Origin of the sequence: Mesorhizobium ciceri biovar biserrulae WSM1271, from assembly GCF_000185905.1 — a bacterium.
GTDB lineage: Bacteria > Pseudomonadota > Alphaproteobacteria > Rhizobiales > Rhizobiaceae > Mesorhizobium > Mesorhizobium ciceri.
In genome coordinates this window covers 2,211,291-2,267,189 of sequence record NC_014923.1, presented here as the reverse complement: position 1 = coordinate 2,267,189, position 55,899 = coordinate 2,211,291, and the positions used below count along the sequence as shown (strand labels likewise).

The 55,899-nt window shown below is 63.3% G+C and carries 57 protein-coding genes (1 of these 57 cut by a window edge); 32 read left to right on the top strand and 25 right to left on the bottom strand.

Going from position 1 to position 55,899, the window contains the following annotated elements; all coding sequences use genetic code 11:
* The 7 genes from MESCI_RS10840 to MESCI_RS10810 form a co-directional block, all read left to right on the top strand.
* Window positions 1-904, top strand: the 3' portion of a protein-coding gene (locus tag MESCI_RS10840; protein WP_013529996.1) for a methyltransferase. 131 nt of this gene lie to the left of the window's left edge; the window shows 904 of its 1,035 coding nt (coding positions 132-1,035); its start codon lies beyond the left edge, outside the window; its stop codon occupies window positions 902-904.
* Between the two features lie 249 nt (window positions 905-1,153).
* Window positions 1,154-1,795 (top strand): 50S ribosomal protein L25/general stress protein Ctc, encoded by a 642-nt coding sequence (locus MESCI_RS10835; protein ID WP_013529995.1) that lies wholly within the window; start codon window positions 1,154-1,156, stop codon window positions 1,793-1,795.
* Window positions 1,796-1,818: 23 nt separating this feature from the next.
* Window positions 1,819-2,544 (top strand): aminoacyl-tRNA hydrolase, encoded by a 726-nt coding sequence (gene pth, locus MESCI_RS10830; RefSeq protein ID WP_013529994.1) that lies wholly within the window; start codon window positions 1,819-1,821, stop codon window positions 2,542-2,544.
* Window positions 2,545-2,633: 89 nt separating this feature from the next.
* Window positions 2,634-3,737, top strand: a complete 1,104-nt coding sequence (gene ychF, locus MESCI_RS10825; RefSeq protein ID WP_013529993.1) for a redox-regulated ATPase YchF — start codon at window positions 2,634-2,636, stop codon at window positions 3,735-3,737.
* A 241-nt stretch (window positions 3,738-3,978) separates the two neighbouring features.
* Window positions 3,979-4,953 (top strand): magnesium/cobalt transporter CorA, encoded by a 975-nt coding sequence (gene corA / locus MESCI_RS10820; RefSeq protein ID WP_013529992.1) that lies wholly within the window; start codon window positions 3,979-3,981, stop codon window positions 4,951-4,953.
* Window positions 4,954-5,076: 123 nt separating this feature from the next.
* Window positions 5,077-5,553: a MaoC family dehydratase gene (locus tag MESCI_RS10815; protein ID WP_013529991.1), complete on the top strand. Its 477-nt coding sequence runs from the start codon at window positions 5,077-5,079 to the stop codon at window positions 5,551-5,553.
* Window positions 5,550-6,020, top strand: a complete 471-nt coding sequence (locus tag MESCI_RS10810; RefSeq protein WP_013529990.1) for a MaoC family dehydratase — start codon at window positions 5,550-5,552, stop codon at window positions 6,018-6,020. The genes MESCI_RS10815 and MESCI_RS10810 overlap by 4 nt, the downstream gene beginning before the upstream one ends.
* Before the next feature lie 45 nt (window positions 6,021-6,065).
* On the opposite strand, the gene MESCI_RS10805 is transcribed toward MESCI_RS10810, so the two are convergent.
* The 6 genes from MESCI_RS10805 to petA form a co-directional block, all read right to left on the bottom strand.
* On the bottom strand, window positions 6,066-6,611 hold the full coding sequence (locus MESCI_RS10805; protein ID WP_013529989.1) for an adenine phosphoribosyltransferase: 546 nt from the start codon (window positions 6,609-6,611) through the stop codon (window positions 6,066-6,068).
* A 9-nt stretch (window positions 6,612-6,620) separates the two neighbouring features.
* On the bottom strand, window positions 6,621-7,766 hold the full coding sequence (locus MESCI_RS10800) for an alpha-hydroxy acid oxidase (RefSeq protein WP_024504555.1): 1,146 nt from the start codon (window positions 7,764-7,766) through the stop codon (window positions 6,621-6,623).
* Window positions 7,767-7,941: 175 nt separating this feature from the next.
* On the bottom strand, window positions 7,942-8,637 hold the full coding sequence (locus MESCI_RS10795; RefSeq protein ID WP_013529987.1) for an acid phosphatase: 696 nt from the start codon (window positions 8,635-8,637) through the stop codon (window positions 7,942-7,944).
* A 127-nt stretch (window positions 8,638-8,764) separates the two neighbouring features.
* Complete coding sequence (locus MESCI_RS10790; protein ID WP_013529986.1) at window positions 8,765-9,637, bottom strand: cytochrome c1; 873 nt, start codon at window positions 9,635-9,637, stop codon at window positions 8,765-8,767.
* Between the two features lie 28 nt (window positions 9,638-9,665).
* Entirely contained in the window at window positions 9,666-10,967 is a 1,302-nt protein-coding gene (locus MESCI_RS10785) for a cytochrome b (RefSeq protein ID WP_013529985.1), read from the bottom strand.
* 17 nt (window positions 10,968-10,984) lie between these two features.
* Complete coding sequence (gene petA / locus MESCI_RS10780) at window positions 10,985-11,545, bottom strand: ubiquinol-cytochrome c reductase iron-sulfur subunit (protein WP_013529984.1); 561 nt, start codon at window positions 11,543-11,545, stop codon at window positions 10,985-10,987.
* A gap of 314 nt (window positions 11,546-11,859) precedes the next feature.
* Between petA and MESCI_RS10775 the strand changes: the two genes are divergently transcribed.
* Window positions 11,860-12,204, top strand: coding sequence for a cupin domain-containing protein (locus MESCI_RS10775; RefSeq protein ID WP_013529983.1), 345 nt, complete (start codon window positions 11,860-11,862; stop codon window positions 12,202-12,204).
* A 3-nt stretch (window positions 12,205-12,207) separates the two neighbouring features.
* Here the strand turns inward: MESCI_RS10775 and MESCI_RS10770 are convergent, their stop codons facing one another.
* Genes MESCI_RS10770 through MESCI_RS10750 form a run of 5 tightly spaced genes read right to left on the bottom strand, consistent with a single transcriptional unit; the run spans window position 12,208 to window position 17,210 of the window.
* Window positions 12,208-12,519 carry a DUF6665 family protein gene (locus MESCI_RS10770; protein ID WP_013529982.1) on the bottom strand — a complete coding sequence of 104 codons (312 nt, stop codon included), beginning with the start codon at window positions 12,517-12,519 and terminating at the stop codon, window positions 12,208-12,210.
* A 1-nt stretch (window position 12,520) separates the two neighbouring features.
* Window positions 12,521-13,000, bottom strand: coding sequence for a GNAT family N-acetyltransferase (locus MESCI_RS10765; RefSeq protein ID WP_013529981.1), 480 nt, complete (start codon window positions 12,998-13,000; stop codon window positions 12,521-12,523).
* A 4-nt stretch (window positions 13,001-13,004) separates the two neighbouring features.
* A complete protein-coding gene (locus MESCI_RS10760; protein WP_013529980.1) occupies window positions 13,005-14,888 on the bottom strand; it encodes an ABC transporter ATP-binding protein in 1,884 nt (627 codons plus the stop codon).
* 10 nt (window positions 14,889-14,898) lie between these two features.
* The gene (locus tag MESCI_RS10755; RefSeq protein ID WP_013529979.1) at window positions 14,899-16,785 is read right to left on the bottom strand and encodes an ABC transporter ATP-binding protein; all 1,887 of its coding nucleotides are present in this window, start codon (window positions 16,783-16,785) and stop codon (window positions 14,899-14,901) included.
* A 29-nt stretch (window positions 16,786-16,814) separates the two neighbouring features.
* Window positions 16,815-17,210, bottom strand: coding sequence for a hypothetical protein (locus MESCI_RS10750; protein ID WP_013529978.1), 396 nt, complete (start codon window positions 17,208-17,210; stop codon window positions 16,815-16,817).
* A gap of 443 nt (window positions 17,211-17,653) precedes the next feature.
* Here MESCI_RS10750 and MESCI_RS10745 point away from each other — a divergent pair, with 443 nt between their 5' ends.
* A complete protein-coding gene (locus MESCI_RS10745) occupies window positions 17,654-18,112 on the top strand; it encodes a tRNA (cytidine(34)-2'-O)-methyltransferase (protein ID WP_013529977.1) in 459 nt (152 codons plus the stop codon).
* 132 nt (window positions 18,113-18,244) lie between these two features.
* Window positions 18,245-18,718, top strand: coding sequence for a redox-sensitive transcriptional activator SoxR (gene soxR, locus MESCI_RS10740; protein WP_013529976.1), 474 nt, complete (start codon window positions 18,245-18,247; stop codon window positions 18,716-18,718).
* An 81-nt stretch (window positions 18,719-18,799) separates the two neighbouring features.
* Here soxR and MESCI_RS10735 read toward each other — a convergent pair whose 3' ends face one another.
* Entirely contained in the window at window positions 18,800-19,057 is a 258-nt protein-coding gene (locus MESCI_RS10735; RefSeq protein ID WP_013529975.1) for a hypothetical protein, read from the bottom strand.
* Between the two features lie 114 nt (window positions 19,058-19,171).
* Here MESCI_RS10735 and hemF point away from each other — a divergent pair, with 114 nt between their 5' ends.
* From hemF to MESCI_RS10720, 3 genes are all read left to right on the top strand, one after another.
* Window positions 19,172-20,086 carry an oxygen-dependent coproporphyrinogen oxidase gene (hemF, locus tag MESCI_RS10730; protein ID WP_013529974.1) on the top strand — a complete coding sequence of 305 codons (915 nt, stop codon included), beginning with the start codon at window positions 19,172-19,174 and terminating at the stop codon, window positions 20,084-20,086.
* A 311-nt stretch (window positions 20,087-20,397) separates the two neighbouring features.
* Window positions 20,398-20,658, top strand: a complete 261-nt coding sequence (locus MESCI_RS10725) for a DUF1344 domain-containing protein (RefSeq protein ID WP_013529973.1) — start codon at window positions 20,398-20,400, stop codon at window positions 20,656-20,658.
* Window positions 20,659-20,891: 233 nt separating this feature from the next.
* A complete protein-coding gene (locus MESCI_RS10720) occupies window positions 20,892-21,077 on the top strand; it encodes a DUF1059 domain-containing protein (protein ID WP_013529972.1) in 186 nt (61 codons plus the stop codon).
* Between the two features lies 1 nt (window position 21,078).
* Here the strand turns inward: MESCI_RS10720 and MESCI_RS10715 are convergent, their stop codons facing one another.
* Genes MESCI_RS10715 through MESCI_RS10705 form a run of 3 tightly spaced genes read right to left on the bottom strand, consistent with a single transcriptional unit; the run spans window position 21,079 to window position 23,605 of the window.
* Entirely contained in the window at window positions 21,079-22,344 is a 1,266-nt protein-coding gene (locus MESCI_RS10715; protein ID WP_013529971.1) for a CCA tRNA nucleotidyltransferase, read from the bottom strand.
* On the bottom strand, window positions 22,341-22,976 hold the full coding sequence (locus tag MESCI_RS10710; protein WP_013529970.1) for a CoA pyrophosphatase: 636 nt from the start codon (window positions 22,974-22,976) through the stop codon (window positions 22,341-22,343). The genes MESCI_RS10715 and MESCI_RS10710 overlap by 4 nt, the downstream gene beginning before the upstream one ends.
* Window positions 22,976-23,605 (bottom strand): DUF1285 domain-containing protein, encoded by a 630-nt coding sequence (locus tag MESCI_RS10705; protein ID WP_013529969.1) that lies wholly within the window; start codon window positions 23,603-23,605, stop codon window positions 22,976-22,978. The genes MESCI_RS10710 and MESCI_RS10705 overlap by 1 nt, the downstream gene beginning before the upstream one ends.
* A gap of 154 nt (window positions 23,606-23,759) precedes the next feature.
* Between MESCI_RS10705 and MESCI_RS10700 the strand changes: the two genes are divergently transcribed.
* From MESCI_RS10700 to MESCI_RS10685, 4 genes are all read left to right on the top strand, one after another.
* Window positions 23,760-24,764: an AAA family ATPase gene (locus MESCI_RS10700; RefSeq protein WP_013529968.1), complete on the top strand. Its 1,005-nt coding sequence runs from the start codon at window positions 23,760-23,762 to the stop codon at window positions 24,762-24,764.
* On the top strand, window positions 24,764-25,726 hold the full coding sequence (locus MESCI_RS10695) for a DUF58 domain-containing protein (RefSeq protein WP_013529967.1): 963 nt from the start codon (window positions 24,764-24,766) through the stop codon (window positions 25,724-25,726). The genes MESCI_RS10700 and MESCI_RS10695 overlap by 1 nt, the downstream gene beginning before the upstream one ends.
* Window positions 25,723-28,545, top strand: a complete 2,823-nt coding sequence (locus MESCI_RS10690; RefSeq protein ID WP_013529966.1) for a DUF4159 domain-containing protein — start codon at window positions 25,723-25,725, stop codon at window positions 28,543-28,545. The genes MESCI_RS10695 and MESCI_RS10690 overlap by 4 nt, the downstream gene beginning before the upstream one ends.
* Window positions 28,546-28,608: 63 nt before the next feature.
* Window positions 28,609-30,687, top strand: a complete 2,079-nt coding sequence (locus tag MESCI_RS10685; protein WP_013529965.1) for a membrane protein — start codon at window positions 28,609-28,611, stop codon at window positions 30,685-30,687.
* Window positions 30,688-30,741: 54 nt separating this feature from the next.
* Here MESCI_RS10685 and clpS read toward each other — a convergent pair whose 3' ends face one another.
* The 4 genes from clpS to MESCI_RS10665 all read right to left on the bottom strand — a co-directional run bounded on the left by clpS (window position 30,742) and on the right by MESCI_RS10665 (window position 32,343).
* A complete protein-coding gene (clpS, locus tag MESCI_RS10680) occupies window positions 30,742-31,047 on the bottom strand; it encodes an ATP-dependent Clp protease adapter ClpS (RefSeq protein WP_013529964.1) in 306 nt (101 codons plus the stop codon).
* Window positions 31,048-31,186: 139 nt separating this feature from the next.
* Window positions 31,187-31,552 (bottom strand): hypothetical protein, encoded by a 366-nt coding sequence (locus MESCI_RS10675; protein ID WP_013529963.1) that lies wholly within the window; start codon window positions 31,550-31,552, stop codon window positions 31,187-31,189.
* A gap of 215 nt (window positions 31,553-31,767) precedes the next feature.
* A complete protein-coding gene (locus tag MESCI_RS10670) occupies window positions 31,768-32,001 on the bottom strand; it encodes a hypothetical protein (protein ID WP_013529962.1) in 234 nt (77 codons plus the stop codon).
* A gap of 39 nt (window positions 32,002-32,040) precedes the next feature.
* Entirely contained in the window at window positions 32,041-32,343 is a 303-nt protein-coding gene (locus tag MESCI_RS10665; RefSeq protein ID WP_024504541.1) for a hypothetical protein, read from the bottom strand.
* Window positions 32,344-32,596: 253 nt separating this feature from the next.
* On the opposite strand from MESCI_RS10665, the gene MESCI_RS10660 reads away from it, so the two are divergent.
* Window positions 32,597-33,313 carry a response regulator gene (locus MESCI_RS10660; protein WP_013529960.1) on the top strand — a complete coding sequence of 239 codons (717 nt, stop codon included), beginning with the start codon at window positions 32,597-32,599 and terminating at the stop codon, window positions 33,311-33,313.
* Window positions 33,310-34,716: an ATP-binding protein gene (locus tag MESCI_RS10655; RefSeq protein ID WP_013529959.1), complete on the top strand. Its 1,407-nt coding sequence runs from the start codon at window positions 33,310-33,312 to the stop codon at window positions 34,714-34,716. Before MESCI_RS10660 ends, MESCI_RS10655 begins: the two co-directional genes overlap by 4 nt.
* A gap of 52 nt (window positions 34,717-34,768) precedes the next feature.
* Here MESCI_RS10655 and choV read toward each other — a convergent pair whose 3' ends face one another.
* The 3 genes from choV to MESCI_RS10640 all read right to left on the bottom strand — a co-directional run bounded on the left by choV (window position 34,769) and on the right by MESCI_RS10640 (window position 37,871).
* Window positions 34,769-35,950, bottom strand: a complete 1,182-nt coding sequence (choV, locus tag MESCI_RS10650; RefSeq protein ID WP_013529958.1) for a choline ABC transporter ATP-binding protein — start codon at window positions 35,948-35,950, stop codon at window positions 34,769-34,771.
* The gene (gene choW, locus MESCI_RS10645) at window positions 35,947-36,801 is read right to left on the bottom strand and encodes a choline ABC transporter permease subunit (protein ID WP_013529957.1); all 855 of its coding nucleotides are present in this window, start codon (window positions 36,799-36,801) and stop codon (window positions 35,947-35,949) included. Before choW ends, choV begins: the two co-directional genes overlap by 4 nt.
* 134 nt (window positions 36,802-36,935) lie before the next feature.
* Window positions 36,936-37,871, bottom strand: coding sequence for a choline ABC transporter substrate-binding protein (locus MESCI_RS10640; RefSeq protein ID WP_013529956.1), 936 nt, complete (start codon window positions 37,869-37,871; stop codon window positions 36,936-36,938).
* A 237-nt stretch (window positions 37,872-38,108) separates the two neighbouring features.
* Between MESCI_RS10640 and MESCI_RS10635 the strand changes: the two genes are divergently transcribed.
* The 8 genes from MESCI_RS10635 (at window position 38,109) to MESCI_RS10600 (ending at window position 48,281) form a co-directional block, all read left to right on the top strand.
* The gene (locus tag MESCI_RS10635) at window positions 38,109-38,720 is read left to right on the top strand and encodes a thymidine kinase (RefSeq protein WP_013529955.1); all 612 of its coding nucleotides are present in this window, start codon (window positions 38,109-38,111) and stop codon (window positions 38,718-38,720) included.
* An 89-nt stretch (window positions 38,721-38,809) separates the two neighbouring features.
* Window positions 38,810-39,199: a c-type cytochrome gene (locus tag MESCI_RS10630; RefSeq protein ID WP_013529954.1), complete on the top strand. Its 390-nt coding sequence runs from the start codon at window positions 38,810-38,812 to the stop codon at window positions 39,197-39,199.
* A gap of 311 nt (window positions 39,200-39,510) precedes the next feature.
* Complete coding sequence (locus MESCI_RS10625; protein ID WP_013529953.1) at window positions 39,511-40,599, top strand: hypothetical protein; 1,089 nt, start codon at window positions 39,511-39,513, stop codon at window positions 40,597-40,599.
* 30 nt (window positions 40,600-40,629) lie between these two features.
* Window positions 40,630-41,775: a hypothetical protein gene (locus tag MESCI_RS10620; RefSeq protein ID WP_013529952.1), complete on the top strand. Its 1,146-nt coding sequence runs from the start codon at window positions 40,630-40,632 to the stop codon at window positions 41,773-41,775.
* A gap of 24 nt (window positions 41,776-41,799) precedes the next feature.
* Window positions 41,800-43,710: an AAA family ATPase gene (locus tag MESCI_RS10615; RefSeq protein ID WP_013529951.1), complete on the top strand. Its 1,911-nt coding sequence runs from the start codon at window positions 41,800-41,802 to the stop codon at window positions 43,708-43,710.
* A gap of 42 nt (window positions 43,711-43,752) precedes the next feature.
* Window positions 43,753-45,057 (top strand): DUF6638 family protein, encoded by a 1,305-nt coding sequence (locus MESCI_RS10610; RefSeq protein ID WP_013529950.1) that lies wholly within the window; start codon window positions 43,753-43,755, stop codon window positions 45,055-45,057.
* Window positions 45,058-45,163: 106 nt separating this feature from the next.
* On the top strand, window positions 45,164-46,288 hold the full coding sequence (locus MESCI_RS10605) for a DUF2333 family protein (RefSeq protein ID WP_013529949.1): 1,125 nt from the start codon (window positions 45,164-45,166) through the stop codon (window positions 46,286-46,288).
* Window positions 46,289-46,601: 313 nt separating this feature from the next.
* Window positions 46,602-48,281 carry a formate--tetrahydrofolate ligase gene (locus MESCI_RS10600; protein WP_013529948.1) on the top strand — a complete coding sequence of 560 codons (1,680 nt, stop codon included), beginning with the start codon at window positions 46,602-46,604 and terminating at the stop codon, window positions 48,279-48,281.
* Between the two features lie 67 nt (window positions 48,282-48,348).
* On the opposite strand, the gene MESCI_RS10595 is transcribed toward MESCI_RS10600, so the two are convergent.
* Complete coding sequence (locus tag MESCI_RS10595) at window positions 48,349-48,993, bottom strand: cysteine hydrolase family protein (protein ID WP_013529947.1); 645 nt, start codon at window positions 48,991-48,993, stop codon at window positions 48,349-48,351.
* A 126-nt stretch (window positions 48,994-49,119) separates the two neighbouring features.
* Here MESCI_RS10595 and MESCI_RS10590 point away from each other — a divergent pair, with 126 nt between their 5' ends.
* Window positions 49,120-50,115, top strand: a complete 996-nt coding sequence (locus MESCI_RS10590) for a GlxA family transcriptional regulator (RefSeq protein ID WP_013529946.1) — start codon at window positions 49,120-49,122, stop codon at window positions 50,113-50,115.
* A gap of 5 nt (window positions 50,116-50,120) precedes the next feature.
* Here the strand turns inward: MESCI_RS10590 and MESCI_RS10585 are convergent, their stop codons facing one another.
* On the bottom strand, window positions 50,121-50,678 hold the full coding sequence (locus MESCI_RS10585) for a sugar O-acetyltransferase (protein ID WP_013529945.1): 558 nt from the start codon (window positions 50,676-50,678) through the stop codon (window positions 50,121-50,123).
* A 134-nt stretch (window positions 50,679-50,812) separates the two neighbouring features.
* Here MESCI_RS10585 and MESCI_RS10580 point away from each other — a divergent pair, with 134 nt between their 5' ends.
* From MESCI_RS10580 to MESCI_RS10565, 4 genes are all read left to right on the top strand, one after another.
* Window positions 50,813-51,274: a membrane protein gene (locus MESCI_RS10580; RefSeq protein ID WP_013529944.1), complete on the top strand. Its 462-nt coding sequence runs from the start codon at window positions 50,813-50,815 to the stop codon at window positions 51,272-51,274.
* Window positions 51,271-52,647 (top strand): FAD-containing oxidoreductase, encoded by a 1,377-nt coding sequence (locus MESCI_RS10575; RefSeq protein WP_013529943.1) that lies wholly within the window; start codon window positions 51,271-51,273, stop codon window positions 52,645-52,647. Before MESCI_RS10580 ends, MESCI_RS10575 begins: the two co-directional genes overlap by 4 nt.
* A 125-nt stretch (window positions 52,648-52,772) precedes the next feature.
* Window positions 52,773-53,945, top strand: a complete 1,173-nt coding sequence (locus MESCI_RS10570; protein ID WP_013529942.1) for an MFS transporter — start codon at window positions 52,773-52,775, stop codon at window positions 53,943-53,945.
* Between the two features lie 86 nt (window positions 53,946-54,031).
* Entirely contained in the window at window positions 54,032-55,087 is a 1,056-nt protein-coding gene (locus MESCI_RS10565) for a M14 family metallopeptidase (protein ID WP_013529941.1), read from the top strand.
* A gap of 1 nt (window position 55,088) precedes the next feature.
* On the opposite strand, the gene MESCI_RS10560 is transcribed toward MESCI_RS10565, so the two are convergent.
* Window positions 55,089-55,859, bottom strand: a complete 771-nt coding sequence (locus tag MESCI_RS10560; RefSeq protein WP_013529940.1) for an isocitrate lyase/PEP mutase family protein — start codon at window positions 55,857-55,859, stop codon at window positions 55,089-55,091.
* Window positions 55,860-55,899: the final 40 nt, after the last annotated feature.

Below are 55,899 nucleotides of genomic sequence, written 5' to 3'. Positions count from 1 at the left end.
CGCGACACAGCAGCAGGTCGAACAGGACAAGAACCCGGCCGAGATCGTCGGCCGCTTGCTGTCCTTCCTCAATGGCCTGCATTCCAAGGTTCATCCCGACGTCTGGCATGCGTTGATACCGGTCGCGCAGAACCATCCGATCCTGAAGTATTTTCTCGAGGATCCACTGACGCACTGGTCCTTCACCAAACCCAGGGGCTATTCCGGCGACGCGCAGTTGCTCGACTACATCTATTGTGATCCGCACGTGGCAGAGAGCGTGGCGAACGCCTCGGAGGTCGGCAAAGCACTCTACAGCCATACCCAGAACGTACCGTCATGCGTCGCGGCCCGGGAACGACGCGACCTCCTGACCCGATATGTCGACGAGATCGCGGCCAAGAACGGACCGGAAACCGAGGTTCTGGCGATCGCGGCCGGCCATTTGCGGGAAGCCAATCGTTCGGTCGCCCTGACGGAGGGCCGTCTCAAGCGCTGGGTTGCGCTCGACCAGGATCCCCAGAGCGTTGGGCTGATCTCGCGCGACTTCCAGGGCACCGCCGTCGAAGCCATCGACGGCTCGGTGCGAACCGTGCTCACGCGGGGCCACAAGCTCGGCAAATTCGACTTCATCTACGCCTCCGGCCTTTACGACTACCTCGCCCACAACGTCGCGGTGAAACTCACGAAGACCTGCCTGCAGATGTTGAAGCCGAACGGAACATTCCTGTTCGCCAACTACGCCGAGGGCACCCCCGACGCGGGGTATCGGGAGACGTTCATGGACTGGGTGTTGCTGCTGCGATCGGAGGTCGATATGTGGAACATCGTCAATGCCAGCGTCGACCGCAACACCGTCGAGGCGCAGGTATTCTTCGGCGAGAACCGCAACGTGCTCTATGCCGTCATCGAAAAGCGCGGATAGCGGCCGTCTGGGCTGCACCAGGCCGGTCGTGCCTTTGGCTTGCACCTCCGGCCGCCTTCCGCTATAGAGCCGCCACCCGCGTAGACACCCTTGGAGGCAACGCGGCGGAAGGCCGCCTTCCCGCATGATCCCGAAAAGTGGATTCCGGTTTTCGGACCAGATCATGCATGGGTATGTCGGCTTTCGACGTTTACGGTCCAGGCACTCTGCCCACCGTGAGCGCTCCAGAACAAACCGAAAGGAAATGCCATGAGCCACGACACTTACGAGCTCAAGGCCGAAGCACGCGAACAGGTCGGTAAGGGGTCCGCCCGTGCAGTTCGCCGCAACGGTAAAGTGCCTGCAGTAATTTATGGTGACAAGCAGCCTCCCCTGGCTATCGCGCTCACCTACAAGGACATCTACTACAAGATCCATGGCGGCGGGTTCCTGACCACGATCGCCACGATCGATGTCGACGGCAAGAAGATCCAGGTCCTGCCGAAGGACTTCCAGCTCGACCCGGTCAAGGATTTCCCTGTCCATGTCGACTTCCTGCGCATCGGCAAGGACACCGAAGTCAATGTCGACGTGCCTGTCCACTTCATCAACGAGGACAAGTCGCCCGGCATCAAGCGCGGCGGCGTGCTCAACATCGTGCGTCACGAAGTCGAGTTCCACTGCCCGGCCAATGCGATCCCGGAATTCATCACCGTCGATCTCACCGGCGCCAACATTGGCGATTCGATCCACATCTCGGCGGTCAAGCTGCCCGCTGGGGTCAAGCCTGTGATCTCCGACCGCGACTTCACCATCGCGACCATTGCCGGTTCGTCGGCGATGAAGCCGGAGACGGAAGAGACGGCTGAAGCGGCTGCACCTGAAGCGGCTCCTGCCGCCGAAGAGAAGTAACTCTTTCACGCCCGGAGCAGGCGATGCTGCTGTTTGCAGGTCTCGGCAATCCGGGCGCGAAATACGCCGGCAATCGGCACAATGTCGGTTTCATGGCGGCGGACGCAATCGCCCGCCGCCATTCCTTTTCGCCCTGGTCGAAGAAATTTCAGGGCCTGATCGCCGAGGGCTCGCTCGGCGGCGAAAAAGTCGTCCTGATCAAGCCGCAGACCTTCATGAACCTGTCCGGCCAGACGGTCGGCGAAGCGCTGCGCTTCTACAAGCTCGAGCTTTCCGCGCTCACCGTCTTCTATGACGAGATCGATCTTGCCGAAGGCAAGCTGCGCATAAAGACCGGCGGCGGCGCCGGCGGCCATAACGGCATCCGTTCGATCGATGGCCATGTCGGCAACGCCTATCGCCGCGTACGCATCGGCGTCGGCCATCCAGGCGTCAAGGAAATGGTCCAGCACCATGTGCTCGGCGATTTCGACAAGGCGGACCGCGAATGGCTTGACCCGCTGCTCGACGCGATCGCCGACAACGCCGCCATGATCGCCAAAGGCGACGAATCCGGCTTCATGAACAAAGCCAGTCTCGCCGTCCAGGGCAAGGCCGGGCCGGAGCCCGAAAAATCGGCACCTAAGCAGCCGGCGCAGAAGCAGCAAAGTCACGTCCGCCAGGCACGGCCCCAACAGCCCCTGGCCAAGCTGCCGGAAAGCGGTCCAATGGCCGCCATGCTGAAGAAGCTGTTCGGCGGCAAGGACTGAGCATCAAGGGGACCGAAGGGCTTGACGTTGATCACCCCTATCGCCCATAGCCCTGATCAAATTTCTATTTCCCGATAGGACCGGACAAAATGGGTTTCAAATGCGGCATCGTTGGCTTGCCCAACGTCGGCAAGTCGACGCTTTTCAACGCGTTGACCAGAACAGCTGCGGCGCAGGCCGCCAACTATCCGTTCTGCACCATCGAACCGAATACCGGCGAGGTCGCGGTGCCCGATCCGCGCCTGCAGAAGATCGCGGCGATTGGCAAGTCAAAGGAGATCATCCCGACCCGCATCTCCTTCGTCGACATTGCCGGTCTGGTGCGCGGCGCCTCGAAGGGCGAAGGGCTGGGCAACCAGTTCCTCGCCAACATCCGCGAGGTCGACGCCATCGTGCATGTGCTGCGCTGCTTCGAGGATGACGACATTACCCATGTCGAGGGCCGCATCGACCCGGTGGCCGATGCCGAGACGGTCGAAACCGAGCTGATGCTCGCCGACCTCGACAGCCTCGAGCGCCGCATCGTGCAATTCCGCAAGCGCGCCGGCAGCAAGGACAAGGAAGCGACGTCAGTGCTGCCGATGATGGAGGCAGCGCTCGAACTGCTGCAGGCCGGCAAGCCGACCCGCATCCTGCTCAAGGATATTTCGGCCGAAGATTTGCGCATCCTGCAGGGCCTGAACCTTCTGACCTCGCATCCCGTGCTCTATGTCTGCAACGTCGCCGAGGCCGACGCAGCCACCGGCAACGAGCACACCAGGGCCGTGGAAAAGATGGCGACCGCCCAGGGCGCCGGCACCGTGGTGATCTCGGCCGCCATCGAAGCCGAGGTCGCACAGCTCTCCGATGAGGAAGAGATGGAATTCCTGTCCTCGCTCGGCCTCGACGAGCCCGGCCTCAACAAGATCATCCGCGCCGGCTACGATCTGTTGCATCTCATCACCTACTTCACCGTCGGGCCGAAGGAGACGCGCGCCTGGACCATCCATAAGGGCGACAAGGCCCCCCAGGCCGCCGGCGTCATCCACACCGATTTCGAGCGCGGCTTCATCCGCGCCCAGACCATCGCCTACAATGACTTCGTCACACTGGGCGGCGAAGTGGCGGCCAAGGAAGCCGGCAAGGCCCGCGACGAAGGCAAGGAATATGTCGTCCAGGACGGCGACATCCTGCTGTTCAAGTTCAACACCTGAGGCTGGTCTATCGAGCATCCAGACATCCGACGGGGTAACCGACGAAACTTTTCAGGCGTGATTTTCCGACTCGGCCGGCGGCCATCCGCCGGGCCGCCCGGGACAGCCACTTGTCTTGATTTTGTCACGTCACAGGTCTAAGCGGCAGACGCACGGTCGGCGCTGGCGCCGGGAACCGTGCAATCCAACACGACGCGTCAATCCGAACACACCCTTTGGCCCCAGCAAGGGATATCAGGCGATGATCAAGGCCTTCGTCGTGGACAATGATCGCCTGCGCCTCGTCGACGATCTCCTGGCAAACAGCGAGACCATCGTCTGGGCGGACCTGTTCAACCCGACAAAGGAAGAGGAAGCGACGATCGAGAGCTGGCTCGGCGTGGCCATTCCGACGCGCGAGGAGATGGAGGAGATCGAGATTTCGAGCCGCCTCTATGTCGAGGACGGCGCCTACTTCATGACCGCAACCCTGCCCGCCCAGACCGAGGTCGACGATCCCTTGATGTCGCCGGTCACCTTCGTGCTCGCCGGCACAAGGTTGATCACTGTGCGCTACCACGAGCCGAAGGCCTTCAAGACCTTTCCGCAGCGCGCCGAGAAGGTGGCGACCGGCTGCACCAGCGGCGACACCATCCTGATCGGCTTGCTGGAGGCGATCGTCGACCGTCTCGCCGACATTCTGGAGCGTGCCGGCCGTGACATCGAGGCGATCTCGCGCGATATCTTCGAGGCGCGATCGACCAAGGTTTCCAAGCGCAATCGCGACTTCCAGGAATTGTTGAAAGCCATCGGCCGCAAGGAGGACATCGCGTCTTCGATCCGCGACAGCCTGATCTCGCTGCAGCGCCTGGCGGGCTTTTTCGCCCATGCCTCGACCCGCACCAAGATGAGCAAGGACACCAAGGCGCGCATCAAGACGCTGTCCCGCGACGTGCTGTCACTCGCCGACCACGCCACCTTCCTATCGCAGAAGATCTCTTTCCTGCTCGACGCGACGCTCGGCATGATCTCGATCGAGCAGAACGCCATCATCAAGATATTTTCGGTCGCCGCCGTCATCTTCCTGCCGCCGACTTTGGTCGCCTCGATCTACGGCATGAATTTCGACGTCATCCCCGAGTTGAAATGGGAACTTGGCTATCCCTTCGCCATCGCCATGATGGTGCTGTCGGCGATCCTGCCCTTCTGGTATTTCCGCCGCCGCGGCTGGCTCTGAGTGGGCCTGTCGATCGGCTGCCACAGGCTGGCGCAGTAGAAATCGCTTGACCAAATGAACGCCGGCCTGCATCCGGAAACCCCGATCCTGGGGATCGTGGGTCGACAAGCCGGATTCCAGACCATGACCGCAGAGATAAAAACATGGGCCTATGAGGACTTCATCGAGGGTGCATCGATCGACCTCGGCTCGAAGCTCGTGAGTGCCGCCGAGATCGTCGAATTCGCCGGAGAATTCGACCCGCAGCCGATGCATCTCGACGAGGAAGCCGGCAAGGCCAGCATCCTCGGTGGGCTGGCGGCGTCGGGCTGGCACACCTGCGCCATGTTCATGCGCATGCTGTGCGATGCCTTCCTGTTGGACTCGACCTGCCAGGGCGCGCCCGGCGTCGATCAGGTCAAATGGAAGAAGCCGGTCCTGGCCGGCGATCAACTGACCGGCACCCTGGTGGTCGTTGCCAAGCGCCTGTCCAAATCGAAGCCACAACTCGGCTTCGTTACAATGCGCAGCGAACTGTTCAACCAGCGCGGCGAAAGCGTCTTCGAGCTCGAGAACTCCGCCATGTTCCTCACGCGCGATGCCGCGGGGAGCCAAGCATGACACTGGACGAGTTCTTTCGTATCGGCACCACGGTGACGCTCGGCTCGCACACATTCGAGCCCGAGGCGATCAAGGCCTTCGCCCGCAAATACGACCCGCAGATCTTCCATACCGACGAGGAGGCCGCGAAGAAAAGCGTGCTCGGCGGGCTCTGCGCATCCGGCTGGCACACCGCCGCCACCTGGATGAAACTCAATCTCGAAAACCGCATGGACGCCGAGATCGCTGCGTGGAGCGGCCCCGGTCCGGTGCCGGAATTCGGCCCCTCGCCTGGCTTCAAGAACCTGAAATGGCTGAAGCCGGTCTATGCCGGGCAAACCATCACCTTTACGCGCACCGCGCTGTCGCACCGCCCGATTGCCTCACGCCCCGGCTGGCGGCTGCTGGCGCTGCGTTCGGAAGCTTTCGATTCGACCGGCGCCAAGGTGCTCGAGTTCGAAAGCGCCGTGCTGGTGAAGGCCGAGTAGAGGCGGCGCTTCTTCCTTCTCCCATGTGGGAGAAGGGAAGAACACTCAATGCCCCTCGAACCCGATCAGCGTCCGCACCGGCACGCCAAGCGCCTCCAGCTTGGCACGGCCGCCGAGGTCCGGCAGGTCGATGACGAAACAGGCGGCGAGGATGTCGGCACCTATCTGGCGCAGCAGCTTGACCGCCGCTTCAGCCGTGCCGCCGGTGGCGATCAGATCGTCGACCAGGATCACTTTCTCGCCCGGAGCAACACCGTCCTTGTGCATCTCCATTTCGTCCAGCCCGTATTCCAGGCTGTAGGCGACGCGCACCGTCTCGTAGGGCAGCTTGCCCTTCTTGCGGATCGGCACGAAACCGGCCGAGAGCTGATGGGCGACGGCGCCGCCAAGGATAAAGCCGCGCGCCTCAATGCCGGCGATCTTGTCGATCTTCTGGCCGGCATAAGGATGCACCAGTTCGTCGATGGCGCGGCGGAAGGCGCGCGCATTGCCGAGCAGCGTGGTGATGTCGCGAAACAGGATGCCGGGCTTGGGATAGTCCGGAATGGTGCGGATCGCGGCAAGCAGCGTGTCTTCGAGCGAGGATTTCATGGGTCGAGATTACCTGAAACGGAGATTGTTGCGCGACAATTGTTCGATCGAGCTGCAGCCCATCAGCTTCATGCCGCGTTCGATCTCGACCCGCATCTGTTCGAGCGCCCGTTCCACGCCGGGCTGGCCGGCCGCCGCGAGCGGAAACAGATAGTAGCGTCCGACGCCGACGGCCTTGGCGCCGAGCGACAGCGCTTTCAGCACGTGTGTGCCGCGCTGCACGCCGCCATCCATGATGACGTCGATCCTGTCGCCAACGGCATCGACGATCTCGGCAAGCTGGTCGAACGCCGCCCGTGAGCCATCCAACTGCCGCCCGCCATGGTTCGACAGCACGATGCCGCTGCAGCCGATGTCGACAGCGCGTTTGGCATCCTCCACCGACATGACGCCCTTGAGGCAGAACGGACCCGACCAGAGCTTGACCATCTCGGCGACGTCGTCCCATGTCATCGACGGATCGAGCATCTCGGTGAAGTAACGGCTGATCGACATCGTGCCGCCGCCCATGTCGACATGCTCGTCGAGCTGCGGCAGCTTGAAGCCCTCATGGGTGAAATAGTTGATCGCCCAGGCCGGCTTGAGCGCGAACTGCGCCATTCCGGTAAGGTTGAGCTTGAAGGGAATGGCAAAGCCGGTTCGTTTGTCGCGCTCGCGGTTTCCCCCGGTGATGCTGTCGACGGTCAGCATCATCACCTCGACCCCGACCGCCTTTGCCCGCTGCATCATCGCCCGGTTAAGACCGCGATCCCGGTGGAAATAGAACTGGTAGACTTGCGGGCCGCTGCTGATGCTGCGCGCCTCCTCGAGGCTGACAGTGCCCAGCGACGACACGCCGAACATCGTGCCGTATTTGGCGGCGGCCTTGGCGACCGCGCGCTCGCCCTGGTGATGGAACAGGCGCTGCAAGGCGGTCGGCGAGCAATAGAACGGCATCGCCAGCTTCTGGCCCATGACCGTCACCGACATGTCGACCTCGCTCACCCCGCGCAGCACGTTGGGAACGAGGTCGCAGGTCTCGAAGCTTTCGGTGTTGCGGCGATAGGTGACCTCGTCGTCCGCCGCGCCGTCGATGTAGTTGAAGATCGGTCCCGGCAGCCGCTGCTGCGCCATGCGGCGGAAATCGGAAAAGTTGTGACAGTCGCTGAGCCGCATCATCGAATTCCAAAGGCCATGGCGGGACAAGTTTCTCGCCACCGTTCGATGCATCGAATATCAACCTGTTGTCGGCGTGCCAACGGACTATTTTTCGAACCGCCCTTCGGACATGGCCATGAGCAAAAAAGGGACGCCGAAGCGCCCCTTTCTGGTCTGATCCGATTGACGAAGATTACATGCCGAGATCCGAACGAAGCTCGGCCCTGGCCACTTCATATTCGGCCTTAAAGTCGTCCCGGTTGAGCAGGACCGCGGCGATGACGCTGCCGGAAATCCTGCCCATCTCGACGTCGGACGCATAGTGGATGCCGCCGACCTCGCGGTTGTGGGCGTATTCGGCCGCACGCGCCATGATCTCGGCGCGCTTTTCCGGAACCATATCGGACAGGATGATGCCCATCATGGTGCCGACGGTGGCGTGGCCGGACGGCCAGGAACCCGAACTCGACAGCTTGACCGCCGGCTTGACGAGGTCGCTGAGCTGGTGCGGACGCGGGCGCTTCCAGATATCCTTGGCCGGATCGACGACGGCGCCTTCGGTGGCCACGACGCGGTCGAAGAAGGCGCTGAATTTGGGCAGCGTTTCCTTGTTGAATTTCGGCCCCATGACGTTGGCGAAGCGCCAGACATTCTCGTCGGCATCGGCGACGGCGCTGGCTACCATCTCGGGCGTGCGTGTCACCTGCAGCATCAGCACCTCGCCGAGTTCGGCCTTGGTCTGCGCCGAATCGTTTGCCGGCGGCGGCGGCAGGATCATCGTCAGGTCGACATCCTTGTTGGTGACGAAAGGCTGGGCGTCTTCCGCTTGCGCGGCCGAGCCGACGATGAGCAGCAACAGGCCTGCCGCGAGCGATGCGTATCTTTTCATGGGTGCGATCCTTTGATGAGAGCAGCACAGGATCGCCGGATGCGGTGACGGCCATGTGACATGGCCGGCTTCTGGAAATGCAAAAGGGCGCCTCTCGGCGCCCTTCGTGATCACTTGATCGTGTGGCTTAATGCGCCACGCCTTCCCACACCTTGCGCTTGGTGAGATAGACCAGCGCGCCGAACAAAAGCAGGAACACCAGAACGCGAAAACCGGTCTTCTTGCGGTCTTCCATATGCGGCTCGGCCGCCCAGGCCAGAAAGGCGGAGACGTCGCGGGAATACTGGTCGATGGTCTGCGGCGCACCGTCATCATAGGTCACCTGGCCGTCGGAGAGCGGCTTGGGCATCTTCAGCGACACGCCGGACATGAAGTACGGATTGTAGTGGGTGCCTTCCGGGATCACCATGCCGGCAGGCGGCGTCTGGTCGTAGCCGGTCAGCAGCGAGTGGATATAGTCGGGGCCGCCCGCGTCGTACTGGGTGAAGATATCGAAGACGAACTGCGGAAAACCGCGTTCGACACCGCGAGCCTTGGCCAGCAGGGACATGTCTGGCGGAGCAGCACCGCCATTGGAGGCAGCGGCGGCTTCCTCATTGGCGAAGGGCGGCGGGAAGTGGTCGGACGGCTTGCCGGGACGGTCGAACATGTCGCCGGCATCGTTGGGACCGTCGTGGATGGTGTACTCGGCCGACAGCGTCTTGATCTGCGCATCGGAATAGCCGAGGTCCGACAGCGTGCGGAACGCCACCAGGTTCATCGAATGGCAGGCCGAGCAGACTTCCTTGTAGACCTTGAGGCCGCGCTGCAGCTGCGCCTTGTCATAGGTGCCGAATGGGCCGGTGAAACTCCAGTCCATTTCCTTCGGCTCGTCGATCGGGAAATGCGTCGGATTGGCCACATTGTGTGCCTCTTCGGCGGCGATCGCCCGAGTGCCCGCGGCCCCAGCGGCGACGGCCACAAGGCCGATCAGCGCCAGCGAGGTGAGAATCTTTTTCATGCCAAATCCCCTTAGATTCTCTACCCGCTCAGCCTTTGGTTTCCGGAGCCGCCGTAGCGCCCGCCGGATGTCCGCTGCCGCCCTTGTTCTTCTCGAGCACCGCCTCGGTGATCGAGTTCGGCAACCGTCGCGGCGTCTCAATCAGGCCGAGCACCGGCAGCGCGATCAGGAAGAAGGCGAAGTAGAACAATGTCGCCATCTGCGCCATGAACACATAGCTGCCTTCCGCCGGCTGCGAGCCCAGCCAGCCAAGCAGGATGGCATCGGCCACGAACAGCCAGAAGAACAGCTTGTACCAGGGCCGGTAAACAGCCGAGCGCACCTTCGAAGTGTCGAGCCACGGCACCAGGAACAACATGACGATGGCGCCGAACATGCATAGCACGCCGCCGAGCTTGGAGTTGATCGGCCCGACATTGAAGGTGATGGCGCGCAGGATCGCGTAGAACGGCAGGAAGTACCATTCGGGCACGATGTGGGCCGGCGTCTTCAGCGGGTTGGCGACGATGTAGTTGTCGGGATGACCGAGATAGTTCGGCAGGTAGAAGACGAAATAGGCGAAGAAGAACAGGAACACAATCATGCCGAACGCGTCCTTGATGGTCGCGTAGGGGGTGAAGGCCACGGTGTCGGTCTTCGACTTGACCTCGATGCCCGTCGGGTTCGACTGGCCGACGACATGCAGCGCCCAGATGTGCAGCACGACAACGCCGGCGATCATGAACGGCAACAGATAGTGCAGCGCAAAGAAACGGTTCAGCGTCGGGTTGTCGACGGCAAAGCCGCCGAGCAGCAGCTGCTGGATCCAGTCGCCGACCAGCGGAATGGCGCTGAAGAAGCCGGTGATGACGGTGGCGCCCCAGAAGCTCATCTGGCCCCATGGCAGCACGTAGCCCATGAAGCCGGTCGCCATCATCAGGAGATAGATGATGCAGCCGAGGATCCACAGCAGTTCGCGCGGCGCCTTGTAGGAGCCGTAATAGAGGCCACGGAAGATGTGGATGTAGACGGCGACGAAGAAGAACGAGGCGCCGTTCGAATGCATGTAGCGCAGCAGCCAGCCCGAATTCACGTCGCGCATGATCTTCTCGACCGAGCCGAAGGCCAGATTGGTGTCGGCCGTGTAATGCATGGCCAGCACGATGCCGGTCAGGATCTGCGCCACCAGCATGATCGACAGGATGCCGCCAAAGGTCCATGCATAGTTGAGGTTGCGCGGCACCGGATAGGCAACGAAGCTGTCATAGACCAGCCGCGGCAGCGGCATGCGGGCGTCGAACCAGCGTCCGAGACCGGTTTTGGGCGTATAGGTCGAGTGTCCCTCGCTCATCGAAATATCCCCCTGCCTCAACCGATAAGGATCTTGGTATCGGAAATGAACTTGAATACCGGAACCGCCATGTTCTCCGGCGCCGGGCCTTTGCGGATGCGGCCGGCGGTGTCGTATTGCGAACCGTGGCACGGGCAGAACCAGCCGCCGAAATCGCCTTCCTGGCCAAGCGGAATGCAGCCGAGATGCGTGCAGACCTGAACCATCACCATCCAGGCTTCCTTGCCGGGCGTGGTGCGATTGGCGTCGGTCGCCGGTGCGTCGGCCGGGAGATTGGCGTTGCGGGCGATCGGATCCTTGAGATCGGCCAGCTTGACCGCCTCGCCGTCCTTCATTTCCTGTTCGGTGCGGTTGCGGACCACGACCGGCTTGCCGCGCCATTTGACGATCAGCGACATGCCCGGCGTCAGCGAGGCGACGTCGACTTCGACCGAGGCGAGCGCCAGCGTCGAGGCGTCAGGGCGCATCTGGTCGATGAACGGCCACGCGAAAGCACCCGCGCCGACCACTGCGGCCATGCCGGTGGCGACGTAGAGAAAATCACGACGGTTGGGATCCTGGGTGTCGGTTGCGCTCACGGGTGCCTGATCCTTTCGCCTCTTCCGTGCCGGTGGTTGAGCCTTGTTCCCCGCTCAATTACGCCAACCCGACAGCGCATGGCGAACAGGCTTGCGAATTCCTCCGGCATTTGGACTTCGGTTTATGCGTGAAGCCCGTTTTTGTCCAGACGGGTGAAGGCACAAGGGCAGATTGTCGCGGGGACAAAATCCGCCGCCGGTCAACACGACGCCGGATAGCCGCCAACCATCACTAAACAACCGGGAAACAACCGCAAATCCGACGCCCTTGTTCGGCTCGACACAAGGCCCCAGCCGGGTCTATCCTTGTCATCATGGCACACGTCATAGACCGCGACACCTGGGCCGTTCGCTCGGACCATTGGAAGGGCGAGTTGCAATGTGGCGCCTACGGCTCCAACTCCTGCCTGATCTTCAACTATCTGCCTGATGTCGGCGGCGGCCCGCGCCTGCACACACATCCCTACGCGGAGATCTTCATCATCCGCCAGGGCACCGGCCTGTTCACTGTCGGCGACCAGGAAATCGAGGCATCCGCCGGCCAGATCCTGATCGTGCCACCCAATACGCCGCACAAATTCACCAATCTCGGCCCAGGCCCACTGGAAACGACCGACATCCACGAGAACGGCAGCTTCATCACCGAATGGCTGGAGTGATCCCTATTTCGCGCCGAGCCTGGCCAGCACCGCTTTCGGGATGTTGTATTCACGAATGACGGCATCGTGCTTGCGCAAGCCGCACAGCTCGCGCTGGATGAAATAGCCATGCACCGCCTCGGCGGCATCCTTGAGCAGAAGGGGGCGCAGTTGCTCGTCGGCATTGTCGCGCAGCCTGGCCAGCGTTTCCTCTACCCGCTGGCCGGCGCGGCCGAGTGCTGCCGCCTTTTCCGCCAATATTTCATGGCCGAGCGCGTCGAAGGCGGCTTCGGCGGCCGAGGCGCCGGCAAGATGAGATGGCGGACGCAAGGACATTTCAGCCTCCTTTCCCGAAAACCATGCGGTGTGTGACGAACTCTTCGCCTGCTACGCGCTGAAAGCCAAGCCGTTCATAGAAACCGAAGGCTTCTTGCGGCGCGCGGGTGTTCAGCATGGCGAAATGGTGACGTGCCCTGTCGACAACGGTTTCGACCAGCATCCGGCCAAGGCCGGCGCGACGGTGGCGCGCGCTCACAAACAGGTGCCGGACCCGGCCGTGGCCCCTGCCCTCGAAATAGGGATCGATGTTCAACCCGCACACGCCGGCGAGTTCCCTTCCATACCATGCTCCGTACAGCGCCTCCCCCCGTTTCAGGAACTTGTTGCGGCCACTTGCCCAGCCATCCGCAAGGCGTACCAGCATCCAGTAGCCTTCCAGCCGGCTCTCTTCCTTCAGCGTGTCGAAGGCCGGCATGGTCGGCCGGAGCCGCTTGAGCACGTAGCCGACCTCTGGGATGGCGCCTGTCGATCCACCCATGGAGCTACTCCGCCGGGCGCGTCTCTTCGAGCACGCTGTCCTCGTGATAGAGAAAACCGCCGGACTGCCGCTTCCACAGCCGCGCATAGAGCCCGTCGAGCGCCACCAATTGGTCATGCGTGCCTTGCTCGACAATGCGGCCGCCGTCGAGCACCACCAGACGATCGAGTGCTGCGATCGTCGACAGCCGGTGGGCGATGGCGATGACCGTCTTGTTTTCCATCAGCCGCGTCAGATTCTCCTGGATCGCCGCCTCGATGTCGGAATCGAGTGCCGAGGTCGCCTCATCGAGAATCAGGATCGGCGCATCCTTGAGGAAGACGCGGGCGATCGCCACGCGCTGGCGCTGGCCTCCCGACAGCTTGACGCCGCGCTCGCCGACAAACGCCTCGTAGCCGGCGCGGTCCCTGTTGTCGCGCAAGGTCAGGATGAACTCGTGCGCCTCGGCCTTTTTCGCCGCCGCGATCACCTCCGCATCGGTCGCGTCAGGCATGCCGAGCTTGATGTTGTCGCGCAGCGAACGGTGGAACAGCGCCGTGTCCTGGCTGACGACGCCGATATTGGCGCGCAGCGAATTCTGCGTAACTTTGGCGACATCCTGGCCATCGATGGTGATCGACCCGCTCTCGAGATCGTAGAGGCGCAGGATCAGATTGGCGAGGGTCGTCTTGCCGGCGCCGGACGGTCCGACCAGCCCGACCTTCTCGCCTGGCCTGACGACAAGGTCGATGCCGTTCAGCACGCCGAAACCTTTGCCGTAGTGGAACTCGACGTTCTTCACCGCGATACGGCCGCCTGCCACGACGAGTTCCTTGGCGCCGGGCGCATCGGTGAGGCCGAGCGGCTGCGAAATCAGCGCCTTGGAGTTCTCCAGCACGCCGAGGTTTCGCAAGATGCTGTTGAGCTGCATCATCAGCCGGCCGAGCAGCATGTTGAGCCGCAGCACCAGCGACAGGGTGAAGGCGACCGCGCCGACGGTGATCGAGCCCTCGACCCAGAGATAGACGGCAAAGCAGCCGATCGCCGTGATCATGATGCCCGACAGCGTCGTCAGCGCCATGCGCACGCCGGTCAGCCGGCGGGTGAACGGGCGCAATGCGTCGAGATAGATGTCGAAACCGTTCCTGATGTAGCGGTCGTCGCCATCGGCCGAGAACAGTTTCAGCGTCTGCACGTTGGAATAGGAATCGACGATGCGGCCGGTGATCATCGAGCCGGCCTCGGCTGTTTCCTCGGCATGCTTGCGGATTGCCGGCAAATAGAGCTTGGCCAGCCAGCCGAAGGCGGAAATCCAGATCACCACCAGAACCGCCAGCCTGAGATCGAGGCCTGCGACCAGCGCCAGCGTCGTCACCGTGTAGACGATCATAAACCAGACGACCTCGATGAAGCTTTCCATCAAGTCGCCGGTCGCCTGGCCCGCCTGCCAGACCTTTGTCGCGATGCGGCCGGCGAAATCGTTCTGGAAAAAGGCGTAGGACTGGCGCGAGACATGCCGGTGCGCCTGCCAGCGCACCAGATTGTAGAAGCCCGGCGTGATCGTCTGTTCGTCGACCAGCGCCGACAGGCCGACGACGACGGTGCGGATGACCAGCACCACCACGGCCATGAAAACCAGTTCAGGGCCGGCGGCGGCCCACAGTGCGTGCCAGCTGCGCTCGGCGGGAAGCTGGTCGAGAATATCGACCAGCCGCCCGACGAAGTAGAACAGGCCGGCCTCGACCAGCGGCGCGATGCCGCCGATGACCAGCATGGCGAAGAAGGCGAACTTCGCCTGGCCGACATAGTGCCAGAGAAAGCCGCCGACACTGATCGGTGGCCGAAGATTCGCCGGCTCCCTGAACGGATAGACCCAGTTCTCGAACCAGCGATAGACGGCTGTCATCATGCGGCGGCCATCATTCTGCGGCTTGCCTCTTTGCAAGTGCGTCGTTGGCGGCGTCGGCGGGACCGTCCTCAAGCAGGAACCCGCCCGACTGGCGCTGCCAGAGCTGCGCGTAGAGCCCGCCCTTGGCGACGAGTTCTTCGTGCGAACCTTCCTCGATGACACGGCCCTTGTCCATCACCACCAGCCTGTCCATCGCCGCGATGGTCGACAGCCGGTGCGCGATGGCGATGACGGTCTTGCCTTGCATGAGCTTGTAGAGATTCTCCTGGATCGCCGCCTCGGCTTCGGAATCAAGCGCCGAGGTCGCTTCGTCAAGGATAAGTATAGGTGCGTCCTTCAACATAACGCGAGCAATGGCGACGCGTTGCCGCTGGCCACCGGACAATTTGACGCCGCGGTCACCGACATGGGCGTCGAAGCCCTTGCGGCCGCTGGCATCCGAAAGCCCCGATATGAAGTCCAGCGCCTCGGCGCGCCGCGCCGCCTCGACAAGCATCTCGTCGGTTGCATCGGGCCGGCCATAAAGGATGTTCTCGCGCACCGAACGATGCAGCAGCGAGGTGTCCTGCGTGACCATGCCGATCTGCGCACGAAGCGAATCCTGCTTCACAGCGGCGATTTCCTGGCCATCGACCAATATCTGCCCGGCTTCGAGGTCGTAGAAGCGCAGCAACAGGTTGACCAGCGTGGACTTGCCGGCGCCGGAACGGCCGACGATGCCGACCTTCTCGCCCGGCTTCACCGCCAGCGACAGGCCCTCGATCACACCCTTCTGCTTGCCGTAGTGGAAGCGAATGTCCTCGAAGCGGATCTCACCCCTGGAGACGCTGATCTCCTTCGCGTCCGGCCGGTCCTCGACAAGGCGCGGCAGCGAGATCGAGGCGATACCGTCCTGCACCGTGCCGATGTTCTCGAACAGGCCCGACATTTCCCACATGATCCATTGCGACATGCCCCACAACCTGAGCACAAGGCCGATGACCACGGCGACCGCGCCGATCGTCACTGCTTGCCCCAGCCACAGCCACAGCGCCATCGCGGTCACCGAGAACAAGAGCAGCGCGTTCAGTATGTAGAGCGAGCCGAAAAGCACTGTCACCAGGCGCATCGACCGGTAGACCGTTTCGAGAAAGCCGGACATACCGTCTTTGGCGAATGACGCTTCGCGGCGTGCATGGCTGAACAGCTTGACCGTCTGGATGTTGGAGTAGCTGTCGACGACCCGGCCCGTCATGATCGAGCGCGCATTGGCCTGTTCCTCGCCGACCTTGCCCAGCCGGGGAATGAAAAACCGCAGCAAAAGGATATAGCCGACCAGCCAGACGCCGAGCGGCGCGGCCAGCCGCCAGTCGGCCGAGCCGACGATGAGCAGCATGCCGAGGAAGTAGACGATAACGTAATTCAGGACGTCGATCACCTTGATGACGCATTCGCGCACGGCGAGAGCCGTCTGCATCAGCTTGGTCGCGATGCGGCCGGCGAACTCGTCCTGGTAGAAACTCATCGACTGCTTGAGCAGATAGCGGTGCACCTGCCAGCGGATGCGCATGGGATAGTTGCCCATCAGCGTTTGCTGGTTGAGGAGCGAATGCAGCCATACCGTGCCCGGCAGTGCGAACAGCACGATGAAGGCCATGCCGGCAAGCTTCCAGGCTTCCGTCTGCAGGAAGGTTTCGCGATTCTGCCCCGACAGCCAGTCGACGATGCGGCCGAGGAAGCCGAACATCCACACTTCCGCGATCGCGATGGCCGTCACCAGCACTGCGTCGAAAAGGATATAGGGCCAGGCGCCGCGCGTATAATGCACGCAGAAGGCAACCAGCGTCTTGGGCGGCTCGACCGGTTCCGCCGCGGGGAACGGATCGAGCCTTTTTTCAAACCAGCTAAACAACAACATAGGTCATGCCTGTGAAATGTGTTTGCCGCTTACGCGGCACGTGAGCGTACGAAGTCCCCGGAACCCATGGCGTCGAGTGCCGACGGTCCGGAATCACCCGGACCGTCGGCAATGCTTCGCGCAATATAGGGGCTCGCGGGCTTTTCGCCGACAGCTGCGCCAGACGATCCTGACGACACGGTGCCGCCAGCCCGGTTTTTCGCGCCAGGCCGGATCAGCCGGATGATCCGGCGCACCAGCGACGGCCGCCCGGGATCGGGAACCGCGCGCGAAAAATCGACATCCGGCAGCATGCCGCGATGCGGCCGGCGGCGAACCTCGGCGTGAACCGCCGACGAATAGGTGTCGCCGATCAGCAGCGCCCAGGTCGGCAGTCGGTGGATATGCAGGCTCCTCGAGCCCGGTATTCTGTAGGGATCGAACATCGGTCCGTCCTCCGTGTGAAAATCGAGATAAAAAGGCGAAGCAATATCGTCCGCCGGCATTCGCCAGGAGGCACGCATTGCATCGGTCCGGACATGACGAGTGTCGGTCCGGACAGCTTCAGTTGGGGCGTTCAGCCCTTTTGACTTTTTGAAAAACATCGCAGGATTCCTTCGAGTGCCGAAAAATCGTTTCGGCGGGAATCGGTGCGATCAAGTCTTAGAGAGTCAGGAGAATCGTCGTACCGAAACCGCCGGCAGGCAGGTAAGCCCACGAGAGGGGCGCTGGATGTGCATGGTCATCATGAATTACCCCTCCATCAGTTCGGGTTGACAATGCTGGTTGTATACCCGACTTCGCAGAAAATGGCCACCCGCAGGTCCAGCAATTTCCAAAACCGCCAAGCCGCTGTGGCCGATCCGCCACTTATTAGAAGGACGCGGAAATGAACCGTCGTCTCCGCATCGCGCTCTACCAGCCTGACATTGCCGGCAACACCGGAACAATCCTGCGCTTCGCCGCGTGCCTCGGACTTGGCGTCGACATCATCGAACCGGCCGGATTTCCGCTCTCCGACAAGGCGCTCAAGCGAGCCGGCATGGACTACCTCGAAATGGCTGCCCTGACCCGGCACGTCGACTGGCACGCCTTCGAGGAATGGCGCAAGGCTGATTCGCACCGGCTGGTGCTGCTGTCGACCAAAGCCACGACGGCCTACACCAGCTTCAGCTTCGCGGACGGTGACGTCCTCCTGTTCGGCCGCGAATCCGCAGGCGTGCCGGATCCTGTCCATCAGGCGGCGGATGCGCGCCTGACCATCCCCATGCAGGGTACGGCGCGCAGCATCAACGTGGCGCTCTCCGTCGCCATGGTGGTGGGCGAAGCCATCCGGCAACTCGGATAACGGCACTCCGTCTCCCGACATCTTGACCCAGGCGCACATCGCCTTCTCCTTCGTTTGCACATCCAGGGTTTCTTCGCTACAAGCTCAACTTAACTTGAGGTCAAGCAGAAAAATCGGGACGGAAAATCAGACATGGCGCCTGTAACGGAATTAACGGTTGGCCAGGTGGCCATGCGCAGCGGGGTGGCGGTGTCGGCGCTGCATTTCTACGAGGCCCGCGGCTTGATCCGCAGCCACCGCACGTCGGGCAACCAGCGCCGCTACGGCCGCGACGTGCTGCGGCGCGTGGCGATCATCAAGGTTGCACAGGAGGTCGGCATCTCGCTGGCCGAAATCGGTGCCGCACTTGAATCACTGCCCGAAAGCCGCACGCCGACGCGCGACGACTGGAACCTTTTGTCGACCGCCTGGCGCGACGGGCTCGATCACAAGATCGCCCAGTTGAAGAAACTGCGCGACGGGCTGACCGACTGCATCGGCTGCGGCTGCATGTCGATCGACAAATGCCCGCTGCGCAACAAGGGTGACCGGCTGGCACGCGAGGGAACGGGGGCAAGGAGGCTGGTCGCTCTTCCTTCTCCCCGTTCACGGGGAGAAGGTGCCTGAACGCAGTGAAGGCGGATGAGGGGCGGCGCCAGCATCACCTGCCTACCGGCACCCTCTCCCCGTAAACGGGGCGACGAAATCCTAGTCGGCCGCAGGCAACCGCCTGATGGTGAACTCGATCAGGTCGCCCGGCCGCTCGAACCAGCTTTCGATCTCGGTCCAGTAGGCCTGCTTGGGAAAGCGCTCGAACCATTCCTTGGCCTTGAGCCGGGCATCGGAGCGTGGCAGCACGAAGGTCTCGCGCAGGAAACCGTCGCGCGGCATACGCACGCGCTCGGCACGGCTTTGGTCGAGCCTTTTCTTTAGGCCATCCAGCGGCGGTCTTGCCGGGGTGCGCACGAAACAACTCCTTGCACCGTAATGACACTTGACCCTGTCACCTAAGAGATTAGGGATCGCGCCGGCAAAAGACGAGTCATTTGTGGGACTCGCCGCCCCAACCGGAGACGGCATTTGGAACGACCAGAAATACCGGCGGGCCTGCCCGCCGACATCGAACAGAAGAAGATGAAGGCGCGCCTCTGGTTCGAGGCGCTGCGCGAACGCATCTGCGCCACCTTCGAGCAGATCGAGCAGGATCTTGGCGGGCCGCTGGCCTCGTGGTCGCCCGGCCGCTTCGAAAAGACGCCATGGGAACGTGACGAGGGGCGCGGCGGCGGCGGCACCATGTCGATGATGCACGGTCGCGTCTTCGAAAAGGTCGGCGTCCACACATCGACCGTCCATGGCGAGTTCTCACCCGAATTCAGGAAGCAGATGCCCGGTGCCGAGGAAGACCCGCGCTTCTGGGCATCCGGCATTTCGCTGATCGCGCACCCATGGAATCCCAACGTTCCGGCCGTGCACATGAACACGCGCATGGTGGTCACATCCAGCCAATGGTTCGGCGGCGGTGCCGATCTGACACCGGTGCTCGATCGCCGCCGCACCCAGGACGACCCCGACACGGTCGCCTTCCACCGCGCCATGCAATTCGCTTGCGAGAAGAATGTCGCGGTGGCCGATTACCCAAAATTCAAGGCCTGGTGCGACGAGTACTTCTATCTGTCGCACCGCAACGAGCTGCGCGGCACCGGTGGCATCTTCTTCGACTGGCTGCATTCGGGTGAGGACAAGGGCGGCTGGAATGCCGATTTCAACTTCGTCCAGGATGTCGGCCGCGCTTTTCTCGTCGTCTACGGCCACCTTGTGCGCGCCAACTTCAACGAGAACTGGACCGATGGCGACCGTGACGAACAGCTCATCCGCCGCGGCCGCTACGTCGAATTCAATCTGCTTCACGATCGCGGCACCATATTCGGACTGAAGACCGGCGGCAATGTCGCCGCCATCCTCTCCAGCCTGCCGCCCGAGGTCCGCTGGCCGTAACAAAATGGTGAGCCCGGCGTGAGCCGCATTGATGTCCCATTCGCTCGAAATGGGCATGGAATGTGGCACACGGTGCGGCGAAAAATTTCTTTTTCGTCTAATAGGCTCTTGAAAAGACTGGTCTATTTGTGGCGCGGGGTCGGGAAGCGCCGGCGGTTCGCCTGCGCGCAATTTCAGGAAAGTGCGAAACGGCTTTCCGACCGGAATTGCGTCAAGACAAAGCGAGCCGCGACCCGACGCGACCGGACGGCCCAAGACGACGCGGGACATCTTCGTCAAAAAGATACCCGCCTTTCCAGGAGTACTTCGCAATGCGCAAGATCATTGTTTCGGCGGCCGCCGCTGCCCTTCTCGCTTCCGGTTCGGTGGCGTTCGCCGCCGTCAAGCACACCACCGGGACGATCAAGACCTTTGACACGACGGCCATGAGCCTGGTCCTCGACGATGGATCGTCTTTTACGCTTCCCAAGACCTTCAAGGATCCTGGCCTGCAGGTCGGTGAAAAGGTCCGTGTCTCATGGGACATGAGCGGCAAGAAAAAGATTGCCGAGGCTGTCAAGATCGCCAAGTGAAGGCCTGCCCGCCAAAACGGGACGAGACGATGTCTGGCCCTGTTTCGGGGTAGTGTTTAGAGGGCGGAGCGATGCTGCTCCGCCCTTTTGCCGTTGACGGCAACCAATACCACCCCATCTGTGTTATGCTTCTCACCCGTTCGCGGTCCGCGGTTTCAACCCTGGAACCGGACATGAGCCAAAAAAAGTGCCGGAGCCTCGACCAGGCTCCACGGAGGAAAAGGAGAAATCTCATGAAGGAATTTCACTGCGGGTCGCTCGTGCCCGGCTGTGACTGGCACACACGTGCCGACGAGGAAGCCGAGGTCATGCGCCGTGCCGTCGAGCACATGCGCGAGACACATGGCGAGACGGTCATCCGCGAGACGATGATCGAGGCGATCCGTTCGCGCATCGAAAAGACCCGCGACGCGGCCTGATCTACCCGGCCTGCAAGGCTTCGGCGGCGCGCTTGAGGAGCGCGTCGCGATCAGGGGCAAACCCGGCTTCGACCCATTCCGCTTCGAGATTCCTCAGGATTTCGCCGAGTTTCGGGCCTGGAGTTGCGCCGAGCACCGTCAGATCGGCACCTTTCAGCGGAAACAACGGCTTTTCCCATTTGGTGGCGAAGCCAAGCAGGCGCGAAAAGCCACCGGCTTCGAGCAGCGCCTCATTGTCCTCGACGGCGCGCATCCTGGCTGCCGCAAGCGACAGCCGCAGACGGTCGACAAACCCCTGCCGGTCGCCGCGATAGAGCCTTTTTGCCAGTTCGCCCTCGGTCGTCTTCGGCTCGACGGCGGTGGCGAGCGCCCAGTGGCGCAGGCGATCCGCTTCGGCGGTCGAGAGTTTGAGCCGCTCGGCGAGCGACTTCATGCGAGCGGCATCGGGCGGCACGATCGCTTCCAGTCTGAGCAGCGGGTCGGGTGCCCAGCCCAGATCCTTGCCGGCCTTGGCCAACCCATGGATGGCATCGATACCCCATTTCTCGCTTTCCGGCAGCGCCGCGGTCAAGACACCTGCCTGCCGCATCCAAAGCAGCGCCCGTGACGGATCGGGCGCCGACAAAAGTTTCTTCAGTTCCGACCAGATGCGCTCGGACGAAAGCTGGGCCAGCCCTTCCTTCAGACGGGCGCAGGCTTTCAGCCCCTCGGCGTCCGGCCGTCCGTCGCCGTACCAGGCGAAGAAGCGGAAGAAGCGCAGGATGCGCAGGTAGTCTTCGCGAATGCGCGCTTCCGGGTCGCCGATGAATCGCAGCCGGCGCGCCTCGATGTCGGCAATGCCGCCGACCAGGTCGACCACCTTGCCATCGGCCTCGGCATAGAGCGCGTTGATGGTGAAGTCGCGCCGCTCGGCATCGAGCTTCCAGTCGCGCCCGAACGACACTTTCGCGCGCCGCCCGTCGGTTTCGATATCGGCGCGCAAGGTGGTGATTTCATAGGGCTTTCCGCCGGCAACCACGGTGATTGTCCCATGCTCGATGCCGGTTGGCACCGCCTTGAACCTTTCCGCTTCGGCGCGGCGGAGAGTTTCCTCCGGCAAGCAGGTGGTGGCGATGTCGATGTCGGCGACCGGCTGGTCCATCAGCGTGTTGCGCACCGCGCCGCCGGCGACTCGCGCCTCTTCACCGCCTTCGGCCAGTGCGAACAACAGGCGCTGCAGATGCTTGTCGGTGAGCCAATCGGCCCTGCCCGCGATCGAGACACTCACGCATAGAGCCTTTCATAGAGAGTACGAAGGATGCCGGCGGTGACGCCCCAGATGCGCCGGTCGCCGTAAGGCATGTCGTAGAAGAACCATTCGAGATCGTTCCACATACGGCTGTCGCGCTTGTGGTTGGCCGGGTCCATCAGGAAGCGCAGCGGCACTTCGAAAGCGGCATCGACCTCGTCTGCGTTGAGCGTCAGTTGGAAACCGGGCCGCACGATGCCAAGCACCGGGGCGATGCGGTAGCCGCTGCCGGCGACATAGTCGGGCATGCGGCCGATGATCTCGATGCGATCTCGGCCAAGCCCGATCTCCTCGAAGGTCTCGCGCAGCGCCGCCGCCTCAGGGCTCGGATCGGTCGGATCGATAGTGCCGCCGGGAAAGGCCACCTGCCCCGAATGGCTGCGCAGCTTTTCGGCCCGTTTGGTCAGAAGAACCGTCGCATCGCCCTCATGATCGACCACCGGGATCAGCACCGCGGCATTGCGCAGCGCCTTGCCCTGGTTGAGGCGCGGATGGCCGGGGTTGAAGCGATGGTCGCCATAGTCGTCGTCGCCTGCATGCGCATCGGGCTGCACGGCAAAGCGCGCGCGAAAATCCGCGGATGAAAACGGCGCCGGCGTCACCTGGTCCATCACGCGCTCAGCCGCTTCAACTGGTCCGCCGGCATGATCGGGAACACGGCGCCCTTGGAGCGCACCGCGAACATCGTCTCGCCGCCGATTTCGATCTCCTCGCCATGCCCGACCAGTTCATACATCACCGGCCGCGCCACCAGCGCCTCCAGACGGCCACGCACCAGCACATAGGGCTTCAACCCGCCGGTCTCGTTCTCATCGACAAACCGCAGCGGCCGTTCCGGCCCGGCTTCGACCACGTCGCCGACATTGGTGCGGAAGGTGATTGTCTGCGCCTCGCCGCTGCCCGAAACGTCCATTTCGACGGCGATGAACGGCGCATCGGCGACGCGGATGCCGACCTTTTCTACCGGTGTCACCAGATAGGTCCTGCCATCGGCGTCCTTGCGCAGCACCGAGGAGAAAAGCTGCACCAGCGGCATGCGCCCGATCGGCGTGCCCAGATAGAACCAGGTGCCGTCGGCCTTGATCTCCATGTCCAGATCGCCGCAGAAGTCGGGATTCCAGCGTTCGACAGGTGCCGCGCCCTTGCCGGCACGGGCGGCGCGCGAGATCAGCGCCTCGAGACCACGCGCCTCGGTGGCATCAGTCAGGCTTTCTTCACGATGTCCCAAGGGTCCCGTCATGGTCACGAAATAGTCACTGTTGTTCCGCTTGTCAGCCTAAGTCTGTGATTTAAGTTTCGATGTAGGCGCCACGCGAGGCCGAATCGCGGCAACTTATGGTATGGTGCAGCCGTTGTTCCAGCCATGGTATTCCAACCACAAGGATCGATGCGGCATGAGCGTGATGGTCAAGGAAAGCCCGATCAGCGAAAAGGACATGATCGCCGAGGCCGAGAAGGCGCTTGCCGACATCTCCCGGATCCGCGACGGGGTCGGCCGGGTCATCTTCGGACAGGAAAGCGTCGTCGAGCGCACGCTGGTGGCGCTGCTGGCCGGTGGCCATGCGCTTTTGGTCGGCGTGCCGGGTCTCGCCAAAACCAAGCTGGTCGAAACACTTGGCATCGTGCTCGGCCTCGATTCGCGTCGCATCCAGTTCACGCCGGATCTGATGCCGTCCGATATCCTCGGCTCCGAAGTGATGGAGCAGGACGAGACCGGAAAACGCTCCTTCCGCTTCATCTCCGGGCCGATCTTCGCCCAGCTGCTGATGGCCGACGAGATCAACCGCGCGTCGCCGCGCACTCAGTCGGCGCTGCTGCAGGCCATGCAGGAATACCACGTCACCATTGCCGGCGCCCGCCATGACCTGCCGGCGCCCTTCCACGTGCTGGCAACCCAGAACCCGCTGGAGCAGGAGGGCACCTATCCGCTGCCCGAGGCACAGCTTGACCGCTTCCTGATGCAGGTGGACATCCTCTATCCCGAAATCGAGGCGGAGCGCCGCATCCTTCTGGAAACCACCGGCATCGAGGACGCGAAAGCGCAAAACGTGCTGCAGCCGGTGCGGCTGAAGGAGATCCAGACGCTGATCCGCCGCATGCCGGTGCCTGAAAGCGTCGTCGAGGCGATCCTGACGCTGGTGCGCTCGGCGCGTCCCGGCCAAGGCAATGCCGAGACCGATAAGAACGTCGCCTGGGGTCCCGGCCCGCGCGCCAGCCAGGCGCTGATGCTGTGCACAAGGGCGCGCGCGCTTTACGACGGACGGCTGGCGCCCTCGGTCGACGACGTCCGTGCGCTGGCCGAGCCGGTGCTGCAGCATCGCATGGCGCTGACCTTCGCCGCCCGCGCCGAAGGCACCAGCGTGCGTGACGTGGTGGCGAAACTCGTGAAAGGGATTTGATGCCGCGCATCGGCGAGGTCCAGGCTCCGGCAGCGACGCGCGACGCGCTCGCCCGTGGCCGGTTGCGGGCCTCGCTTGTGCCAGACCTGCTGGTCGAGGCGCGCCGTATCGTCAACACCGTGATCGCCGGCTGGCACGGCCGCCGCAAGCGCGGCATCGGCGAGAATTTCTGGCAGTTCCGGCCCTATGTCGAGGGCGATTCCTCGCGCATCGACTGGCGCCGCTCGGCCCGCGACGACCACACCTATGTGCGCGACCGCGAATGGGAAGCCGCCCATACCGTCTGGCTGTGGGCCGACCCCTCGCCGTCGATGCTCTACAAATCGACAGGCGCCAGCGTTTCCAAGCAATCGCGCGCGCTGGTGCTGGCGCTGGCCATGGCCGAGCTGTTGTCGCGCAGCGGCGAACGCATCGCCTGGCCGGGCCTCACCGACCCGTTCACCGCCCGCAACGGCGCCGAACGAATTGCCGCCCAGTTGATGCATGCCGGCGAGCTGCCGGCAAAACCCGACCTGTCCGACATCAGGCGCTTCTGCGACATCGTCATCGTCAGCGACTTCCTCGATCCCGTCGAGGAGACGATGGCCTGGCTCGACGTGCTGGCCCGCCACGGCGTGCGCGCCCACCTGATCGAGGTCGCCGACCCGGCCGAGGAGACCTTCCCCTATGCCGGCCGCACCGAATTCACCGATCCCGAGACCGGCGACAAGCTGACCGCCGGCCGCGCCGAAATGCTGGGTGATGAGTATCGCCTGCTCTACACCGCCCGCCGCCACGAACTGGCCGCCTGGTGCAAGCGGCTTGGCTGGAGCTTTACCGTCAACCACACCGATCGGCTCGCCTCCGACGCGCTGGTGCGACTGCACATGGCGATGACCACTGATGGCCCCTCGGTCAGGCCGACCGCTGGCGGTCGTGCAGGCATCGCTGGTGGCGATCGGCCAGGAAAGGCTGTCGCATGAGTTGGCTGCCGCTCTCCTTTGGCGCCCCCATGGTGCTGTGGGGCCTGCTGGCACTGCCGGTGATCTGGTGGCTGCTCAGGCTGACGCCGCCCAAGCCGCAGACCGAGATCTTCCCGCCGCTGAAGATCCTGGCGCGCGTACTGAAGCGCGAGGAGACGCCGCAGCAGAGTCCGTGGTGGCTGACGCTGCTCAGGCTCTTGATGGCGGCCCTCATCGTCGCGGCATTGGCCGACCCGGTCTTCAATCCGCGTGAAAAGCTGCCGGCCGAAGGAGCCGCCCTTGCCCTGCTCATCGACAATGACTGGGCAAGTGCCGCCGACTGGGGCAAACGCGTCGCCACCGCCGAGCGGCTGATCAACGACGCCGGCTCCAACGGCGTGCCGGTCGTCATCGCCTTCACCGCCGAAAAAGCCAATGCCGAGATCGGCCCGTTCGATGCCGCCACCGCCCTTGACCGGCTGCGCGCCGCCAAGCCGCGGCCGATCCCGACCGACCGGCCCGCCGTCTATGCCCGCATCGCCGGCGTGCTGGAGACCTTGCCCGGGGCCAGTGTCGCCGTGCTTGCCGACGGCCTGGCGGCAAAAGGCGATGAAGCCGCCTTCAACACGCTTTTGTCGAAAAATGCCGCCCGTGTCGTCTGGGCAACCGCCGACAGGCTGTCGCTGACGGGCCTGACCGCCGCCGACAACCAGGTCGACGGCTTTGCGCTGACCGCCATCCGCGCGCCGGGCGACCCTGCCCCGGCGCAGGTCACCGCCGGCGCCTTCGACGACAAGGGCCGCCGCATCGCCGATGCGACGCTGACCTTTTCGCCTGGCGAAACCACCGCCACCGGCACCATGGCGGTGCCGTTCGAATTGCGCAACGACTTCGCTTCGATCGCGCTCGACGGCGAGCGGCAGGCCGGTGCGGTGCGCGTCCTCGACGAAAGCTCCAAGCGCCGCCGCGTCGGGCTGCTGTCGCAGGCCGAGGCCGACCAGGCGCAGCCGCTTTTGTCGCCACTCTACTACATCAGGCGGGCGCTGCAGCCCTTCGCCGATCTGGTCGAACCCTCCAGCGCCGACCTCGCCGACGCCATCCCGCAGATCCTCGACCAGAAGCCCGCGATGATTGTCATGGCCGATATCGGCACCATTCCCGGACAGGTCCGGCAGAGACTTGTCGATTGGGTCGACAATGGCGGCACGCTGGTGCGTTTCGCCGGTTCGCGGCTGGCCACGGCGGGCGATGACGACGATTTGCTGCCGGTCCGCCTGCGCACCGGCGAGCGTTCGCTCGGCGGCGCGCTGTCATGGACGTCGCCGCAGCCTGTCACCGAATTCCCCAAGGCCGGCCCGTTCGCCGATCTGGCGCCGCCGACCGAGGTCACTGTCAGCAGACAGGTGCTGGCCGAGCCGACACCCGATATCGTCGAGCGCACCTGGGCGGCCCTTGCCGACGGCACGCCGCTGGTCACCGGACTGAAGAAAGGCAAGGGCACGCTGGTGCTGTTCCACGTCACCCCTGAGGCAACCTGGTCGAACCTGCCGATCTCCGGCAGCTTCGTCGAGATGCTGCGCCGCATCGTGCAGCTGTCGCGCAACCAGGGCGCGGCCATCGCCAATGCCGAAGCCGCCGCGGCGTCGCTGGCGCCCTATCGCATGATTGCAGCCGACGGCTCGCTGGTGCCGCCGACGCCGGATGCACGGCCGCTTGTACCGGGCGCCGGCGCGCTGCCGGTGACTTTTGAAAACCCGCCCGGCCTTTATGGTTCCGAGACGGGTGTGTTTGCCCATAATCTGCTTGAAGCCGACAGCACGCTGGCCCCGCTGGTGCGCCCGCAAATCACTGTTCCCGTCACCTCGATCCAGTATGCCTTTGACGAATCGCGCAATTTGAAGGGCGCGCTGGTCGCAGCCGCCCTGGTGCTGATGCTGCTCGATACGCTGGCAGTGTTCTGGATGGGCGGCCTGTTCTCACGCCGACCGCGCCGCGCCGGTGCCATGGCAACCACCGCCGCGGTCCTGATTGCGCTGGGTAGCTTGTTCGGTCATGCCGACCTTGCCCGCGCAGACGACGCCAAGCCGGGTGACGAAATTGCCATCGAGGCGATTTCGAAGACCCGCATCGCCTATGTGCTGACTGGCGTGCCGGGCGACGATTCGATCAGCCGTGCCGGGCTCGAGGGCCTGACCCGCTTCCTGGTCGAAAAGACGGCCCTTGAACCGGGCGCGCCAGCCGGCGTCGACATCTCGAAGGACGAGCTGTCGTTCTATCCCTTGATCTACTGGCCGATCGATCCGGCGGCCCCGATGCCGAGCCAGGCCGCCATCGCCCGCATAGACGCCTATATGCAGCAGGGCGGCACGGTGCTGTTCGACACCCGCGACCAGTTCGCCAACGGCATCGGCGCCGATTCGACCAGCCCGGCGACGGAGCGGCTGCGCGACATCCTCGGCAACCTCAACGTGCCGCCGCTGGAGCCGGTGCCGTCCGACCACGTGCTGACCAAATCCTTCTTCATCCTGCCCGAATTCCCCGGCCGCTTCGCCGGCAGCCCACTTTGGGTCGAGGCGTCGCTCGACGCCAGCAATGCCGAGAACCGGCCGGTGCGCACCGGCGACGGCGTCTCGCCTATCATGATCACCGCCAATGATTTTGCCGGCGCCTGGGCAGTCGACGAGAATGGCGATCCGCTGCTGCCGACCGTACCGGCGGACCCGATGCAGCGCGTCTACGCGCTGCGCGCCGGCGTCAACATCATGATGTACATGCTGACCGGCAACTACAAATCCGACCAGGTGCACGTGCCCATACTGCTCGAACGGCTGGGGCAGTAAGATGAGTTTGTTTGGTGCCCTCCGGTCGCGGATAAACCCTCCCCAAAAAGAGGAGGGTAAGGAATGAACTGGTCGATTTCCTTCGAACCGCTGATCTCCTGGCCCCTGTTGGCCTTGGCGCTGGTGCCGCTGGCGCTGCTGGCGCTTGTCGGCCTGTGGTTTCGCCAGCGCGGCTCGGTCTTCCGCTTCATCGCCCTTTTGGCGCTCGCCGCCGCTTTGTTCAACCCGGTGTTCCTCAACGAGGAGCGCGAGCCGCTGAAAAGCGTTGTCGCCCTCGTCGTCGACCGCAGCCAGAGCCAGGATATCGGCGATCGCACCAAGCAGACCGACGAGGCGCTGGCCGGGCTGCAGCAGCGGCTTGGCCGCTTCAAGCAGTTCGACGTGCGGGTCGTCGAGGCCGGCAAATCCGAGGCCGCCGAAGAGCGCACCGAGACACGGCTGTTCGGCGCGCTTGAAGGCGCCTTCCGCGACGTGCCGCCGTCACGCATCGGCGGCGCGATCATGATCACCGATGGCGAGGTCCATGACGCGCCGCCGGGCGCGCCCGATTTCAACGCCCCGCTGCATGCGCTGATCACCGGCAACGACCACGAAAAGGACCGCCGCATCCGCTTCGAGAACGCGCCGCGCTTCGGCCTTGTTGGCAAGCCGCTCGACATGACCTACCGCGTCATCTCGACCGAAAACGAGACTGGCCCGGTCGATGTGCGCGTCTCGGTCAATGGCGAGCAGGTCGCCGTCGAGCACGCCACCGTTGGCCAGGCCATGCCGCTGCAGGTCACCATTCCGGGTGCCGGCCGCAACATCGTCGAACTCGCCATCGATCGCGAGCCGGGCGAACTGACCGACACCAACAACCGCGCCATCGCACTGATCGACGGCATTCGCGAGAACCTGCGTGTGCTGCTCGTCTCCGGCGAGCCGCATGCCGGCGAGCGCACCTGGCGCAACCTGCTGAAATCCGACGCCTCGGTCGATCTTGTCCATTTCACCATCCTGCGGCCGCCGGAAAAGCAGGATGGCACGCCGATCAACGAATTGTCGCTTATCGCCTTCCCGACCCGCGAACTGTTCGTCGAGAAGATCAAGGATTTCGACCTCATCATCTTCGACCGCTACCAGCATCGCGACGTGCTGCCGATCCTCTATTACGACTACATCTCCGAATATGTCGAAAAGGGCGGCGCGCTGCTGATCGCGGCCGGCCCCGAATATGCCGGCGAAAGCTCGATCGCGCGCACGCCGCTGATGGCCGCCCTGCCGGCGATGCCGACCGGCGAAGTTGTCGACAAGGCCTTCTATCCGCGCCTTACCGAACTCGGCCAGCGCCACCCGGTGACGCGTGGGCTCGATGGCTCGGCCACCGAGCCGCCGCACTGGAGCCGCTGGTTCCGCACCATAGGCGTGCAGAACCCGGAAGGCGAAGTGGTCATGAAGGGCGCCGACAACCGGCCGCTGCTGCTGCTCGACCGCAAGGGAGAAGGCCGCGTCGGCATGCTGCTGTCCGATCAGGGCTGGCTGTGGGCGCGCGGCTTCGAGGGCGGCGGCCCGCATGTCCAGCTTTATCGGCGCATCGCGCACTGGCTGATGAAGGAGCCGGAGCTCGAGGAGGAGCGGCTGACCGCCGATGGTCGTGGCATGGTGCTGGAAATCCGCCGCCAGACGATGGCCGACGATCCCGGCGCCGCGCAGATCATCACTCCGTCCGGCAAAACCTTGACGGTCAAGCTCGAAAAAGCCGAGCCCGGGGTCTTCCTCGGCAGCGTCGAGACCAGCGAGATCGGGCTCTACCAGGTCGCCAATGGCGACCTCACCGCGCTCGCCCATGTCGGGCCGGTCAACGCACCGGAATTCGCCGACGTCATTTCCACCGAAAACCGGTTGAAGGCGCCGGCGGAAGCCACCGGCGGCAGCGTGCGCCGGCTGGCGTCTTCCACAGCCCTTGGCAGCGACGTGACGCTGCCTTCCATCGTGCCGGTGCGCTCGGCTGGTGCCGCATCCGGCAGCGACTGGATCGGCCTGCGCACGACAGACGACAGCGTGCTCAAAGCCGTCTCGCGCGTGCCGCTGTTCGGCGGCTTCCTCGGCCTCGGCCTGCTGCTTCTGGCAATGGGTTCGATGTGGTACCGCGAGGGACGGTAGCGCGGCGCTCTTTTTCCTTCTCCCTTGTTGTGGGAGAAGGGAAAGCCCCCTGCTCTACTCCTCCGGCTCCGTCGTGAACATCAGCGGATAGCCCTTGGCCTTGCCGGCATCGGTGGCGCGCGTCGCCTTGGTCTCGGCGACATCCTTGGTGAACACGGCGACGACGCAGACGCCACGCCGATGCGCAGTGATCATCACCCGGTGCGCCTGGTCCTCGCTGAGTTTGAACTCGCCCTTCAGCACCGTCACCACGAATTCGCGCGGCGTGAAATCGTCGTTGATGAGGATGACCTTGTAGAGTTTTGGCCGTTCGACTTGCGGTTTGATCTGGGTACGCGGTTTTGTGGTGATTTCAGGCATCGGAACCGACAGTTTTGCGTAAGCGATGTGACCGCCATTCTGGCACCGGTGAAAACGGTCGTCCATTTTGATCGACGCGCGAAACCGGTGTCCGCCGACGCGGCCATTCACAATCATGTGGGAAGGTGTCGGTTGCCGTTCAACGGCCTTGGCGGCCGAACATGCGACGGCCGGGAATCTGCCGCACGGCCGCAGCGGGCGGTATATCGGACCGAAAACGGTTTCCGCCGGCATCCGCCCGGCGTTCCAGCCAGGTCGCGATCGGCCACGCGGCGACGCAGATCAACGTCGCGCCGGTCAGCACGACCAGCAGCCAGGTCTGTGCCGGCGTTATGTAGTCCCAGTTGGTGGAAATCGCCGGCGCGAACAGCGAAGGCTCGGTGCGTCCGCTGGCCGGATCGGGGACCGGGCTGGCGGTGAACAGGATAAGCACTCTGGCGAGGCCGGTGGCAACCAGACCGCCGATCACCATCGAGCGCAAAATGGACGAAAGCCGCTTCTTCATGCGGATTGTCCTACACGGCCGGCGTTGCAAACGGGTTAAGTGTCAGTCGAGGCGGAAGCTGCCGGTGCCAGACTTCGCCAAAGATCAGTTGAACCCATCGACCGCTTCATCGCCGATGTCAGGGCTTCAGCGGCTCGGACAGGAAGAAGGCCGCTCCAACCGAAACCAGCTGGAGCGGCCTTGGTCAACAGGCCGGCATTTTATGCCGGACCTTATCAGGTCTTCGGGGCGTCCTTCTTGACGGCCTTCTCAGCAGCCTTCTTGTGCTTCTTGACGGTCTTCTTGACGACCTTCTTCGGAGCAGCCTTGGCCGGAGCGGCAGTCGCCGGAGCGGTGGTCGTCGAAGCAGCCGGAGCAGCGGTCGTGGTGGCGGCGGCGTTGCCGAGAGCCGGCATCGCGAAAGCGAGAGCGACGGCGAGACCGGTTGCGGAGAGGATGGACTTTTTCATGGCTTCGTTTCCTTTTTATGCGGGTCAAGTTTCGGAGCGTTACTGAACCGGGTCGTTCGGCGTCACTCCAAGCAGCTTCAAAGCATTGGCGAGCATCCGGATGCCCTGTGCCTGTTTCTTGGCGGCGCAGTACCGGTTGCCCTTTCTCTGAAGTGCCTTTGCCGCGGTGACCTGCGTTGCCGTGGCATGGGTTTCGAGGGCTTCATCAAATTGGTGGCTGAGATTGGCGCACCGTTCGCTCCGGGTTGTGAGCGTCGCCTTTGCGTCCGATTGTCCGACAGCGGCAGTGACCAGGCAGAAGCCCAGCAACGCACCCAACAAACTGATCGACAACCTTGGCATCGGTTTATCCGTAAACCCGGAGACTAGCGTCGCAGCCGATGACCTGACCGCCACGAGATCAGTTATGCCTTTGAAATTTTTCAGGAGTTTTTCTGAACTGTAGAATTTTGTTTCTGGAGTGTGTCTGAGAAAGCCGGTGTGAACCCCATCATAGCCACTGGCCAACATATGGCCTGAATTCTATCGTGTGGGTTGCGACCGAAGGGCTTGGCAATCAAGGACAGAAGGGCTTGGCAACAATGACAGGGCTGCTGTGAAATCCGATGCACACATACTGATCGTCGACGACGACAAGGGCATCCGCGACCTGCTGCAGGAATTCTTCCAGAAGCGGGGCCTGCACACCTCGGTTGCCGCCGACGGCATCGAGATGGAGACCATCCTGCGGCGCGTCCAGGTGGACCTCATCGTCCTCGACGTGATGCTGCCCGGCAAAAGCGGGCTGGAGCTGTGCCGCGACCTGCGCGCCCAGTATTCGACGCCGATCATTATGCTGACCGCCGTCACCGAGACGACCGACCGCGTCGTCGGCCTGGAAATGGGCGCCGATGACTATGTGCCCAAGCCCTTCGACCCGCGCGAGCTTTTGGCGCGCATCCGGGCCGTGCTCAGGCGCAATGGCGCCGCCGAGCCGAAGCGCGCCACCACCAAGCAGATCTACCGCTTCGCTGGCTGGACGATGGACTGTGCCCGGCGCCGGCTGATCGCACCCGACGATGTCAGGGTCGAGCTGACCATGGCCGAATTCAACCTGCTGCAGACCTTCGTCAAGAGTGCGCAGCGTGTGCTGACCCGCGACCAGCTCATCGAACTGTCCGGCGGCGACAGCGACTATTCCTTCGACCGCAGCATCGACATCCTGGTCAGCCGGTTGCGGCGCAAGATGGAGGACGACCCGAAGACGCCCAAGCTGATCCTGACCGTACGCAGCGGCGGCTACCAGTTCCTGCCCGAGACGACCTCCGAATGAGACGTTTCCTGCCGCAGACCTTGCCTGTCTGGGTGCTGCTGATCGTCATTGCCGGCCTGCTGATCAGCCAGGTCGCGACCCTCTACATCGTCTCGCGCGACCGCGCTGCCGCCAACGACGTCGTCGACCTCTACCGGCTCAACGACCGTGCCTTCTCGCTGGTGCAGCTCATGCATGACGCCAGTCCGGACGAGCGCAAGGCGACGGCGACCGGCCTGTTCAACTCCACCTACGCGCTCACCGTTTCGGACACGCCGGCGGTCACTTCGTCGATCGCCGGCGACGACGAACTGGCCGAACTCGAAGACATCCTCGTCGGCCGGCTGTCCAAATTCGGCATCACCGATGCACGCGTGCGCCGCGATCCGGCGACGCGCGAGGCCGACGACGCGGACGGCACGACGCCAGGACCCGACATCGGCCAGGTCGAGCGCGACCTTCTGGTGCTGGCCGCCGACTTCGCCCAGAGCGACAAGCTGACGGCATCGCTGCGCTTCGCCGACGGCCAATGGCTGAATTTCACCGAACCGATCACGCCCGTCGGCCCGATCCTGAGTTTCGACAGCCTGCCGCTCTATTCGCTGATCGCAGGGCTGGTGGTGATCATGTCGATCTGGTCACTGCGCCGGTTGACGGCGCCCTACCGGATGATGGAAACCGCCGTGAACCGGATCGGCAAGGATCTGAAGAGCCCGCCGATCGCCGAGAGCGGCAGCCGCGAGGTGCGTGCCGCCGCCAAGGCGATCAATGCCATGCAGGCGAGATTGCGCGAATATGTCGAGGACCGCGAACATCTGGCGGCGGCACTGGCGCATGACCTGCGCACGCCGATGACCAGGATGCGCCTGCGCCTGGAGCTGTTGCGCAAATCGGCGGTCCGCGAGGCGCTGGCCCACGATCTCGCCGATGTCGAGAGCATTGCCAGTTCGGTGATCGACTTTGCCACCTTCGAAGTGACCGAGGAAAAGAACGAACGCATCGATTTCTGGTCGCTCGTGGAATCGATCGCCGACGGCTATGACGACGTATCGTTCGACGACGAGACCCGTTCGCGCGGGCTGATCTGCATGGCGCGGCCGGTCGCGCTCAAGCGCTGCGTCACCAATCTGGTGCAGAACGCGGTCACCTACGGCAAGAAGGCGCATCTTTCGCTGCGCCGGTCGGAGGACATGATCCTGCTCACCATCCGCGATGAAGGGCCTGGCATACCGCAGGCGCAGATCGACGCCGTGTTCAGCTCGTTCGTGCGCCTCGAACAATCGCGCAACCGCCAGACCGGCGGTCTTGGTCTCGGCCTGACCATTGCCCGCAACATCGCGCGCGCCGCAGGTGGCGAGATCCGCCTGTCCAACAATCCCGGCGGCGGCCTGCTGACGCAACTGCGCCTGCCGCTGGCGGCATAAAAACAAGGCGCGCCCGGTCGCCGCGCCTCGCCGCCGTTGGATTCCGGAGAAACTACCGCCGCAACACCGCGCTCAGCACGTCGCGAATGCCGATGGCGCCGACGAAGCGCGACTGGTCGTCAAACAGCGCTACCGGAGCGGTCTGCGAACGGTGCATGGCCAGCATGACGGTTTTCAGCGAGGTGCCCGGGTTGGCCCAGAACACTTGCGCGGCTTCCTCGGATTGGCCTTCGACGTCGGCGCACGACACCCAGACCGCCGGCTTGCCGTCGCGTTCAGCCGCCGCAACCAGCCCGTGATCGTCGATCTTGAAGCGCGTCGTCTTGCGGCGGTCGAGCCAGACCCAGCCGTCCTTGCCGTGCTCCAGATCGCGACGGTCGCGCATCACGTTCCAGGCGGTCAGCACCGACAGCGGGTTCACATTGGCGATGAAGTCTCGGACATAGTCGTTGGCGGGCCGCAGCACGATGTCTTCGGGCGCGCCGGTTTGCACGATGCGCCCACCCTCCATGATGGTGATGTGGGAGCCGATCTTCAGCGCCTCCTCGAGGTCGTGGCTGACGAAGATGATGGTCTTCTTCAATTCAGTCTGCAGCTGCAGCAATTCGTCCTGCAGCTTGGTGCGGATGAGCGGGTCGAGCGCCGAGAACGGCTCATCCATCAACAGGATCGGCGCCTCGGTGGCGAAGGCCCGCGCCAGGCCGACGCGCTGCTGCATGCCGCCCGAAAGCTCATGCGCATATTTCTTCGACCACTGGTCGAGATTGACCAGCTTGAGCTGGCGTTGGACGCGCTCCTTGCGTTCGGCTTCCGGGACGCCGGCCAGTTCGAGGCCGAGACCGACATTCTCCTCCACCGTGCGCCAGGGCAAAAGGCCGAACTGCTGGAACACCATCGCCACCTGTTTCTGGCGCAGGCGCCGCAAGGTCGCCTCGTCGCAGGTGACGACATCGACGGTCTTGTCGCCATCCTTGACCAGCACCTGGCCGCGCGACACCACGTTGAGCCGGTTGACCGCCCGCAGCAATGTCGACTTGCCCGAACCGGAGAGGCCCATCAGAACGGAGATCTCGCCCTCGTTCACGGTCAGGCTGGCGCCGGCGCAGCCCAGTACATTGCCGGTCTTTTCGAGGATCTCGGCGCGGCTGGCGCCGGCGTCGATCATCTTCAGCGATCCGGCCTGGTCGGCGCCGAAGACGATATCGACGTTCCTGAAATCGACGGCGACGGTCATTTCTTGCCTCCAACGGCGATGCGGGTCATCCGGTCGAGCACGATGGCCAAAACGACGATGGCAAGCCCCGCCTCAAGCCCGAGGTCGATGCGGCGCGAGCCGAGCGCCCGGTTGATCTCGGTGCCGAGCCCGCCGGCGCCGATCAGTGCGGCAAACACCACCATCGACAGCGACAGCATGATCGATTGCGTCAGGCCGGCCATGATGGTGGGCAGCGCCGACGGCAGTTCCACCTTCCACAGCAGCTGGCTCTTGGTGGCGCCGAAAGCCTCGCCGGCCTCGACGATCGACTTCGGCACCGAGACGACGCCCAGATGCGTGAGCCGGACCGCGGTCGGAATGACGAAGATGATGGTGACGATGAGGCCGGGCGCGTTGCCGAGGCCGAACAGCGTCAGCACCGGGATCAGGTAGACGAAGGTCGGCAGCGTCTGCATCAGGTCGAGCACCGGCAGCATGACGCGGTAGACCTTCGGCTTGTGCGCTGCCCAGATGCCGAGCGGCACGCCGATGGCCATGGCCATGGCAGCGGCCGCGACGACCAGCACCAGCGTCTGCACCGTCTGCTTCCAAAGGTTCTGGTTGATGATGAAGATCAGGCCGAGAAAGACGCCGATGGCAAGCGGTCGCGAGCGTTGCAGCAGCCAGGCGATAACAGCGATGATCAGCGCCAGCAGCACCGGCGGCACCATCAAGAGGATGCCGACCAGCCCATCCAGCAGGAAATTGAGGCCATTCGAAAAGGCCCTGAACACAGTGTCGAAATTGTCGGTGAGGAAACCGAAGAAGGCCTTTCCCCAGGCGCCGATCGGAATCTTGTGATCGACCATGAATTTCGAAATCGGATCCATATCGCCCCTCTCGTGCAGGAGACCGCCCTGCCCCTCGGCCTCGACCGTCGTCATCTTGTCACAGGATATGAAAAAGGGCAGCCTTTTCTAAGATGGCTGCCCTTCCTGGTTCGGCTTTGCCGAATTCAGTCGGCTCAGCTTCCGAGCGCGGTCTTGATGGCGGCGGCAGCGTCACCGCCGTCGAAGGTAGTCACGCCGGCAATCCACGGGGCAACGGCATCCGGGTGCTTCTTCAGCCAGTCGGTTGCAACCGTATTGGCGTCGCCGCCCTTGAGGATCGCGTCCATCATCTCGCCTTCCATGTCCAGGTTGAACTTCAGGTTGGCGATGAACTTGCCGGCGTTCGGGCATTCGGTGGTGTAGCCCTTGCGCACATTGGTGTAGACGGTGGCGGCGCCGAAGCCGCTGTCGCCCATGCCGTCGAGATAGGTGATCTTCATGGCGCCCATCACCGGATGCGGCGTCCAGCCGAGGAAGGCGATCCATTCATTGTTCTTCATCGACTGCTCGGCCTGCGTCAGCATGCCGGCTTCCGAGGATTCGACCAGCTCGAAGCCTTCGAGATTGTCCTTCGGGTTCTTGATCATGTCGAGGATGATGCGGTTGCCGTCATTGCCGGCCTCGATGCCATAGATCTTGCCGTTGAACTTGTCCTTGAACTTGCCGATATCGGTCAGCGATTTGACGCCGGCGTCGGCGACATAGGTCGGCACGACGATGCCGTAGCCGGCGCCGGTCAGGTTGGTGCTGATCGTCTCGACCGAACCGTCGGCTGTATAGTCCTTGATGTCGTTGGTCATCGACGGCATCCAGTTGCCGAGGAACACGTCGAGATCCTTGTTCTTCAGCGACGCCATGGTCACCGGCACCGACAGCTGGATCGTTTGCGGCTCATAGCCGAGCGCGGTCAGCAGCACGGAGGCGACGCCGGTCGTCGCCTGGATGTCGGTCCAGCCGACATCGGAAAGGCGCACCGCCTTGCAGCTTGCCGGATCACCGGCGTAGGCAGCGCTGGTTGACAAAAAAGCCGCCAGGCCGAGGCCGGCGACGAAAGAGTTCATACGCGACATAGACAGTCTCCCATTGTGATTCTTTGGCGAAGCGTAGCTACGGTTTCTGTGCCCGCCTTGTTTCGTCAGCCAAACACCATTCTGGTGTGGTTTCAAGCATTAAGACAATCACGATCAACGGCGCGGGCTGGCCAATCAGCGACACATCAGGCGCTTTTGTCTGGCCAGCCGGCTTTTTCAGGGGAATGCCGCTCTGGCCCCTCCCCGTGTCAGGCCAAGTCGGCTTAAAAGAGCGGCATGGCCAAGCTTTACTTCCACTACGCGACGATGAACGCCGGCAAGACGACGATGCTCTTGCAGGCCTCTTACAATTACCGCGAGCGCGGCATGGGCACGATGCTGTTCGTCGCCGGCCACTACCGCAAGGGCGATACAGGCCTGATCTCGTCGCGCATAGGCCTGGAGACGGAAGCCGAGATGTTTCGCGACGGCGACGATCTGTTCGCCCGCGTCGCCGCTCATCACGCGCATACGTCGGTGCATTGCGTCTTCGTCGACGAGGCGCAGTTCCTCGAGGAAGAGCAGGTCTGGCAGCTCGCCCGCATCGCCGACCGGCTGAACATCCCGGTCATGTGCTACGGCCTGCGCACCGATTTCCAGGGCAAGCTGTTTTCCGGCTCGCGCGCGCTGCTGGCCATCGCCGACGATTTGCGCGAAGTGCGCACCATCTGCCGATGCGGCCGCAAGGCGACGATGGTCGTGCGCCTCGGCCCCGATGGCAAGGTGGCGCGCCAGGGCGAGCAGGTGGCGATCGGCAAGGACGTCTATGTCTCGCTCTGCCGCCGCCACTGGGAGGAAGAGATGGGCCGCGCCGCGCCAGACGACTTCATCGGCTTTATCAAGGGCTGACGGTCGGCGGCCTTGACCCCGGCCCGATGCAGCGTTTCTTAAGGGCTCGGTACTATAACGCAGCCAGCCAGAGCTCCCCGGGGTCAGCCATGCTTCGAGCCGCTTCGTTCGCCAGTATCCTTCTCCTTGCCAGCTCGCTCGTAGCCCATGCCGGCGGCGATCCTGCCCTGGGCAAGAAGGTCTTCAACCGATGCATGGCCTGCCATGACGCAGCCACCGACCGCGACAAGGTCGGTCCGCATCTGTTGGGCGTCGTTGGCCGCACTGCCGGCAGCGCCGAGAGCTTTCTTGGCCACTATTCCGAGGCGATGAAGAGTGCCGGCGCCGCCGGCCTGGTCTGGGATGAAGCCAATCTCGCCGAGTATCTCAAGGCCCCAAAGCTGAAGGTGCCGAGCAACAAGATGGCCTTCGGCGGCCTGACCAATGACGACGACATCGCCAATGTCATCGCCTATCTGAAGGCCGATCCCAAGCCCTGATCCGCTGTTCGTCAGCTCTGTAAAACCGGCTTTCCCCTCGCATATCGCGGCCGCGATTGCTTCAGTGATTTGCCGAATACAAAGGCATCCGTGCGCGATCGGCTTGCCGCATGAAAGTTCAATGACAGCTGAACTACGGCTGGCAGGCAAGCTAATCACGCCAGGCCCCCGCCTTCACTGGTTTTCAAGACCCTGATGGATTCTTTTGTTTTCACGCCGCCCATGTCTTCACGTCTTTCAATCCCCCGATGCCCCACATATATTCGCCGCTGTTCGCGACCAGCGACGTCATGCCGAAGCGGGAGGCCCCAATGGCGACATTGCAGAATTTCGACGCCGAAATTGCCAAGACCAAGCAGGTCGTGCAGGACATGCGCTCCAAGATCGAGCAGTCCGGCACCATGCTTGATACGCTCGCCACATCGGACAAGAAGATCGGCGACGCCAATTTCGACCTCGAGAACGCCCGCATCGAGGATGTGCTGAAGCAGCAAAAGGTGATGGAAGGCAACATTGCCGACCTGATCATCGGCCTGGAGGACGCCACCAACGTCTTCGGCTCCGAGTTCGAGAGCATGAAGAACTACACCGGCTGGGAAAAATTCATCGGTATCTTCTCCAGCCAGAGCAAGCAGCGCATGCGCACCGACCGCGTCCGCAACATGTCGCTGGCGGGCAATCTGCAGGAATTGCTGGTCAAATCCGACACCATCGTCGGCATATTGAAGGCGCAGAAAGAGGTCCTCGACCAGCGCTACAAGACCTCGGAAACCAGCCTGTCGCAGGTGATCGAGCGCCGCAAGACCACCATGACCAACCTCGAAGCCGTGCAGAAGCGCATCGAGGAGCTCAACCCGATACTGCTCGACATCGAAAACAAGATCGCCGCTTCGACCAGCCAGAAGGACCGCACGCAGCTCGAAGGCGAACGCTCCAAGCTGGCGACGGAATACAACGAAAAGCAGGCCAAGGAGCAGGAGCTGCTGGCCGAGAGCCAGACGCTCGAGCGCTACACCTCGATGTTCCAGACCTTCGTCGATTCGCTCAACAACCAGATCGCCGCGCAATCGACGCTGATCAACAAGCTGACCATCGATACCGAGCAGCGCATCGTGCTCTACAAGGCGCTGGAAGATTCGCTGAAGACCGCCGCCCAGCAGGACGTCGCCCACAAGATCAACACGCTGGGCAGCCAGGTCGACAACACCGCCGAGGAAACCATGGCCGGCATCGGTGCTGCTTCGCAAAAACACATCGGCGACCTACTCGAGATGCACGAGAAGAACATGGTCGCCACCGCCGACATCCAGCGCCGCAAGAAGCTGGCCGACGATGCCTTTGCCCGCCGCTTCGACGAGGTGCTGAAGAAGCACAATTCGGCAAACTACGTGCAGTCTTAGGGTGACAGGACTGCCCGCGAGCGCACAGGCATGACCCCCGAAAACGAAGCGGCGGCACGATATTTCTCCGCCATCACGGCCGCGCTGAGCGGCCTTGAAGTGTTCATGCGCGACGATCGCTCGCCGCTTTACCGGCATGGCATCGTCGCCAAGATCGTCGCCGAATACATCGCCCGGCTCGACAAGTCGTTTTCCTGCTGGCGCAACCGGCTGGGCTTCATGGACACGTTCCGCATTTCGCGGGCCGAAAGCGGATTCCCGGTGTTCCAGAACCTGCTCGAACTGGAAAACGACCGCCGCCAGGCCGACGCGCGGCTTGCCAACATCCCGCTCGCCGGCGAATTGCGCGAGGAAATGGCCGACTTCATCCTGCGCCACAAGGAATTCCCCGAGGCGCTGCAGAAATCGATGGCCGAGCGGCTCTATCTCGAGGACGTGAAAAGCGAGAACACGTTCGGTCCCTTCACGCTGGCGCAAACCGCCAAAGTCTCGGTCAATCCGAAGACGGGACGGCCCTATTATCTCGTCCATTGGGCGACGTTCGACGGCAGCGCCAACCTGCCTCTGGTCTACATGGTGACGGTGGAGGATTCTTCCGACGCGATGATCCGCCAGCTTGTCGACAGAAACGGCAAACTCAACGAGACGGTCGACATTCCGCTGCCGGTCGACGGCCTGCTCAATCCCGAGCTTGCCCATCGTTTCGACGATTTCACCGAGAAGAACTCCGCCTATACGCTGTCGCCGGCGACCATCGCGGTCAACCTCGACAAGGATTTCGAACCGCTGCACCCCAAGCAGCTGCGCCGCGTCGTGCTCGGCCCGTTCTATTCGGTGGGGATTACCGACAACAATTCGACGGTGACCGAGGTTCTGGCCAAGGTGCGCAAGCCGGAAAATGCCTGGCTTTTGACCTGGACGATCCAGGAGGTCTATTCCAAGAGCGAGAAACCCGGCCGCAAGGGCCTGTTTTCGAGTGAGAAGACAACGCAGGAATTCTTCATCAACACTGATGATCTGGAAGCCGCGCGTCAGGGCGTGTCGAGCTATGAAAACCATGCGCTGATTCCGCACGAGGCCTATCAGGCACTCTACGCCGCCGGCGAAGCACAGAAGATTTTTGCCGGCTACAAGGTTCATATCCTGTCCAACGGACAGGTCATCTCAGACGTCTGACCGTCACACCACGGAGCACCCTTCATGGATACCGGCCTGACCACCATTCCGGAAGCCGCCATTGAGAAGCACCGCGCCACCGCGCAGAGCTTCATCACCCGCATCGTCGTGCTGGAGGACCCGTCACGGGAGTCCGGCACCGCGCTTGCCGGCACCAACCGCCGCTTCGTCTCGACCGTCTCGGTCGGCTCGGTGCGTCGCACGCGCGAGGTCGAGCTGGCCAAGACCGTCGGCGCCGTTCATCCCGACGACCAGCTGCTGACCATCCCGCAGCACACGCTCCTGTTTCGCGCCCGGCGCGGCACGGCGATCGCGCTGGCCATATCGGACGTCTTTGCCGAAGGCTCCGACCTCGAAAGCCTGCAGGCCAGGAATACCCGCGCGCCGCTCGAAGGCGACGAAGCGGCCACCTTCAAGAAGCTTCTGTCGGCCTCGGCTTACATCTCCGCCTTCAGCCTCGCCTCCTACCTGTTCCAGCTGATCGACAGCGACGGCGAGGCACCCAACGACATCCCCGAGCCGGACTTCCTGTTCGACACGCCGCAGGATGCGGTGAAGTCGATCCTCGCTGGCCTCGACAAGGCGATCTCGGGATCGTCCGATGATGCCGATTTGATGACAAGGGCACGCGCCTTCGCCCGCGTCGCCATCGACGGGCTTCTGGCCCGCAAGGGCCGCTTCGACGGCATCGGCCCGTTCGAGAACGCCCATATCCGCATCGATGCCGACGATTTCACTCTCGATGGTTTTGACGTCACGCCGGGCAAGCGCTCAAAACCGCTGGTGATGACCTTCAAGAAGCCGGAAGAGGTCGTCGGCAACCACATCGCCAAATACCAGTCGGTCAAGCTCGCCAAGATGCTGATGGCCTATGATTTCGAGCGCGAACTCAATCCGTTCGTCGAGCTCGGCGGCTTCCTGTTCACCTTCATCGGCGACGGCGCCCCCGGCACCGGCAAGACGACGCTGATCCAGATGATCGCCGGCCTCGTCAACGGCTATTGCCAGGTCGCCGGCTATCCCTTCGCCTACGAGAATTTCGGCGTCGACCAGATCTCGTCCTACCAGGGCAAGTCGGGCCAGAACTGCCGCCAGTTCATCAACAATGTCTTGAACCCGCGCGTCATCGGCTTCGGCACCATCGACGACATCGACCAGGTGGCGGCGCGCCGCTCCGACGACCGCGCCTCGGCCGGCCAGCAGGAAATAACAGGCGTCTTGATGGACGCCTTCGCCGGCGCCGCCACCGTGGTGCGCGGCAACTGCTCATTCGGCATGTTCTCCAACTACCCCGAAAATGTCGACGACGCGCTGCGCCAGCGCGCCGGCGCCCGCTGGCTGGTCGACGGGCCGCAGAGCCGCGACGACTACATCGATATTTTTGTCCTGCTGGCGGGGAAAAACCACAAGATCCCGCTCGGCGAACACGACCTCTACGCCGCGCAGGAAATCCAGCGCGCCGTGACCGAAGCCTATGAGGAGCACGAGAAGCCGCAGGAAGATGGGCTGATGAAGGTCTACGAGCGCTACATGAAGGAGAACGGCGCGCCGAAATCGATGGCCGATATCGGCACCTATCTGCACCTGATCAAGGATGCCGAGCCCCGCTTCACCGGTCGCGCCATCAAGAATGTCACCGACGCTATCAAGATGCGCGCCATGGACATCGAGCTTCCCGACGATTGGTTCGAGAAGCCGGAAGTCTTCATGCACAAGGGCTACGACGAGAAGAAAGCGATGATCGAGGAACTGCGCGGGCCGTTCTCGATGGACATGGTCATGCAGGAGATCAACCGCTACGCCGACTCGGAGTTCCGCTATTCCGACAAGTCCGACGACTCCGCCGTGGAAAAACTGCTGCGCGACGCCCGCCTGCGCGAACGGGCTGCGCGCGAGATGGAGGAGATGAAGAAGAAGGGGCTATGGAATGCGTGAGCTGCGCCGGCCTTCCCTTCACCCCTTGTGGGAGAAGGCAAGATGAGCCCCGCCAAGAAACCCGATCTCCTGCGCGACAATGAGCTGATCTATGGCCGGCTGCTGACGGTCGACGAGCCGCATCTGATCCAGCGCTACAACAAGGCGCTCGCCGCATTCGGCTTGAAGCCGACCAAGCTGAAGACCTTCCAGATCGATCGCACCGGCTTTTCGCCCGAAGTGGCCGAGGAATGCGACGACTACGACTATCTCGATCCCAACGAGGTCAACCGCCGTTTCATCATCCTGACGCCGTCGCAGATCGACCTGCCGGTGGTGCACACCGCCTTCTCCAACACCTCGCAGCTGATGTTCGAGTTCATGTCCAAGAACCAGCGCGCCATCGATGCGCTGACGATCAAGGATGTCATCTACGGCGAGATCGAGGATTCCGTTCCCAAGGTCAACGATATCGAGGACCTGCTGTCGATCAGCCAGGTCGAGTTCAAGGTGCTGTCGGCTGAGGATGTGCTGGGCAAGGCCGCCGAGCTCGGCAAGCTCGTCGACCGGTTGAAGCAGGAGCCCGACGCCTGGCGCGACAGCGCCATGCTGAACCGCATGGTCGAGCTCGCCAAGATCTGCGGCGACATCCGCGAGAACGCGCTGGTGCCCGACCAGGTGATCTTCCGCCACAACGCCTACTGGACCAGCCATTTCGGTGGCCTTTACGTCTTCGTCGACCCGGATGTGACGACGGTGATCAGCGATCCTGCGGCGCCAGGCTTCCGCCGTTCGCGGCCGTGGCAGGTCAGCTATCTCTCCATTAACGACGCCGACAAGGTGTTCAAGTTCCTCGCCACCACCGGCCGCATCGAGTTGCCGCGCGCCTCCTGGGTCGAGGCCTCGGGCTATCTCGAGCACCGCGCCGAGATGGTGGTGCGCGCGCTGATCCGCGATGCCGAGCCGAACCGCAACTTGACCAATGTCGACAAGGTCTGGCTGCAGACCTGGATCCAGAGCCATGCCGACCTGATCACCAGGGACGGCAATTTCCCTTTCCTCAACGCCGCCAAGCGCGAGATCTCCCAGCTCGGCCACCTGAAGATCGAGGATGTCTTCCCGCAGCAGCGCTTCCTGGTGATCCGCGCCAAGCCTGACCATCCTGACGCCTGGCTGACCAACCGGCTGATCTCGGATTTCGTGCCGTCGGACTTCGTCTCGCGCTACATCTTCAACAAGGACGGCTTCTACAAGGACTATGGCGGCTTCAGCGACGCCTGGCGATCGCATGTTGTGGACGTTCTCAAAACCACATATTTGAAGGACAAGGTGGCGTTTCGCACGCGCCTCTACGGCCTGACTGACTAGAACGAAATGAACCGTTTATTTCGTTCTGACTTCTTGTTTTGGCGCATAATGTTATCCAAAAAGTCTGCAACTTTTTGGCATCATGCTTTGAGGGGGTGACACAGCCGTGCTCGATCCGATCGTGAACTTCTTCACCCGCATTTTCCAGTGGATCGGCCGCGGTATCGGGCTTTTGATCGGCGTCATCCTGTGGCCGTTCCTGTGGGCCGGACGCTGGTACACGCAACGCGGCTGGATCCTCAAGGCGGCGGTCGGCCTTGCTCTTCTGGTGCTGATCGGCCTCTACGCCAATTTCTTCTACGCCACCCAGTGGTGGAACAATTTCAACCCGAACTATCCAGACACCTACACGTTCGAGAAGCGCAATGTCTCCGCTGGCGAACAGGTCTCCGCCGGCGCCGGCACCGACACGGCCAAGACCTGCGGCAACTCCGGCATTGCCCAGATCGCCGCCGACCTGACCGACTTCAACGTCAACCAGAATGCCTGGATCTCGTCGATGATCCTCTACAAGCTCGGCCTGTTCGGCATCGACTGGGACAACACGCCGTGGATGGACAACAAGGCCTCCTTCCAGCGCGGCATCAACCAGGCGGTGCGGCGCACGGCGACCGAACTCGCCGACAATCTCGGCCGCGTCCGCACCACCTCGCAGATCGACAGCGATCTGCAGAATGCCCGCGGCAACCTGCAGTTCGACGAGGAGACCTGGTATTTCGGCCTGAACCCGTTCGGCCCCAAGACACCGACGCCGAGCTACTATCGCGACGCCGTGCGCATGCTGCGTTCCTTCAACGCTCGCCTTGCCACCTGCCAGGCGACATTCGACGCCCGCGCCGACAATCTGAAACAGTATATCGACCGCATCTCGTCCGACATCGGCTCGACCTCGGCGATCCTCAAGGAACGCGCCGAGAACCACAACAATGGCTGGTTCGACTTCCGCGCCGACGACCGCTACTGGTTCGCCTATGGCCAGCTCTATGGCTATTACGGCCTGATGAAGGGCGCCCAGGCCGACTTCGAGGACGTCATCAAGGAAAAGCATCTGCAGAACCTGTGGGACACGATGGACTCGCAGTTCGTTTCGGCGCTGAAGATCCAGCCTTTCATCATCGCCAATGGCCGCGAGGATGGCTGGCTGTTGCCGACGCATCTGACGACGATGGGCTTCTATGTGCTCAGGGTGCGCTCCAACATGGTCGAAATCAGCAACGTTCTGACGCAGTAGCGCTGTTCCATTAGGGACCAGGCGATGGTGAATTTGCGCCGTCGCCTCTGTCGCATTCCGTGCATTGTGCGGCTGTTTTGAGACGGCGGAACGACGCGTCCTCTGGCTTCTATACGGCGCGGCAACGGAGCCAGGAAGAACCGACGACAGGTCGGCCGGTCCGCAGAAGAATTTTCTCAAGAGGAAACATAGTTGCATACAAGTTGACGCCGCGGCAGCGACAGGGTTAGAACATGCCCGCGCCCGGTTCCAACCTGCTTGCCAGTAAGACCAAACCCGTCCCCTCCACCGTCCAATCCAGAGGAAAGCCGTCATGGCCGAAGTGAAGTCCGACATCGAGATCGCGCGCGGCGCCAGGAAAAAGCAGATCCAGGAGATCGGCCAGAAGATCGGCATCCCGACCGAACACCTGCTGCCCTACGGCCACGACAAGGCCAAGATATCAGCCGAATTCATCAAATCGGTGAAGGGCAACAAGGACGGCAAGCTGATTCTCGTAACCGCCATCAACCCGACGCCGGCCGGCGAAGGCAAGACCACGACCACGGTTGGTCTCGGCGACGGCCTGAACCGCATCGGCAAGAAGGCGATCGTCTGCATCCGCGAGGCTTCGCTCGGCCCGAACTTCGGCGTCAAGGGCGGTGCCGCCGGCGGCGGCTATGCGCAGGTCGTGCCGATGGAGGACATGAACCTCCACTTCACCGGCGACTTCCACGCCATCACCACCGCGCACAACCTGCTTTCGGCGCTGATCGACAACCACATCTACTGGGGCAATGAGCTCGGCATCGACACCCGCCGGGTCGTCTGGCGCCGCGTCATGGACATGAACGACCGCGCGCTGCGCGAGATCATCTGCTCGCTCGGCGGCGTCGCCAACGGCTTCCCGCGCGAGGGCGGTTTCGACATCACCGTCGCCTCGGAAGTCATGGCGATCCTCTGCCTGTCGACCGACCTGAAGGACCTGGAAAAGCGCCTCGGCGACATCATCGTCGCCTATCGCCGCGACAAGTCAGCCGTCTATGCCCGCGACCTCAAGGCCGACGGCGCCATGGCTGTGCTGCTGAAGGACGCCATGCAGCCGAACCTGGTGCAGACGCTGGAGAACAACCCGGCCTTCGTGCATGGCGGCCCGTTCGCCAACATCGCGCATGGCTGCAACTCGGTCGTCGCCACCACGACGGCGCTCAAGCTCGCCGACTATGTCGTCACCGAAGCCGGCTTCGGCGCCGATTTGGGTGCTGAAAAGTTCTTCGACATCAAGTGCCGCAAGGCGGGCCTGAAGCCGGCAGCGGCGGTCATCGTCGCCACCGTGCGCGCCATGAAGATGAATGGCGGCGTCAAGAAGGAAGACCTCGGCAAGGAAAACGTCGAAGCGGTGAAGAAGGGCTGCGCCAATCTTGGCCGCCACATCGAGAACATCAGGCAGTTCGGCGTGCCGGCGGTGGTTGCCATCAACCATTTCTATTCCGACACCGACGCCGAGATCCAGGCGATGAAGGACTATGTCGCCTCGATGGGCGAAGAAGCGATCCTGTGCAAGCACTGGGCACACGGCTCGGCCGGGATCGAGGATCTCGCCAACAAGGTGGTGGCACTGGCCGAATCCGGCGCCTCGCAGTTCGCGCCGCTCTATCCCGATGCCATGCCGCTGTTCGAGAAGATCAACACCATCGTCCAGCGCATCTATCGCGGCTCGGAAGCGATCGCCGACAAGTCGGTGCGCGACCAGCTCAAGGCGTGGGAAGACGCCGGCTACGGCCATTTGCCGGTGTGCATGGCCAAGACCCAGTATTCCTTCTCGACCGACCCGAACCTGCGCGGCGCGCCGACCGGCCACACTGTGCCGGTGCGCGAGGTCAGGCTTTCGGCCGGTGCCGGCTTCGTCGTCATCATCTGCGGCGAGGTCATGACCATGCCGGGCCTGCCGAGGGCGCCATCCTCGGAAAAGATCTTCCTCAATGAGGCCGGCAATATCGAAGGCCTGTTCTAAAATCCTTCAATTCAAACAGAAAGGGCGCCGCAGCGATGCGGCGCCCTTTCTGTTTTTTCGGATAGCCCTAAGCAGCGCTGCGCGACAGCGCCCGCTGGTTGGAGCCGAAGATCGTGTCGCGCTCCGGCAGCGCGCCGGTCTGCAGGCACTCCACCCATTCGGCGGTCTTGAGCACGGCGGCGAAGCGCGACTGCAGGATGATCGTGACCACGCGATGGATCTCCTCGGCCGAGGCGTAGCCGGCGCTGTTGGCGTAAGGCACCGAGCCGGTCGCATCCGACAGGAACTCGACGGCAAAGCCCATATGCACGGCGTGGATAATGGTCGACAGGTCACAATTATGCGTCATGTAGCCGACCACCGTAATCGTATCGATGGCATTGGCGCGCAGCCAGTCTTCCAGATCAGTGCCGGTGAAGGCGGAGGGCAGGTTCTTTTCGACATAATGGTCGCGCTTGCGCCTGGCGATTTCGGGATGCAGTTCGCCGCCGTGACTGCCCTTGGCAAAGATCGGCGAGGTCTCGGGCGCCATCTGCTTGACGACCACCACCTTGATACCGGCAGCAGTCGCTGCATCCATGGCGCGTGCCACATTGACGACGCTGTCGCGGAACGGCGGATGCTGGATGGCGAGATTGCCGCCGTCGTAATCGTTCTGCACATCGACGACGATCAGCGCCCGGCGCGGCGTGGTGTTGGCTGGGTCAGACATGGTGTTTCCTTTCCGGCTTGAATTCGATGGATGGAAGATAGGCGGGCTGCCAGACAGCCGAAAGTGACCCGATTGACATCATTCGAAAGAATTGGGACAATCCGCATTCAACCGCTGGAAGCACCCATGAACGACCCGATCATTGCCGTCCTCGCCTTCGACGGCATCAGCCCGTTCCATCTTTCCGTACCGTGCCTGGTCTTCGGCGAGGACAGGACGGCGCTTGGCCTGCCGCGCTTCGACTTCCGCATCTGCGCGGTCAAGGCCGGGCCGATCCATACCGAAGCCGGGCTGACAATTGCCGCGCCGCATGGGCTCGAAGGGCTCGACGGCGCCGATATCGTCATCATCCCGAGCTGGCATCATCTGAGCGAACCGGTATCGCCGCTGCTGATGGAAGCGCTGCGCCATGCGCACCAACGCGGCGCCTTGATTGTCGGCCTGTGCCTCGGCACCTTCGCCATTGCAGCGGCCGGGCTGCTTTCGGGCCGACGTGCCGCGACGCACTGGGCCTATTGCGAACAATTGCAAACACTCCATCCCGACATCGCTGTCGATGCCGCGGTGCTCTACGTCGACAATGGCGATGTCGTGACCTCGGCCGGCGTCGCCGCCGGCCTCGACTGCTGTCTCCACATCGTGCGCGCCCGCTACGGTGCGGAAGCAGCACTGCGGCTTGCTCGCCAGATCGTGCTTTCCCTGCATCGCCAGGGGGGCCAGGCGCAATTCATCGAGCATCCGGTGGCAAGAAGCGCGGACGCCGACCGCTTCACCCAGGCCCTCGACGCGGTTCGCGCGACGCTTGGCGAGGCGCATAGCCTGGACCGCGTCGCCGAGGCCGCCGGCCTGACCCGCCGCACCTTTACCCGTCGCTTTCAGAAATCGATCGGCGCCAGCTTTGGCGATTGGCTGACCAGCCAGCGGATCGAACTGGCGCAGCGTTTGCTGGAAGCGACGGAGAAATCGATGGACATGATCGCCTTCGAAGCCGGCTTCGGCAGCGCCACCTCGTTGCGTCAGCATTTTGCCGCGAGACTGAGGACATCGCCGGCGCAATACCGGCGCGAGTTTTCCAGGCGAGGCGATCAGGAAGAGCGCATGACGTATGTCCTGTCGTCCTGACCTGTTCAGCCCCGCTTGACCGGCCGCGCCGGATTGCCGATCACCGTGGCGTTCGCCGCCACGTCGCGCGTCACCACCGCACCGGCGCCGACGATGGCGCCTTCACCGATGCTGACGCCGCCAAGGATGACGGCTGAGCCGCCGATCCAGGCATTGGCGCCGATCTCGATCGGTCGGGCGATCTCCAGTCCGGCCTGCCGCCCACTGGCCTCCTTGTGGTGCTCGGCGCAGTAGATCTGCACGTTCGGGCCGAGCAGCGTTGCCTTGCCGATGCGCACGCTCGCCGTGTCGAGGATGGTGCAGCCGGCATTGAGAAACACGCCGTCGCCGAGAAAGATGTTGAAGCCGTAGGCGCAGTGGAACGGCGCCTCGATACGGGCGCCCTCGCCGGCTCTTCCCAGCAGTGCCTTCAGACCCGGCCCGAGATTGCCGCGTTGACGAGGCGGCAGCAAGTTGTGCTCGAACACCGCATCGCGCGCGATCCCCCGCAACGACTCCAGTTCGTCATCGATGCAGGTATACCATTCGCCGGCCACCATCTTCACGCGCTCGCTCTCAGCCATGATGCGGTCTCCAGTTCACGTCCTTGCAAAGCACAAGTGCAGCCAAAGCGCCGATGCCAGTACTGGTCAAATATTGGACCTATGGTAGCCTGTGACTCAAGGCCGTCTTGGCCCGTGATCGAGGGGGATCGACCATGCTCTACATTCTCGCACTTCTGATCGGTGTCATTGCCGGTCTTCGCGCCATGACGGCGCCGGCCGCCATTGCCTGGGGCGCTTATCTCGGCTGGCTGACGGTTGCCGGCACTTGGGCGAGCTTCATGAGCCACTGGGCGGCTGTCGGCATCTTCACCATCCTGGCCATTGTCGAGTTGGTCACCGACCAGTTGCCGTCGACGCCGAGCCGTAAAGTACCCCAGCAATTCGGCGCCCGCATCGTTACGGGCGCTTTCACCGGCGCGGTGATCGGCGCCACCGGTGGCGCCACCATCGGCGGCCTGATCGCGGGCGCCATCGGCGCTGTCATCGGCACGCTGGGCGGCGCCGAAGCTCGCGGCCGGCTCGCGGCCGCCTTCGGCAAGGATCCGCCCGCCGCCTTTATCGAGGACGCGGTGGCGATCATCGGCGGCCTGCTGATCGTAGCGGCGGTGGCATGACGACCAAAACCTTCGACGCCATCATCATCGGTGCCGGACAGGCTGGCCCTCCGCTGGCCGGACGGCTGACGGCCGCCGGCATGAGCGTCGCGCTGATCGAGCGCAAGCTGGTCGGCGGCACCTGCGTCAACACCGGCTGCATGCCGACCAAGACCATGGTCGCCAGCGCCTATGCCGCGCATCTGGCGCGCCGCGCCGCCGACTATGGCGTGACGCTCTCCGGGCCGGTCGGCGTGGATTACAAGGTGATCAAGGCGCGCAAGGACAAGGTCACAAACGACGCTCGCGGCAATCTGGAAACCTGGATTGCCGGCATGGACAAGTGCACCCTCTATCGCGGCCATGCGCGTTTCGAATCCGCCAACACGGTGCGCGTCGGCGACGATCTGCTGACCGCCGAAAAGATCTTCCTCAACACCGGCGGCCGCGCCTCGGTGCCCGACCTTCCCGGCATCCACGACATCGACTATCTGACCAACTCGTCGATGATGGATCTCGACGTGCTGCCGCGCCATCTCGTCGTCGTCGGCGGCAGCTACATCTCGCTCGAATTCGCTCAGATGTTCCGCCGCTTCGGCGCGGAAGTCACCGTCGTCGAGAAGAGCCCGCGCCTGACCGGCCGCGAGGACGAGGATGTCTCCGCCGCCATCCTGTCGATCCTCGAAAACGAAGGCATCGCGGTCCATGTCGGCGCCGACGACATTGCCTTCGCCAGACAGGGTGAAGACATCGCCGTGACCTTCTCCGCCGGCAAGCCACCGGCGGTCGGCTCGCATGTGCTGCTGGCGCTGGGGCGCACGCCCAACACCGACGATCTCGGCCTGGAAAGGGCCGGCGTCGAGGTCGACAAGCGCGGTTTTGTCACCGTCGACGACCAGCTGCGCACCAGCGTGCCCGGCATCTGGGCGATGGGCGACTGCAACGGCAGGGGCGCCTTCACTCACACGTCCTACAACGACTACGAGATCGTCGCCGCCAATTTGCTCGACAACGATCCGCGGAGGGTCAGCGACCGGATCGAAGCCTATGCGCTCTACATCGACCCGCCGCTTGGCCGCTGCGGCATGACCGAGGCCGCAGTGAAGAAATCCGGCCGTCGCGCGCTGGTCGGCCAGCGGCCGATGACCCGCGTCGGCCGCGCTATCGAAAAGGGCGAGACGCAGGGTTTCATGAAAATCCTGGTCGATGCCGACACCAGGGAGATCCTCGGCTGCTCGGTGCTCGGCCCCGGCGGCGACGAGGCTATCCATTGTGTGCTCGACCTGATGTACGCCAAGGCGCCCGTCGACACGCTGGCGCGTGCCGTGCACATCCATCCCAATGTTTCGGAGTTGCTGCCCACCATTGCCCAGGAGCTGAAGCCGCTGGCGTGACAGCCCGTTGAAGACCCATTTTAAAGCTCTTCCTTTTCTGCATCGCTGCAATGCAGCAATGCAGCTTGCGCACGGTGGCGTGCTTCGCGCAGTCTGGAATTGAACCGATTCAGTCTGGACGCACCATGCCCTTGCCGATCCTTGCGCTTGCCATTGCGTCCTTCTGCATCGGCACCACCGAATTCGTCATCATGGGCTTGCTGCCTGAGGTCGCCGCCGACCTCGGCGTGTCGATCCCCGCGGCGGGCCTGCTGGTTACCGGATATGCGCTGGGCGTCGTCTTCGGCGCCCCGATCGTCGCCATGGCCACTGCGCATTTGCCGCGCAAGCCGGTGCTGGTCGGGCTGGCCGTGCTGTTCGTCGTCGGCAATCTGTTTTGCGCCATCTCGCCCAACTACTGGACGCTGATGGCCGCGCGCGTCTTCACCGCTTTCGGCCACGGCGCCTTCTTCGGCATTGGCTCGGTCGTTGCCGCCAGCCTGGTGCCGCGCAACAAGCGCGCCAGCGCTATCGCGCTGATGTTCGCCGGGCTGACGCTGTCCAACATCCTGGGTGTTCCCGCCGGAACCGCACTTGGCGAAGCGTTCGGCTGGCGCTCCACCTTCGTTGCCGTGGTCGGTATCGGCCTGATCTCGGTGGCAGCGATCGCCTGGTTGGTGCCGTCCGATGTCGCCGAGCCAAGCGGTGGCGGCCTGCGCGGCGAGCTGCGCGTGCTGGGCAAGCTGCAGGTCTGGCTGGCCATGCTGATCGCGGCGCTGACCTCCGCAAGCCTGTTCACCGTCTTCACCTACATCAAACCCTACCTCACCGAGGTATCGGGCTTGTCGACCTCGGCAGTCACGTGGGTTCTGCTGCTGTTCGGCGCGGGCATGACCATCGGCAACATCATCGGCGGCAGACTGGCCGACTGGAAACTGATGCCGACAGTGATTGGCACCCTGCTGCTGATGGCCCTGCTTTTCGTTGGATTCAGGCAGTTCGGCGCAATCGCCAGCGTTGCCATCGGCATCGTCTTCCTGTGGGGCCTGCTCATCTTCGTCGTCGTGCCGCCGTTGCAGATCCGGGTCGTCGAGGCGGCCTCCGAGGGACCGAACCTTGCCGCCACGCTGAACCAGGGCGCCTTCAATATCGGCAATGCCAGCGGCGCCTGGATAGGCGGCGTGGCCCTGTCCGCCGGTGTTTCCTATGCCAATTTGCCGCTGGTCGGCGCAGCACTCGCTCTTTTGGCGGTCACCGTCGCTGTGCTGTCGCAGGCGCTGGACCGGCGCGCGCCGGTCATCCCGCTTCCGGCTGAATAGTCTCTTGCGCCCATAGCGCGGCAGGCTGGACCAATCGACATCGGCGCCTTCAAATCGCATGTCTCTCGCTCCTGATGGAGGAAGTCATGCAGAAATCGATCGAACGCATCGCCGGCGAAAGCGAAGGGGTTTCCTACGAATTCCCGCTGTTCCGCTTCACTGGTTCCGACAAGGCTGCTCCTTCAGCCTATCTGCAGGCGGCACTCCATGCCGGCGAGTTGCCGGGTGTCGTCGCCATCGACGCGCTGATGCCGATGCTTGCCAGGGCGGAGGCCGAAGGCCGCATCAAGGGCAACCTCACCATCGTGCCCTGGGCCAACCCGATCGGCCGGGCGCAATATCATTTCGGCGAGCATCAGGGCCGCTTTCATCTCGGCACGCGCACCAATTTCAACCGCGGCTTTCCGCTGCTAACGGCGCCCGACACAGCGCTCTTGCCCGACACCACCCTTGGCAGCGTCGACCAGCGGCTGAAGACCCGGCTGGTGCAGCTGTCGCTCGGCCACGACATCGTGCTCGACCTGCACTGCGATGACGAGGGCCTCGCCTATCTCTACGTCCACACCAGCCTGTGGCCTGGTATGGCCGATTGCGCCGCGGCCATGGGCGTCGACGCGGTCGTGCTGTGGAGCGAAGACACTGACGGCACCTTCGAGGGCGCCTCGATCATGCCCTATCAGAACGTCCCCGCCGATGTGGCCAAGCTCGACCGTCGCGTCGCCACCACCGTCGAATATCGCGGCATCCTCGATGTCGATGGTGCCTTGGCCGCCGCCGACGCCGACGGCCTCTACCGGCTGCTGGTGGCGCGCGGCGTGATCGCCGACAGCGCCCTGCCCGCGCCGGGTCCTTTCACCGGCTTCGTGGCGCCATTGGAAAACATCGACATGATGCCGGCGCCACGGGCCGGTGCCGTGCTCTATGACGTGAAGCCCGGCGACCGCGTCGCCAAGGGCGCGCGCCTCGCCACCATCGTCCATGCACCGGGTGAAGCCGATGGCCGCACCGAAGTGTTCGCACCGCAGGACGGCATCATCCTGACCCGCCGCTCGCGCCGCATCATCCGCGCCGGCGAAGATCTTCTGAAGCTGGTCGGCGACAGGAAGAGCACTGATGCCCGGTCGGGAACGCTGGAGGACTGACTTAGCCCGAAATAGCCAGTCGCGCTTTCGCCTCCAGCCATTCCGCCATCTGCCGGTAAGGCACCGGGCCGTGACTGATGCGGGCGACACCCAGTTCCGCCAGCCGCTGGCGCGGCGGCACATGCGCCAGCGCAATGATGTTGACCGGCAACGCAATTGCCTTGCAGAGCGTCTCGATCAGGCCTTCGTCGCCAAGGCCCGGCGCAAAGAAGCCGTGCGCGCCGGCTTTTTCGAAGGCCTGTGCGCGCTCGATGGCCTGGTCGAGCAGAAGGTCATCATGCGCATCCGGTTTCGCCTTGAGGAAGATGTCGGTTCGAGCGTTGATGAATGCCGGTATGCCGGAAGCCTTGACGGCCGCCGCCGCGGCTTCGATGCGCTTTGCCTGCACGGAAATGTCATGCAGGCCGCTGCCACCGACAATCTGATCCTCGAAATTGAAACCGATAGCGCCGGCCCGCAGCGCCAACGTCACCGTGCGAGCGACGATTTCCGGGTCAACGCCGTAGCCGCCCTCGAGGTCCATGGTCACCGGCAGGTCGACCGACCCGACGATGCGCTTGATGTTGTCGAGCGCCAGTTCCAGCGGGATTTTCTCGCCATCGGCGTAGCCGAACGCGGCCGCGACCGGCCAGCTTCCGGTGGCGATCGCCTTGGCACCCGCTTTCTCGATGATCTTGGCCGAACCCGGATCCCAGGCATTGTAGAGGACGACCGGGTTGCCCTTGACGTGGAGGGAATGAAACGTCCGCGCACGCTCGATCTGCTCGGTCATGGTTATTTTCCCGTCTTCCTGCTGTTGGATGAGCACTCTA

Bases quoted from the DNA above. Each gene is read 5' to 3' on its own strand.
- MESCI_RS10835 (WP_013529995.1), top strand. From the start codon at position 1,154: ATGAGCCACGACACTTACGAGCTCAAGGCCGAAGCACGCGAACAGGTC.
- pth (WP_013529994.1), top strand. From the start codon at position 1,819: ATGCTGCTGTTTGCAGGTCTCGGCAATCCGGGCGCGAAATACGCCGGC.
- ychF (WP_013529993.1), top strand. From the start codon at position 2,634: ATGGGTTTCAAATGCGGCATCGTTGGCTTGCCCAACGTCGGCAAGTCG.
- corA (WP_013529992.1), top strand. From the start codon at position 3,979: ATGATCAAGGCCTTCGTCGTGGACAATGATCGCCTGCGCCTCGTCGAC.
- MESCI_RS10815 (WP_013529991.1), top strand. From the start codon at position 5,077: ATGACCGCAGAGATAAAAACATGGGCCTATGAGGACTTCATCGAGGGT.
- MESCI_RS10810 (WP_013529990.1), top strand. From the start codon at position 5,550: ATGACACTGGACGAGTTCTTTCGTATCGGCACCACGGTGACGCTCGGC.
- MESCI_RS10805 (WP_013529989.1), bottom strand. From the start codon at position 6,611: ATGAAATCCTCGCTCGAAGACACGCTGCTTGCCGCGATCCGCACCATT.
- MESCI_RS10800 (WP_024504555.1), bottom strand. From the start codon at position 7,766: ATGCGGCTCAGCGACTGTCACAACTTTTCCGATTTCCGCCGCATGGCG.
- MESCI_RS10795 (WP_013529987.1), bottom strand. From the start codon at position 8,637: ATGAAAAGATACGCATCGCTCGCGGCAGGCCTGTTGCTGCTCATCGTC.
- MESCI_RS10790 (WP_013529986.1), bottom strand. From the start codon at position 9,637: ATGAAAAAGATTCTCACCTCGCTGGCGCTGATCGGCCTTGTGGCCGTC.
- MESCI_RS10785 (WP_013529985.1), bottom strand. From the start codon at position 10,967: ATGAGCGAGGGACACTCGACCTATACGCCCAAAACCGGTCTCGGACGC.
- MESCI_RS10775 (WP_013529983.1), top strand. From the start codon at position 11,860: ATGGCACACGTCATAGACCGCGACACCTGGGCCGTTCGCTCGGACCAT.
- MESCI_RS10770 (WP_013529982.1), bottom strand. From the start codon at position 12,519: ATGTCCTTGCGTCCGCCATCTCATCTTGCCGGCGCCTCGGCCGCCGAA.
- MESCI_RS10765 (WP_013529981.1), bottom strand. From the start codon at position 13,000: ATGGGTGGATCGACAGGCGCCATCCCAGAGGTCGGCTACGTGCTCAAG.
- MESCI_RS10760 (WP_013529980.1), bottom strand. From the start codon at position 14,888: ATGATGACAGCCGTCTATCGCTGGTTCGAGAACTGGGTCTATCCGTTC.
- MESCI_RS10755 (WP_013529979.1), bottom strand. From the start codon at position 16,785: ATGTTGTTGTTTAGCTGGTTTGAAAAAAGGCTCGATCCGTTCCCCGCG.
- MESCI_RS10750 (WP_013529978.1), bottom strand. From the start codon at position 17,210: ATGTTCGATCCCTACAGAATACCGGGCTCGAGGAGCCTGCATATCCAC.
- MESCI_RS10745 (WP_013529977.1), top strand. From the start codon at position 17,654: ATGAACCGTCGTCTCCGCATCGCGCTCTACCAGCCTGACATTGCCGGC.
- soxR (WP_013529976.1), top strand. From the start codon at position 18,245: ATGGCGCCTGTAACGGAATTAACGGTTGGCCAGGTGGCCATGCGCAGC.
- MESCI_RS10725 (WP_013529973.1), top strand. From the start codon at position 20,398: ATGCGCAAGATCATTGTTTCGGCGGCCGCCGCTGCCCTTCTCGCTTCC.
- MESCI_RS10720 (WP_013529972.1), top strand. From the start codon at position 20,892: ATGAAGGAATTTCACTGCGGGTCGCTCGTGCCCGGCTGTGACTGGCAC.
- MESCI_RS10710 (WP_013529970.1), bottom strand. From the start codon at position 22,976: ATGGACCAGGTGACGCCGGCGCCGTTTTCATCCGCGGATTTTCGCGCG.
- MESCI_RS10705 (WP_013529969.1), bottom strand. From the start codon at position 23,605: ATGACGGGACCCTTGGGACATCGTGAAGAAAGCCTGACTGATGCCACC.
- MESCI_RS10700 (WP_013529968.1), top strand. From the start codon at position 23,760: ATGAGCGTGATGGTCAAGGAAAGCCCGATCAGCGAAAAGGACATGATC.
- MESCI_RS10695 (WP_013529967.1), top strand. From the start codon at position 24,764: ATGCCGCGCATCGGCGAGGTCCAGGCTCCGGCAGCGACGCGCGACGCG.
- MESCI_RS10690 (WP_013529966.1), top strand. From the start codon at position 25,723: ATGAGTTGGCTGCCGCTCTCCTTTGGCGCCCCCATGGTGCTGTGGGGC.
- MESCI_RS10685 (WP_013529965.1), top strand. From the start codon at position 28,609: ATGAACTGGTCGATTTCCTTCGAACCGCTGATCTCCTGGCCCCTGTTG.
- clpS (WP_013529964.1), bottom strand. From the start codon at position 31,047: ATGCCTGAAATCACCACAAAACCGCGTACCCAGATCAAACCGCAAGTC.
- MESCI_RS10675 (WP_013529963.1), bottom strand. From the start codon at position 31,552: ATGAAGAAGCGGCTTTCGTCCATTTTGCGCTCGATGGTGATCGGCGGT.
- MESCI_RS10670 (WP_013529962.1), bottom strand. From the start codon at position 32,001: ATGAAAAAGTCCATCCTCTCCGCAACCGGTCTCGCCGTCGCTCTCGCT.
- MESCI_RS10665 (WP_024504541.1), bottom strand. From the start codon at position 32,343: ATGCCAAGGTTGTCGATCAGTTTGTTGGGTGCGTTGCTGGGCTTCTGC.
- MESCI_RS10655 (WP_013529959.1), top strand. From the start codon at position 33,310: ATGAGACGTTTCCTGCCGCAGACCTTGCCTGTCTGGGTGCTGCTGATC.
- choV (WP_013529958.1), bottom strand. From the start codon at position 35,950: ATGACCGTCGCCGTCGATTTCAGGAACGTCGATATCGTCTTCGGCGCC.
- choW (WP_013529957.1), bottom strand. From the start codon at position 36,801: ATGGATCCGATTTCGAAATTCATGGTCGATCACAAGATTCCGATCGGC.
- MESCI_RS10640 (WP_013529956.1), bottom strand. From the start codon at position 37,871: ATGTCGCGTATGAACTCTTTCGTCGCCGGCCTCGGCCTGGCGGCTTTT.
- MESCI_RS10635 (WP_013529955.1), top strand. From the start codon at position 38,109: ATGGCCAAGCTTTACTTCCACTACGCGACGATGAACGCCGGCAAGACG.
- MESCI_RS10630 (WP_013529954.1), top strand. From the start codon at position 38,810: ATGCTTCGAGCCGCTTCGTTCGCCAGTATCCTTCTCCTTGCCAGCTCG.
- MESCI_RS10625 (WP_013529953.1), top strand. From the start codon at position 39,511: ATGGCGACATTGCAGAATTTCGACGCCGAAATTGCCAAGACCAAGCAG.
- MESCI_RS10620 (WP_013529952.1), top strand. From the start codon at position 40,630: ATGACCCCCGAAAACGAAGCGGCGGCACGATATTTCTCCGCCATCACG.
- MESCI_RS10615 (WP_013529951.1), top strand. From the start codon at position 41,800: ATGGATACCGGCCTGACCACCATTCCGGAAGCCGCCATTGAGAAGCAC.
- MESCI_RS10610 (WP_013529950.1), top strand. From the start codon at position 43,753: ATGAGCCCCGCCAAGAAACCCGATCTCCTGCGCGACAATGAGCTGATC.
- MESCI_RS10600 (WP_013529948.1), top strand. From the start codon at position 46,602: ATGGCCGAAGTGAAGTCCGACATCGAGATCGCGCGCGGCGCCAGGAAA.
- MESCI_RS10595 (WP_013529947.1), bottom strand. From the start codon at position 48,993: ATGTCTGACCCAGCCAACACCACGCCGCGCCGGGCGCTGATCGTCGTC.
- MESCI_RS10590 (WP_013529946.1), top strand. From the start codon at position 49,120: ATGAACGACCCGATCATTGCCGTCCTCGCCTTCGACGGCATCAGCCCG.
- MESCI_RS10585 (WP_013529945.1), bottom strand. From the start codon at position 50,678: ATGGCTGAGAGCGAGCGCGTGAAGATGGTGGCCGGCGAATGGTATACC.
- MESCI_RS10580 (WP_013529944.1), top strand. From the start codon at position 50,813: ATGCTCTACATTCTCGCACTTCTGATCGGTGTCATTGCCGGTCTTCGC.
- MESCI_RS10575 (WP_013529943.1), top strand. From the start codon at position 51,271: ATGACGACCAAAACCTTCGACGCCATCATCATCGGTGCCGGACAGGCT.
- MESCI_RS10570 (WP_013529942.1), top strand. From the start codon at position 52,773: ATGCCCTTGCCGATCCTTGCGCTTGCCATTGCGTCCTTCTGCATCGGC.
- MESCI_RS10565 (WP_013529941.1), top strand. From the start codon at position 54,032: ATGCAGAAATCGATCGAACGCATCGCCGGCGAAAGCGAAGGGGTTTCC.
- MESCI_RS10560 (WP_013529940.1), bottom strand. From the start codon at position 55,859: ATGACCGAGCAGATCGAGCGTGCGCGGACGTTTCATTCCCTCCACGTC.